Here is a 56,843-nt window from a genome sequence, read left to right as displayed (position 1 = left end):
CGACGACCCCGTCGAGCGACTCGAACGCCTCGCGCGTCTGCTGCTGGATGCGCTCGCCGTTCGGCCCGACGCCCTCGTCGCTGGTGATCGTGCCGAGGACGACGGCGGCGCCGACCCGGACGACGGCGACCGTCTCGGTGCCGCCGACGGGCTCGCCGTCGCGCTCCCAGCTGAGGTGGGCGCCGCCCGCCTGCTGGTAGCCGCCGAGGTCGAGGATGGCCTGGACCGACTGGGTCCTCCCGTCGGGCTCCTCGGACTCGATGCATTCCTCGTAGAGCCCGATGACCGCCTCGACGTAGGACCGCGCCTGCTCGGTGTCGGCGAAGGTGACGAGCTGGCGCTGCCGGTCCTCGCCGGGCACGGACCAGCCGGCACGGACGAGGTCGGTGTGCTCGGGCACGTCCACGGTCGCGCCGCACTCCTCGAGCACGATCGGCGGCAGGTCGCGGGTGGGGTCGGTGGTCGCCGCACCCGTCGGGACGCCGTCGAGGAGCGGGAACCCGCCCGGGACGACCGTCGTCCGCGAGCACGGGGTCGCGCTGAAGACGCACATGTCCGAGAGCGGGACGGCGGCGCGCTCCAGCTGCTTGCGCAGGTTGAAGTCGACCGCCTGCTCGCCGCCGGCGCTGCCGTAGGACTGGTCGAGCAGCAGTGCGTTCCCGCTGCGGCCGACCATCGTGGTCGTCGCGCTGTAGAGCAGGCCGTCGGCCTCGTCGCGGACCCGCTCGACGAAGACGAAGGAGTCCTCGGTGGGCAGGCCCTGGTCGAGCACGTCGTAGACCAGGGTGTTGTCGGGGGTGTCGTCGGCGTCGGTCTGCTCGGGGCAGTCGGCGACGGCGTCGCGGATGCCGGCCAGCGCCTCGGCGGCCGCGGTGTCGTCGGGGTAGACCATCAGCGTCCGGGCGTCGAAGGCCTCGCCGCCGTAGACCGCCGCGCCCTGGACGTCGGTGGTCCCCTCGGTCGTCCAGAACGGCGTCCCGCAGGCCGCGGGGATGCTGGTCGCGACCTCGTCGACGGCGGAGCCGAACGCGTAGCCGTCGTCGAGCGGGAACTCCTCGGGCGCCTGCTCGAGCCACTCGACGGTCGGCGGTGCCGGGCTGATGTCGCGGCCGGCGTCCGCGCCGGAGCGGGAGATGCCGAAGGGGACGGCCACCGCGACGAGGGCCGCGGCGACACCACCGGCGGTGGCGAGCGCGGTCGTGCGGCGCCGCATCCGGTCGCCGCGGCGCCGTACCTCGGAGGCGGGCAGGGGGTTCACGGTGGTCCCATCGGTTCGGAAGTGCTCGAGGTCCTCGATCGGGTCACGCACGGCTCGCTCCCTCCTGGTAGCCGGTGTCGTCGGAGAGCAGGGCCGCCAGGGCGGCGCGCCCCCGGCTGAGCCGGGCCTTGACCGTGCCCTCCGGGACGCCGGTCTCGCGGGCCACGGCCTGGACCGGGAGGTCGGCGATGTGGTGCAGCACGAGCGCCTGGCGCTGCGCCTCGGGCAGCTGCTTGAGCGCGGCCACCAGGGCCACGTGCGCCTCGCTCGGTGCGGCGGTCTCGGTGGGCGCGGCGAGCGCGCGGTCGGCGGGCCGCCGGCCACGCGACGTACGTCGCCAGCGGCTGACGGCCAGGCGGTAGGCCGTCGTGCGCACCCACGCCTCCGGGTGCTCGGCCCGCTCGAGCTTGCGGCGGTGCGCCCATGCCCGCACGAAGGCCTCCTGGACGCACTCCTGCGCCTCGTCCCGATTCCCGATCATGGCGTACACCTGGCCGGTGATCCTCTGGAACGACGCGGTGTAGAAGTCGTCGAACTCGCGTTCGTCCATCGACTCGTGTCCCGTCTGCTGTCCTGCTTCTGGCCGGCCTTCGTGGCCGGTCAGGGGGCATACGCCTCAGCGCAGGTCACGGTTGCACGCGAACCACCGGAAAGTCGCGGACCCTCGCTGACGGGGCCCAGGAGGGGCGGGCGAGGAGGGGCGGGTCAGGACGTCGGGTGCTCGTGCAGCCGCTCGAGCGCCCGCCGCGCCAGACCGGCGAAGGCACCGTCGCCCATGGTCCGGCCACCGGCCGGGACGAACCCCACCTGGCCGACGGTCCGGTCGGTGCGCAGCACCGCCATCAGGTAGCGGACGGTCGTCTCGTCGGACAGCTCAGTGGTGACCGCCCACACCGAGAGGTCCTCGCGGCGGGTGTCGGTGTGGGAGATCCGGCGCACCTCGGTGGTCAGGTCGTCCTCGGCGCAGCGGTCGATCCGGCGGCGCACGCCCTCGACGAAGGCGGTCGCGGCCTTCCGGCTCGGAAGGTTGCCGACGGTCTGGGTCAGGCCGAACTCCGTCGGGAGCCCGGCGTCGAGCACCACGAAGGTGCGGGTCACGTTGTCGGTGATCCCCTTGCCGGTGAAGGACGTGCGGTCGCACGGGGTCGCGGCGGCGTTCTGGTCGGCCCGCACGGTCGGGCTGCCCGTCCAGGGCTTCGCGACCCCCTGCACCGGGGGCAGGTCGATCTCGGAGAGCAGGCTCGGCACCTCGCCGACGGCGACCGGCCGGACCAGCTGTGGCTCCGGCTTGCCCACGCACGAGCCGCCGTCGGGCAGCCCGCACAGTCCGCGGACGGCCTCGGCGAGCAGGGCGACACCGGCGCGGACGTCGGGTGCCGCGTCGTTCCCGACCCGCAGCACGGTGGTCGTCGTGACCAGCCCGGTGCGGGCGACGCCGACGACCGTGGTCCGGACCGGCCGCTCCCAGGAGCGCAGGGTCAGCAGCATCGCCTGGTCGCCGACGGCACCCAGGGAGCGGGTCGAGAGCAGCTGCGCGCGCGGCTCGGTGCACCCGGCGTACCAGGACACCGCCCGGCGGTACGTGCGGCCGGCGGCGCGCTCGCTGCGGGAGACCTCGGCCATCTGCCAGGCGGTCCGCCGCGGGCCGTCGCCGTCCCGCTCCGCCTCGAAGGTGCGCACCAGGGCGGCGGTGCCGCGCGGATCGGCGTACCGGTCCTCCTGGCAGGGCAGCGCGGTGCCGTCGCCCTCGGTGTTGCCGTCGGTGCGGCCCTCGGACCAGCCGGTGCCCTTCGCGCGCTGCTGGACGTCGTCGGCGCCGAGCAGGGCGTCGGCGACGAGCGGCGGCTGGGCTGCCTCGCCGTCGCCGCCGCCGGACGCGGTGGACTGCCGCGTGGTGCCCTCCCGGTCCAGCGTGGCGCGCACCCCGCCGTCGGCCACGGCGACCCCGCTGACGACGAGCACCGCGACGGTGGCGAGCACGCCGGCAGCGGTGTGCGTGCGGCGCCGGCCGGAGCCGGAGCGCCGGATGATCGAGGGGCGCGGCCACCGGACCTCGGCCACCTCGGCGGCCAGGGGCCCGAGGAGCGCGGCGAGGCCGTCGGGGTCGTCGGTCACCCCGCGTGCCGCCGCGAACTCGGCGGTGGCGGTCCGCAGCTCGCGCTCGGCGTCGTCGCGGGGCAGCCCCACCTCGCGGGCCAGCTCGTCGAGGGGCGCGGGCGTGAGCAGGGAGAGCAGCAGGACCCGGCGCCGCGCGAGCGGGAGGGTGCCGAGCGCGTCCAGGGTCCCCTTGAGGTCGGGATCGAGGTCCTTGTCGCGGTGGCCGAGCCGCGCGGTGTGGCGGCGCTGGGCGTAGGCCCAGGCGTGGGGTCGCAGCCACGACTCGGGGTCGTCACGGCGGGAGACCTTCGGCCAGTGGTGCCATGCCACGACGTACGCGTGCCGCACGGCACTGCGCGCCGCGGCCAGGTCGCCGGTCAGCGCCCACGTCTGCAGCAGCAGGCGCTCGCGGGTCTGCTTGTAGAAGACGTCGAACGCCACGGACGCGTCGTCGCGTCGCGGTTCGGCGGGGGAGGAGGGCGGCATGGCGCCGTCCACCGTACCCGCGCGGCGTGCCTGCTCGCTGGTGCCTGCCGCCCGGGTGATGATCGGGGGGTCATGACCTCCTTGCTGCCCCCGTCGACGGCCCGCAGCGGACCCTCGGCCCTCCACGACCTGGCACACCGGCGACCGCTCGTCCTTGTCGCGACGCTCGGCGGCGCGGCGGCGGCCCTCGGCCCGCTGGTCGTGTGCCTGGCGCTGGGCGTGGTCGGCTGGTTCCTCACCGACGCCGGTGCGCACGGCACCTCCGGGGACGGGCTGCGGGTCGGCGCGCTGGGGTGGCTGCTCGGCCACGGCTCCGGCGTCCGCGTCGACGGCGTGCCGGTCACCGCGGTGCCCCTGGCGATCACGCTGGCCTGCGCCTGGACCGTGTGGCGTGTCGGGCTGCGGGTCGGGGACTCCGTCTCCGGCCACGGGCCGGACGCCGACCGGATCGCCGACGGCGAGCGGGACTGGACGGTCCCCATGGCGGCCGGGCTGCTCGCGGCCGGGTACGTCGTGGTCGCGGTGCTCACCTGCGTGCTGGCCGCCGACGCCGGCTCCGGCGTCGGCACGGGCCGGGTCGTGGCGTGGTCGCTGCTGCTGTGCCTGGCCCTGGGTGCGCCGGCCGTCGCGGTCGGCTCCGGCCGGGCCGCGATCTGGGCCGCGACCGTGCCGCCGGTCCTCCGGCTGGCGCTGCCGGCCTGCCGGCAGGTCCTCGTCGCCTGGCTCCTCGTCGCCGGCGTCGCCTTCCTGGCCGCCCTGGTGCTCGACCTCGGTACCGCCGCGAACGTGATGTCGCAGCTGCACACCGACGCCGGCGCGGCGACGCTGCTCGTGCTCGTCTCCCTGCTGGTCGTGCCCAACGCCCTGGCCTTCTCCGGCTCCTACCTGCTGGGCCCCGGCTTCAGCGTCGGGATCGGCACGGTCGTCTCGCCCTCGACGGTGGTGCTCGGCCCGCTGCCGATGTTCCCGCTGCTGGCCGCGCTGCCCGACAACGGACCGGCGCCGGCCTGGACGCCGTACCTCGCGGTCCTCCCGGCCCTCGTCGCCGCCGTCGCCGTCGCGCGGCACCACCGGCTGGTCCCCGCCGACGGCTGGGGCGAGGCGCTCGCCCGCGGCCTCGCCGCGGGCGTGCTCGCCGGCATCGCCTTCGGCTTCCTCGCCGGCCTGGCCGGTGGCGCGGTCGGGCCGGGCCGGATGCGCGAGGTCGGCCCCTTCGAGCTCGACGTCGCGCTGCACGCGATCACCGCGTTCGGCGTCGGCGGGCTGGTCGGCGCCCTCGCCACCACCTGGTGGCAGCGCCGGTCCGCGGCCACCGCCGACTGACCCGGCCCGGTCGGCGGACCGTCTAGGCTCCGGGCCGTGCCCAGCAGCCCCGCCCGCCTCGTCGTCCTCGTGTCCGGCTCCGGCACCAACCTCCAGGCGCTGCTCGACGCCAGCTCCGACCCGGCGTACGGCGCCCGGGTGGTCGCGGTCGGCGCCGACCGCGACGGCATCGAGGGCCTGGCCCGGGCCGAGCGGCACGGCGTCCCGACCTTCGTGACGAAGGTCGGGCAGTTCACCAGCCGCGACCACTGGGACCGGGCGCTGGCCGACCGTGTCGCGGCGTTCGAGCCGGACCTCGTGGTGCTGGCCGGGTTCATGAAGCTCGTCGGCGAGGACTTCCTGGGCCGCTTCGGCGGCCGGACGGTCAACACCCACCCGGCGCTGTCCCCGTCGTTCCCGGGGATGCAGGGACCGGCCGACGCGCTGGCGTACGGCGTGAAGGTGACCGGCGCGACCCTGTTCGTGGTCGACGCGGGCGTGGACACCGGCGCGATCGTCGCCCAGGTCGCGGTGCCCGTCGAGGACGACGACACCGTCGACTCCCTGCACGAGCGGATCAAGGCTGCCGAGCGCCGGATGCTCGTCGACACCGTCGGACGGATGGCCCGCGAGGGCTTCGTCGTCGACGGTCGCCGGGTGCGCCTGGGCGGCTGAGCCGCTCTATGCTGGGCGCACACGACTGGCGCAGGTGGGCAACCACCAGGGAGTGACGTCGGGAGCATCGACCGCCTGGGTGCTCCCTCACGCCGAGCCGAGCAGGAGCGACCTCGTGTCCGAGCAGACCCCCCACCTCCGTGTCCCGATCCAGCGCGCGCTGGTCTCCGTCTACGACAAGACCGGCCTCGAGGACCTCGTCCGCGGCCTCCACGAGGCGGGCGTCGCGCTCGTCTCCACCGGCGGCTCCGCGGCGCTGATCGAGGGCCTCGGCCTGCCGGTCACCCGGGTCGAGGACCTGACCGGCTTCCCCGAGTGCCTCGACGGCCGGGTCAAGACGCTGCACCCGCGCGTCCACGCCGGCATCCTCGCCGACCGCCGCCTCGAGACCCACGTGCAGCAGCTGGCCGACCTCGAGGTCGATCCGTTCGACCTCGTGGTGTGCAACCTCTACCCGTTCGCGGCCACCGTCGCCTCCGGGGCCAGCCCCGACGAGTGCGTCGAGCAGATCGACATCGGCGGGCCCTCGATGGTCCGCGCCGCGGCCAAGAACCACCCTTCGGTCGCCATCGTCACCCGCCCCGAGCGGTACGCCGACGTGCTGGCCGCGACCGCCGCCGGGGGCTTCAGCATCGAGCAGCGCCGGGCCCTCGCGGCCGAGGCGTTCGCCCACACCGCGTCGTACGACGTCGCGGTCGCCTCCTGGATGGGCAGCGTGCTCACCGACTCCTCCGCCGGCACCGGCTTCCCCGCCTGGGCCGGCGCGACGTGGGAGAAGAAGGCCGTGCTGCGGTACGGCGAGAATCCCCACCAGCCGGCCGCGCTGTACGCCGGCGGCCACGCCACCGGTGGGCTCGCCGCCGCCGAGCAGCTGCACGGCAAGGAGATGTCGTACAACAACTACGTCGACACCGACGCCGCCCGCCGCGCGGCCAGCGACTTCGACGAGCCGGCGGTCGCGATCATCAAGCACGCCAACCCCTGTGGCATCGCGGTCGGCGCCGACGTCGCCGAGGCGCACCGCCGGGCGCACGCCTGCGACCCGACCTCCGCCTTCGGCGGCGTGATCGCGGTGAACCGGCCGGTCTCGGTCGAGATGGCCCAGCAGGTCGCCGAGGTCTTCACCGAGGTGATCGTGGCCCCGGCCTACGAGGACGGCGCGGTCGAGGTGCTGCAGGGCAAGAAGAACATCCGCATCCTGGTCTGCCCCGTCGACGGCGGCGCCGCGGTGGAGACCCGGCCGATCAGCGGTGGCCTGCTGATGCAGCAGGTCGACCACGTCGACGCCGAGGGCGACGACCCCTCCACCTGGACGCTCGCCACGGGCGAGGCGGCCTCGCCGCAGGTGCTCGCCGACCTCGCCTTCGCGTGGAAGGCGTGCCGCTCGGCGAAGTCCAACGCGATCCTGCTGGCCAAGGACGGCGCCTCGGTCGGCGTCGGCATGGGCCAGGTCAACCGGGTCGACTCCTGCCGCCTCGCGGTCTCCCGCGCGGGCGAGCGGGCCGTCGGGTCGGTGGCCGCCTCCGACGCGTTCTTCCCCTTCGAGGACGGCCCGCAGATCCTCATCGACGCGGGCGTGGCCGCCATCGTCCAGCCGGGCGGGTCGGTGCGCGACGAGCTGACCATCGAGGCCGCCAAGGCGGCCGGCGTGACGATGTACTTCACCGGCACGCGGCACTTCGCGCACTGACGACCCCGGTCCTGAGAGGATCCCCGAGATGACTGCACAGAAGCTGGACGGCAGCGCCACCCTCAAGGCGATCAAGGCCGAGCTGACCGAGCGCGTGGCGGCGCTGCGCGCCCAGGGCGTCGTGCCCGGGCTCGGCACGGTGCTGGTCGGCGACGACCCCGGTTCGCACTGGTACGTCGGCGCCAAGCACAAGGACTGCGCGGAGATCGGCATCGAGTCGATCCGCGTCGACCTGCCGGCGTCCTCGACCCAGGCCGAGGTCGAGGCGGCGATCGACGAGCTGAACGCCGACCCGTCGTGCACCGGCTTCCTGGTGCAGCAGCCGACCGGCCTCGACGAGTTCGCGCTGCTCTCCCGCGTGGACCCCGACAAGGACGTCGACGGGCTGCACCCGGTCAACCTCGGCCGGCTCGTGCTGGGCGAGGACGGCTCGCTGCCGTGCACGCCGCTCGGCTGCATCGAGCTGCTGCGCCGCCACGGCATCGAGCTGCGCGGCGCGGAGGTCGTCGTGGTCGGCCGCGGCCTCACGGTCGGCCGCCCGATGGGGCTGCTGCTGACCCGCCGGTCGGAGAACGCCACCGCCACGCTGTGCCACACCGGCACCCGCGACCTCGCCGCGCACACCCGCGGCGCCGACGTGGTCGTGGCCGCGGCCGGTGTCCCGGGGATCATCACCGGCGACATGGTCAAGCCCGGCGCGGCCGTGCTCGACGTGGGCGTCTCGCGCGTCGACGGCAAGATCGCCGGCGACGTCGCGGACGACGTCTGGGAGACGGCCGGGTGGGTCTCCCCGAACCCGGGCGGTGTCGGGCCGATGACCCGCGCGATGCTGCTGATGAACGTCGTCACGATGGCCGAGCGGTCGCTCGCCGCCGGGAAGGTCCCGGCCTGAGCGTCGTGACCGACCCCGCCCCGCCGCTGCCCGAGGACCCCGACGCCCCCCTCGACCGCGACCCCGCGCCCGACGGCGTACCGGACCCGGTGCCCTCGGAGGACGAGGTCGCGGCGGGGCTGGCCGAGGAGATCGAGCAGGTCGAGGAGCGGCGCTACCCCTCCACCATCGGTGGGGCGTTCTACCTGCTCGTCCTCGCGGCGACGACGGTCGGCATCGGCATCGTCAGTGCGGGGGAGTGGCGCGTCGGGATCCGCGTCGTCGCCGGCGCGATCTTCAGCGCCGCCCTGCTGCGGCTGGTGCTGCGGCGGCGCGACGCCGGCATGCTCGCCGTGCGGCACCGCGTCGTCGACGTGCTGATCCTGCTGCTCGTCGGCTCGGCGCTCGTCTTCCTCTCGGCCACGATCCCCGACCAGCCGGTCTGAGGCAGCGGCCCGACGTGCGAAGGGCCACCGCGGTCGTCCGGTCGGACGACCGCGGTGGCCCCGGAGCCGTGCTCAGATCAGGCCGAGACCGGTGACGGCCTCGCGCTCCTCGGCGAGCTCGGCGGTGGAGGCGTCGATCCGGCCGCGGGAGAAGTCGTCGATCTCCAGGCCCTCGACGATCGACCAGTCCCCGTCCTTCGTGGTGACCGGGAAGGACGAGATGAGTCCCTCGGGCACGCCGTAGGAGCCGTCGGAGCGGACGGCCATCGAGACCCAGTCGCCCTCGGCGGACCCGAAGAGCCAGTCGCGGGCGGCGTCGATGGTGGCCGACGCGGCCGACGCGGCCGAGGAGGACCCGCGGGCGTCGATGATGGCGGCACCGCGCTTGGCCACCGTCGGGATGAAGGTGTCCTCGATCCAGCCCTGGTCGCCCACGACCTCGGCGGCGTTGCGGCCGCCGACCTCGGCGTGGAAGAGGTCGGGGTACTGCGTCGCGGAGTGGTTGCCCCAGATCGTCATCCTGGTGATGTCGGTGACCGGCGCCCCGGTCTTCGCGGCCAGCTGGGAGATCGCGCGGTTGTGGTCCAGGCGGGTGAGCGCGGAGAACCGCTCCTGCGGGATGTCGGGGGCGTTGGTCATCGCGATGAGCGCGTTGGTGTTCGCCGGGTTGCCGGTGACGCCGATGCGGACGTCGTCGGCGGCCACCTTCCCCAGTGCCTTGCCCTGGGTGGTGAAGATCGCGCCGTTGGCCTCGAGCAGGTCGCTGCGCTCCATGCCGGGGCCGCGTGGGCGGGCGCCGACGAGGAGGGCGAGGTTGACGCCGTCGAAGATCTTCTCGGCGTCGTCGCCGATCTCCACACCGGCGAGCCCCGGGAACGCGCAGTCGTCGAGCTCCATGACCACGCCCTCGAGCGCCTTGAGCGCCGGGGTGATCTCGAGGAGCCGCAGCTCGATCGGCCGGTCGGCCGCGAGCGCACCGCTCGCGAGGCGGAAGAGCAGGCTGTAGCCGATCTGGCCGGCGGCACCGGTCACGGCCACCTTGAGTGGGGATGAGCTCACGAGGACTCCTTGTCGAGGTCGGCGGACGCTGCCGACGCTAGCAGCGGGGGTGGTCGCGCGGGCCTACGCTGCGTGCATGCGTACGACAGGCGGCCTGGCGGCCGTGGTGCTGACCGCCGCCCTCCTCGCCGGGTGCGGGACCGCCTCGCCGGTCAGCCCGCCGACCGGCGTCGACGAGCTGGTCGTGCCGACGCCGTCGCCGGAGCCGGACGACTTCGTCGACGGCATCGACAACCCGTGGTTCTCCGAGGCGGGCGAGCCGGCCGGGACGGCGGAGGTCGCCGGCGTGACGGTGACGGTCCTCGGCGAGGACTACTACGCCCAGGACCGCCGCGGCAACGTGTGGTGGTTCGGCACCGAGGGGGAGTGGGCGGCCGGCGTCGACGGGGCGGAGGCCGGGCTCGCCATGCCCGCCGAGCCGCGGTACGGCGACTCCTGGCGCACGGCGTACGTCCCCGGGGAGGTCGAGGACGTCGCCGCCGTCACCGAGATGGACGACGACACCCTCGTGCTGGAGACGACGTCGGCGCTCGATCCGGGACGGACCGAGCGCCGGACGGTCGAGAAGAGCAACTAGCGGGCCTCAGCGGGGCCTCAGCGGGCCCTCAGCGCTGGGTGGGGCCGCCGGGCTGGTCGCCCTGGTCGGTGCCGGGCCACGGCTGCTGCTGGGTGGGGTCGGCCTGAGGGGTGGCCCAGCCCTGCTCGGCGGGCTTCCATTCCTGCGCGACCGGGTCCCACTGCCAGCCGTCCTGGATGATCGGCTGCTGCTGGCTCCAGTCCTGCGCGGCCGGCTGGTCGACGGCCGCGGCGGCCTTCGGGGAGCGGGCGGGGAGCCGGAGGCCGGAGCCGGGGACCGCCGCGCCGGAGCGGCCGAGCACGAGGGGGTAGGCGAGGCCGGCGAGCAGGCCGCCGAGCAGCGGGGCCAGGATGAAGACCCACAGCTGGAGGATCGCGTCGCCGCCGGCGAAGAGGGCCGGGCCGATCGAGCGGGCCGGGTTGAGCGAGGCGCCGGTGAACGGCACCGCCACGGCGGCGAGGGCGGCCAGGGCCAGGCCGGACCACAGCGGGGCGGGGCCACGGTCCTGGTGGCGCTCGTCGAGGACCGCGAGGACCACGAGCACGAGCAGCGCGGTCAGGACCAGCTCGAGCAGGAACGCGGCCCAGCCGGCGTACCCGTCGCGCAGGTCGTCGAACCCGTTCTGCCCCATGGAGTTCTCGGCGTCGAAGCCGTCGTAGCCGTGCAGGAGGGCGAAGAGCACCAGCGCGGCGAGCACGCCCGCGAGCACCTGGGTCCCGATGAGGATGCCGGCGTCGCGCCAGGGCGTGCGGCCGGCGACGGCCGAGCCGACGGTGGCGGCGGGGTTGAGGTGCGCCGAGACCCTGCCGAACGCGGCGATCGCCACGGCGTACGCCAGGCCGTAGGCCAGCGCGGCGGTGAGGGCGTCGTCGGTGCGGACGAGGGTCGCCGCGGCGACGAGGACGACGAGGAAGGTGCCGATGGCCTCGGCGGCGATGCGCTGCCCGGTCGAGGGCAGGGCAGTGGTCGGGGTGCTCATGCCCTGGGTGCTCCCCGCGGAGGGTCCGACCCAAACGTGGGCGGGGCATGGCACGGCGACCGCACGGGTGCGAGGGTGGGAGCCGGCGAGCCCGTCAGGTATCTTGACGTCAAGAAACCTGATCGTCCCGCGATCCGCCCCCAGCCATCCAGCTACAGGAGCAGCCGTTCCATGGCCAAGATCATCTACACGCACACGGACGAGGCGCCGCTGCTGGCGACGTACTCCTTCCTGCCGATCGTCCAGGCGTACGCCGCGAAGGCCGGCGTGGACGTCGAGACCCGCGACATCTCCCTGTCGGGTCGCATCCTGGCCCAGTTCGGGCTGGTCGACGACGCGCTCGCCGAGCTCGGCGAGCTGGCCACGAAGCCCGAGGCCAACATCATCAAGCTGCCCAACATCTCCGCCTCCATCCCGCAGCTGAAGGCCGCGATCAAGGAGCTGCAGGAGCAGGGCCACGACATCCCGGACTACCCGGAGAACCCGCAGAGCGACGCCGACAAGGACGCCCGGGCCAAGTACGACAAGGTCAAGGGCTCCGCGGTCAACCCGGTCCTGCGCGAGGGCAACTCCGACCGGCGCGCGCCGGCCTCGGTGAAGAACTACGCCAAGGCCCACCCGCACCGCATGGGCGCCTGGTCCAGCGACTCCAAGACCAACGTCGCGACCATGGGCCAGCACGACTTCCGCTCCAACGAGAAGTCGGTCGTCATCGAGTCCGACGACTCCCTGCGCATCGAGCTCGTCGCCGCCGACGGCTCCACCACCGTCCTCAAGGACGGCGTGAAGGTCCTGGCCGGCGAGGTCGTCGACGGCACCTACATGGACGTCGCCGCGCTGCGCCGCTTCCTCACCGAGCAGGTCGCCCGCGCCAAGGCCGAGGGCGTGCTGTTCTCCGCCCACCTCAAGGCCACGATGATGAAGGTCAGCGACCCGATCATCTTCGGCCACGTGGTGCAGGCGTTCTTCCCGACGCTGTTCGAGCAGTACGGCGAGCAGCTGCGCGCGGCGGGGATCTCCCCGAACGACGGCCTCGGCGCGCTGCTGAACGCCGTGGAGTCCCTCCCCGAGGGTGACGCGATCAAGGCGGCCGTGCAGCAGGGCCTGGCCGACGGTCCGGCGCTGGCGATGGTCGACTCCGACAAGGGCATCACCAACCTGCACGTGCCGAGCGACGTGATCATCGACGCCTCGATGCCGGCGATGATCCGCACCTCGGGCCACATGTGGGGCCCCGACGGCGAGGAGGCCGACACCCTCGCGGTGATCCCGGACTCCTCCTACGCCGGCGTCTACCAGACCGTCCTCGACGACTGCCGCGCCCACGGCGCCTTCGACCCCGCGACCATGGGCTCGGTGCCGAACGTCGGCCTGATGGCCAAGGCGGCCGAGGAGTACGGCTCCCACGACAAGACCTTCGAGGTCCCCGCCGCGGGCACCGTCCGCGTCGTCACCTCGGCCGGCGACGTCCTCATGGAGCACGAGGTCCAGCCGGGCGACATCTGGCGCGCCTGCCAGACCAAGGACGAGCCGATCCGCGACTGGGTCAAGCTCGCCGTGACCCGCGCCCGCGCGAGCAGCACGCCGGCGGTCTTCTGGCTCGACGAGACCCGCGCCCACGACGCGAACCTCATCGCCAAGGTCAAGGAGTACCTCGCCGAGCACGACACCGACGGCCTGACCATCGAGATCATGGCGCCGGCCGAGGCGACGGCGTACTCCCTGGAGCGGATCCGCCGCGGCGAGGAAACCATCTCGGTGACCGGCAACGTGCTGCGCGACTACAACACCGACCTCTTCCCGATCCTCGAGCTCGGCACCTCGGCGAAGATGCTGTCGGTCGTCCCGCTGATGAACGGCGGCGGCCTGTTCGAGACCGGCGCCGGCGGCTCGGCGCCCAAGCACGTGCAGCAGCTGGTCAAGGAGAACTACCTGCGCTGGGACAGCCTGGGCGAGTTCTTCGCGCTGGTGCCGTCCTTCGAGCTGTACGCCGAGCAGGCGGGCAAGCCGGGGGCCAAGGTGCTCGCCGACACCCTCGACCGGGCGACCGGGACCTTCCTCAACGAGGACAAGTCCCCGACCCGTCGCGTCGGCGGCATCGACAACCGCGGCTCGCACTTCTACCTGGCGCTCTACTGGGCCCAGGAGCTGGCGCAGCAGACCGAGGACGCCGACCTCGCCGCGGCCTTCGGGCCGCTGGCCGAGCGCCTCGCGGCCGAGGAGGAGACCATCGTCTCCGAGCTCAACGCCGTCCAGGGCTCGCCGGCCGACATCGGTGGCTACTACCGGCCCGACGACGCCAAGGCCTCGGCCGTGATGCGTCCGTCGCAGACGCTCAACGAGGCGCTCGCCTCGCTCTGAGCCGTCCCGCTCGTGCTGCGGCCCGCCACCTCCTCGAGGTGGCGGGCCGCGGTGCGTCCGTGCCCCTCCGAGAGCCCCCGGCCCGGCCGGAAAACCAGGTGAGGAGTGTCGGCGCCGCGCCGTAGCGTCGTCGGTGATGACCGTGAGCAGCCCACCCGCAGCCGACCGCGGCACGCCCAGCCCCGACGACCCGACCGACGACCCGACCGGTGCACCCGCCGGGGGGACCACCGGCGCAGTGCCGGTCGAGGACTCCCGCGTCGTGGACTGGCGCCGGCTGCGCTCCCGCGTCGCCGGCTGGTCGCTGGTCGCGCTGTTCGTGGCCGCGGTCGGGCAGGCGCTCGGCACCGTCGTGGCCGGCCGGCTCGCGGCCGACCCGAGCCGCGACCTGGTGCTGCTGCTGGCGCTGTGCGTCGTCGGTGCCGCGGTGCTCGACTCTGCCGCCCGCGTCGTGTGGTCCGGGGTCGTCGACCGGGCCGAGGGCAGGCTCCGCGCCGACCTGCTCGACGCCGCGCTCAGCCAGCCGCTCGCCCGCCTGGGCGACCAGGCCGTCGGGGAGGTGCTCGACCGCGTCGACGACGACACCTACGAGGTCGGCGTCCTGGTGCGCCGCCAGGTCTGGGACGCGATGCGCACGCTCTTCGCGACCGTCCCGATGTGGGTCATCGCCGGCATCACGTGGTGGCCGGCCTGGCTGCTGCTGCCGGTCGTCTCCGGGCTGACCGTGCTGGCGGTGCGGCGGCTGCTGCCGGAGATCGCCCGGCGCAAGGTCGTGGAGGAGATGGCCTGGACCGACCACGCCGCGGCGCTCGAGGAGGGCATCGCCGGCCGCGACGACCTGCGCACCAGCCTCGGCCAGGCCCACGTCGTACGCCGCCTGGCCGGCCTCTCGGCCCAGGTGCACCGCCGGCTGGGCGCCGTGCTGGAGGCCGAGACCCGACTGGCCCGGCGGGCCGGGCTGCTGCTCCACGCCCTGCTCGCGGCGGTCGTGGTCGCCGGCGTCGCGCTGGTGGCCGCCGACGGCATGTCGGTGGCCCGCCTGGTGACGCTGTTCCTGGTGACCTCCACCTTCGTGGGGCAGGTCAACACCCTCGCCCAGCACCTGCCGGACCTCCAGGCCGGCCTGGGCGCGCTGGTCCGGCTGCGCCAGCTGCTGGAGTCCCCGCCCGAGCCCGCAGGCGGCCTGGCCGTGCCGGACGGCCCCCTCGACCTGCACTTCCGCGACCTCCACTTCGCCTACGAGGAGGGCCGGTTCGCGCTCGAGGGGGTCGACCTGCGGGTGCCGGCCGGGGAGACGTGCGCGCTGGTGGGCCGCACCGGCTCGGGCAAGTCGACACTCGCCGCCCTGGTCTCGCGCGCGGTCGAGCCGGAGCCGGGCACGGTCCTGCTCGGCGGTGTCGACGTGCTCGACCTCGACCTCCAGCAGCTGCGCGCGACGGTCGGCGTCGTCACGCAGCGCACCGAGATCCTGGCCGGCACGCTCGCGGAGAACATCACGCTGTTCGCCGACGTCCCCGCCGGCCGGGTGGAGCAGGCCGTGGCCGAGCTGGGGCTCGAGGCCTGGGTCGCGGGGCTGCCCGCCGGGCTGGACACCGGGCTGGGGCCAGGCGGGACGACCCTGTCGGCGGGGGAGGAGCAGCTCGTCGCGTTCGCGCGGCTGCTCGTCCGCGACGTACAGGTGGTGGTGCTCGACGAGGCCACCGCGCGGATGGACCCGGTCACCGAGGAGCTGGTGGTCCGCGCGGCCGACCGGCTGCTCGCGCGCCGTACCGGACTCCTCGTCGCGCACCGCCTGGGCACCGTCGAGCGCGCCGGGCTGGTGGCGGTGCTCGAGCAGGGTCGCGTCGTCCAGCAGGGCGGGCACGCCGAGCTGGCCGCGGCCGAGGGCCGCTTCCGCGACCTGCTGCGCTCCGGTGACGCCGGACACGACGCCGCACACGACGTCGCGGAGCAGCCCGCGTCCGGGGCGTCCGGCCCGTCCGGCTCCCTCGCGGAGCCCGTGACGGCGGTCGGCGGACGGCGCCGCACCGGCCCGCCGCCGGAGCGGCCCGAGGTCGGCGACGGGCCGTCGCTGACCCGCGGCATCGCGCACGCGCTGGTCATCCACCCCGGGTGGGGCCTGGCCGGAGCGGCGCTGTTCCTGCTCGCCTCGCTCACCGGCTCGTTCGGGGCCCTGACCGGCTGGGCCTGGGGCCGCCTGGTCACCGACCTCGCCGAGGGGGAGGCACCGGTCGCCCTCACCGCGGTCGTCGTCGTCAGCCTCTTCGTCGCGCCGCTCGCCATCGCCGCAGCGTTCCTGCGCTACCCGCACTGGTGGTCCGCGGTGCTCCTGCGCACCCGGATGAGCGTCCTCGTCGGCCAGACCGACCAGCGGCGGCTCGCCCGGACGCCGCCGGGGGAGGTCGTCGCGCGGACGATGGACGCCGACCGCTACGCGCGGTACGCCGACCGCTGGGTCGACTTCGTCAACGGCCTGCTCATCGTGGCGGCCACCAGCGTGGCCGGCGGCAGCCTGCTCGCCGGCGGGGTGCTGCTGGCGGTGATGGTCGCCTCGGCGCTCGCGTCCTCGGTCGGCCGCCCGATCGCGGGCCGGTCGGCCGCGGCGGCGTCGCGGGCGCGGGCCGGCTTCGGCCGGTCGCTGGTCTCCGCGCTGGAGTGCGTGCGCACCGTCAAGCTCGCCGCCGCGACCCCCGCCGTGCGCCGCCACCTCGGCCGGGTCGACTCCGGCCGCGTCGACGCCGCGGTGCGCGAGCACCGGGTCCAGGCCGCTCTCGACGGGGTGCCGGTCGTGGTCGTCCAGTGCGGGGTCGTCGCCGCCTGGGCGGTGCTCGTGGCCGGCCGCTGGGACCTCGCGACGGCGCTCCTGGTGGCCTCGGCGGTCAACGGCTTCGACTGGTTCGGTCGGGTCGCCGGCTCGGTCATCACCGAGGCGCCCGGGACCAGGTCCTGGCAGCGCGCCACCAGCCGCCTCGCCGGCGGCGCGGACCTGGTGACGCTGCCCCCGGGCGTCGACCTGGTGCACGGCACCGCACCCGACCCGGCCCCCACCCCGCGGGTGCCGCTGCAGCGGCTGGAGCTGCGCGGCATGAGCGCGGTCCACGACGACGGCACCCTCGGCGTCACCGGGGTCGACCTCGACGTCGACGCCGGCGACCTGGTGCTGCTCCTCGGGCAGGTCGGCTCGGGCAAGTCCAGCCTGCTCGCGGCGCTGGCCGGACTCGTCGACCACCGGGGCTCGGTGCGCTGGAACGGTCTGGAGGTCGAGGACGCCGAGGTCTTCCTCCGGCCCGGCCAGGTGGCCCACGTGGCGCAGGTGCCGCGGGTGCTGTCGGGGACCTTCGCCGACAACGTCCTGCTCGACCACACCGTCGAGCGCGGCCTCGACGCCGCCGTCGCCGACGCCCGGTTGCGGCGCGACCTGGAGGAGGCCGGCGGGCCGCACGCCCTCGTCGGGCACCGCGGCGTACGGCTCTCGGGTGGGCAGGTGCAGCGGCTGGCGCTCGCCCGGGCGCTGGCCACCGACGCCGAGCTGCTGCTCGCCGACGACGTCTCGAGCGCGCTGGACGCCGCCACCGAGCTCGAGCTGTGGGAGGCGCTGCGCGGCCGCGGCACGACCGTGGTGGGCGCGACGTCCAAGCGGGCCGCCCTGGCACGGGCCGACCGGGTGGTCGTGCTCGTCGACGGCCGGGTCGCCGCGAGCGGTCCGTGGTCGGAGCTGGCCGCGCGCTGGGGCCACCTCGCCGGCTGACCCCACCGAGCCGGGGGCGAGCGGAACCCCGGGCGCCCGCCGCTCGTTCGGACCGGTGTGCGCACCCTGCTCGTGACCTCAGCCCTGGCCGCCACCCTGCTCACCGGGTGCTCCGAGGCCGAGGACATCGTCCGCGGAGCCGCCGAGGACGCCGGCTGCGCGGCGGCCCAGCAGGCGATGGGCGAGGCCGAGCGCCGCGCGCGGGACGCCGTCGCGGACATCAAGGCAGACCCGCAGGCCGCCGAGCGGGAGCTGACGGCCGTCCGCGAGGTGCTGGCCGCAGCCGAGCGCGGGCTCGGCGGCGAGACCCGGCAGCAGGTGGACCGGGCCGGCAAGGCGGTCGACCGGCTGCTCGCGGAGGCACGGGGCGCCGCCGAGGGCACCCGCGTGGACGACGTGGCGGTCGACGAGGCCGAGCGGCAGCTGGACGGCGCCGTCGGCCAGATCACCACCGTCTGCTGACCCGGCGCGGAATAGGCCGGCGGCCGGAGCCGGTTGGAGGATGAGGCACGTCCCCGACCGGAAGGCCCCATGACCTCCACCGCGCCCGCGTCCGCCCCGGCCCGTGCCGCCGACCCCGCAGGGGGCCGCAGGTTCGTGCTCGCGGTGCTCGCCCTCGCGGTGGGCGGCTTCGCGATCGGGACGACGGAGTTCGTGACGATGGGGCTGCTGCCCCAGATCGCGGACGGCATCGGGGTCTCCGAGCCGACCGCGGGCCACGTGATCTCGGCGTACGCGCTGGGCGTCGTGGTGGGCGTGCCGATCCTGTCGTTCTTCGCGGCCCGGCTGCCACGCCGTGGCCTGCTCGTCGGCCTGATGGGGGCGTACGCCGCCTTCAACCTGCTCAGCGCGGCCGCGACCGGCTACGGCCTGCTCACCCTCGCCCGCTTCCTCGACGGCCTGCCGCACGGGGCGTACTTCGGCGTGGCCAGCCTGGTCGCCGCCAACCTCACCGTGCCCGAGAAGCGCGGCCGCGCGGTCGCCAGCGTGATGCTCGGCCTCAGCGTCGCCAACGTCGTCGGCGTCCCTGCCGCGACGTGGGTCGGCCAGCACCTGGGCTGGCGCGCGGCGTACGTCATCACCGCGGCGATCGCGGGGCTCACGATGCTGCTGATCCTGGCCTTCGTCCCCTCGGTGCCCGGCGACAAGGAGGCGACGGGTCGCAAGGAGGCGCGCGACTTCTTCGGCAACCGGCAGGTGTGGCTGACCATGGCGGCCGGCGCGGTCGGCTTCGGCGGCATGTTCGCCGTCTACTCCTACATCGCGACCACGGTCACCGACGTCGGCGGGCTGGGCAGCGGCACGGTGCCGTTCTTCCTGCTGGCCTTCGGCCTCGGCATGGTCGCCGGCACCTGGCTGGGCGGTGAGCTGGCCGCGTGGTCGGTGTTCCGCTCGCTGATCTGGTCCGGCATCGGCTCGACCGTCGTGATGGTGCTCTTCTGGGCGGTCGCGCCGTACGGCTGGTGGCTGCTCCCGGTCGTCTTCGCGATCACCGCGATCGGGTCCGTGCTCGTCACGAACCTGCAGGTCCGGCTGATGGACGTCGCCGGGAACGCCGTCACCCTGGGCGCCGCGATGAACCACGCCGCCCTCAACCTCGCCAACGCGCTCGGCGCCTGGCTCGGCGGCCTCGTCATCGCCGCCGGCCTGGGCTACCGCGCGCCCGCCCTCGTCGGCGCCGGCCTCTCCGTGCTCGGCGTCGCGATCCTGCTCTGGTCCGCGGTCAGCCACCGCAACGGTCAGTCCGCGGCTGCGCCCGCCCAGGGTGCGGCCAGGTCGTAGAGCGCCAGCGGCTCGCGGCCCGCGCGGGTCCACGCGCCGAGCGGGTCGACGCCGTACTGGGTGAACCCGCACGCCTCGATGACCCGCCGCGACGCAGCGTTGCCCGCGGCCGCACAGGCCCGGACGCGGCGTACGTCGAGGGTCGCGAAGGCGTGCGCCGCGACCGCCCGCAGGGCGCGGGTGGCGACCCGGCGGCCGCGCGCGTCCGGGTGCACCCAGTAGCCGATCTCGCAGTCGACGCCCTCGACCAGGCCGAACCAGCCGACCGACCCGAGCACCGGGGAGCCGTCCGGGTCAGCGGGGTCGGCAGGGTCCACGACCGCCCAGTTCACCGCGGTGCCGGCCGCCAGCCGCTCCTCGACCTGGTGCAGCCAGGCGCGCGCCGACTCCTCGGTGTACGGCGACGGCATCTGGCCCAGCCACGCCTGCGTGTCCCGGTCCGCGCAGCCCTCGACGATCCGCGGGACGTCAGTGGCCCGCCAGGGACGCAGGAGCAGGCCCTCGGCCGCCAGCTCGGGGACGACCGGCCAGGGCCGCCGGGGCGCCGGCGGCTCGCCCCGCAGCAGCGTGCCCGTCCACGCGTCCGCGCCGTCGGGGAGCCAGCCGCGCAGGACGCCGTCGCCGGCGAACCCCAGCTCGTGGAGCAGCCGCCGGACCGGCCACGCGTCGACGGCGACGTACGCCACCACGCACCGCAGGTCCGGTGCGCCGAAGGCGGCGACGAGCAGCCCGCGGACGTCGTCGGGGGTCGGCAGCGGGCCCGGCGGGAGGACCAGCTCGGCCCGGCCCTCGCCGCGGTCCACCAGGACGGGGGTCACGGACATGGCGGCACGGTAGTCGGGGAGAATGGGCCCATGTCCACCACCACCCAGCCCGAGACCGCCGCGCCCACCGCGGCGTCCGGCGGCGCCCGTCCCCGGGTGCTGTCGGGGATCCAGCCGACGGCCGACTCGTTCCACTTCGGCAACTACCTCGGCGCGCTGCGGCAGTGGGTGGACCTCCAGCGCGACCACCAGCCGTTCTTCTTCATCGCCGACCAGCACGCCATCACCGTCGAGCAGGACCCCAAGGTGCTGCGCGAGCGGTGCCTGCGCGCCGCCGCCCAGCTGCTCGCCGCCGGCGTCGACCCCGAGCGGTCGGCGATCTTCATGCAGTCCCACGTCCCGGCGCACGCCCAGCTCGGCTGGGTGCTGCAGTGCATGACCGGCTTCGGCGAGGCCCGCCGGATGACGCAGTTCAAGGACAAGTCCGCCAAGCAGGGGGAGGGGGCCGCCAGCGTCGGCCTCTTCACCTACCCCGTCCTGATGGCCGCCGACATCCTGCTCTACCGCCCGCACTACGTCCCGGTCGGCGAGGACCAGCGCCAGCACCTGGAGCTGACCCGCGACCTCGCGCAGCGCTTCAACAGCCGCTACAAGAAGACGTTCCGGCTGCCCGAGCCCTACATCCTGAAGGCGACCGCCAAGATCGCGGACCTGCAGGACCCGGCGAAGAAGATGTCGAAGTCCGCCTCGTCCCCGGCCGGCATCGTGGAGATGCTCGACGAGCCCAAGCAGAGCGCGAAGAAGATCCGCTCCGCCGTCACCGACTCGGGCTCGGAGATCCGCTTCGACCTCGAGGAGAAGCCGGGGGTCAGCAACCTGCTGACGATCTACTCCGCGCTGACCGGGACCGCGGTCACCGACCTCGTCGACACCTACGCGGGCAAGGGCTACGGCGACCTCAAGAAGGACCTCGCCGACGTCGTGGTCGAGTTCGTGACGCCGTTCCGCGAGCGCACCCTCGAGCTCCTCGACGACCAGGCGTACCTCACGTCGGTGCTGCAGCGCGGCGCCGCGACCGCCGGGGCGGTGGCCGAGGCGACGATCAAGGACGTCTACCAGCGTGTCGGGTTCGTCGCGGTGGGCCAGTAGGGTCGGGGGATGCCGACGATCGGGGTTGCCGTAGCGATCCCTGAGCCCTGGGCGAGCGAGCTCCAGGACTACCGGACCGCCCTCGGGGACGAGACCGCGACGATGATCCCGACGCACATCACGCTCGTGCCGCCGACCGAGATCGGCGAGGACGACGTGGTTGCCGTCGAGGAGCACCTCGCGGCGGTGGCGACCGCCCAGCAGACGTTCCTCGTGCACCTGCGGGGGACCGGCACCTTCCGGCCGGTCTCCCCGGTGGTGTTCGTGTCGCTGGTGGAGGGGATCTCCCAGTGCGAGCAGCTCGCCTCCGCCGTACGACGCGGACCGCTGGCGGTGGACCTGGAGTACCCCTACCACCCGCACGTCACGATCGCGCACCACCTCGGCGACGAGCAGCTGGACCGGGCCTTCGACGACCTCGCCGACTTCGAGTGCGAGTTCCTCGTCGAGGAGTTCCACCTCTACGTGCACGACGCGGTCCTGGGCTGGCAGCCCAGCCGCGACTTCACGCTGAGCGGCTGAGCGGCCTCCGCGGCCCGCGTGGACCGGTGGGTACCTGCTGCGCATGCCATCGATCCAGGAGCGGGTGACCGGAGGCGTGCGGGACGTGCGCCGGAGCCGGCCCTTCGTGGACCACCTCGTGCGGATGCAGGAGCACTACGGTGCGGCGCAGGCCTCCCAGCAGGCCGGCGCGGTGACGTACTTCGCGTTCCTGTCGTTCTTCCCGATCCTGGCGCTGTCGCTGTTCACCGTCGGCCTGGTCTCCACGGTGTACCCCGACGCCAACCGCAACCTGCGCGAGGCGATCGACTCCGTCCTGCCCGGCATCGTCGGGCAGGGGGAGGGCAAGGTCTCGCTCGAGCAGATCCGCACGTTCCGCGGGTGGGCGGCGGTCCTCGGTGTCGCCGGTGTCCTGTACTCCGGCCTCGGGTGGCTCTCGGCGATGCGCGCCGCCCTCCAGGCGGTCTTCGTGACCCCGCAGCGCGACCAGCCCAACTTCGTCGTCGGCAAGCTCCGCGACGCCCTCACCCTGGTCGTGATCGGCACCGTGCTGCTGGTCGCCGTGGCCGTGGCCGGCTTCGTCGGGGGCTTCTCCGAGGACATCCTCGACTGGATGGGGCTGGACCAGGAGCTGGGCTGGCTGGTCAAGCTGCTGACGATCGCGTTGGGCCTCTGCGCGAACGCCGTGCTCTTCTTCGCCCTCTACACCCTGCTCGCCCAGCCGCACGTGCCGCGCCGCTCGCTCCTCCAGGGCGCGCTGCTCGGCGCCGTCGGGTTCGAGGTGCTCAAGCAGCTCTCCGGCTACCTGCTGGCCTCCACCAAGGAGCAGCCGGCCTTCCAGGCCTTCGGCATCGCGCTGATCCTCGTGGTCTGGATCAACTACTTCTCGCGGGTCGTGCTGTACTCGGCTGCGTTCGCGTACACCTCGCCGGCGGCCATCGCCCAGCGCGTGCTGGAGCCGGCCGACCCGGTGCAGGGACCGCGGACGCCGTCGCCCCGGGAGCTGCGCGCGCAGCACGGCGGGGTGCGGGCCGCGCTCACCCCGTTCGCGGCCGGAGGAGCGGCCACCCTCGGGCTGGTCGCACTGCTGAGGAGGAAGAGGACCTGATGAAGCTGGAACGACGCCACGGGTGGCTGCTGGTCGGTGTCGCGGTGTGGAACTTCCTCACCTACGCGATGTTCACCCGCAACCTGTGGAACGCCCACGCCGAGGGCGAGGACCGCCCCACCGGCTACTGGGTCGCCCACACCGTGCTGATCGTCGTCAACGTCGCCATCGGCGTCGTCCTGGCCCGGTTGGGGCTGCGCGCGCTGCGGTCGCGGCGCTAGGACGTCGGAATCCCCGGGGCCCCGGGGATTCCGGCACTTCTCAGGTGTTGCATCCCCTGAGAAGTGCCGGTTCTCCCTGAGAGGTCGAGGCCTCGGCGTGGGCCCGATCCACCTGTCCACAGGTCCAGGACAGTCGGGTGTCGCGGCGCTCCCGGCCGGGGACGAATGCAGTCATGATGCTGCCGCCCGGTCACCCGTTGTTGACTCCGGTCCGGCTCCGCAAGGAGCTGGTCGCCGAGGGCTACGACGACCGGGCGATCCGCCGGCTCACGCGCGATGGGGCCCTGCACCGCGTGCGCCACGGCGCGTACGTCGCGGGGGAGCGGTGGCGTGGGCTCGACCCGGCCGGGCGGTACGCGGTGCTGTGCCGGGCGGTCCAGCGACAGGCGAAGAGCCGCCTGGTCCTCTCCCACGTCTCCGCGCTTCCTGCCTTCGACGCGCCGCTGTGGGGGCTGGACACCTCCGTGGTGCACGGAACCCGCCTCGACGAACGCGCCGGACGGAAGGAGGCGGGCGTGCAGCAGCACTCGGGGCTGCTCCTGCCCGGCGACACGGACGAGGTCGACGGGCTCGCCATCACCAGCGCCGTCAGGACCTGCCTCGACGTGACGATGACGGCGCGGGCCGATGCCGCTGTGTGCGTCGTCAACCACTTCCTACGGGCCGGGCTCGTCACCGCCGACGAGCTGAGGGCGCGGTACGAGTCCGACGCGACGGTGCCGCGCGGTGTCGATGCTCATGCATCCCGGAGAAGTGTCGGCATGGCGCACTGGCCGGGGAGCCTCCGTACCGACCTGGTCCTGCGCATCGCGGACGGCCGGTGCGAGTCGGTGGGCGAGAGCAGGACGCTCCACCTGCTGGCGGTGCACGGCCTGCCGCGGCCTGAGCTGCAGCACGAGGTGAGGGACGGATCCGGGCGCCTGGTGGCCCGGGTGGACTTCGCCTGGCCCGACCTCGGCGTGTTCCTCGAGTTCGACGGGAGGATCAAGTACGGCGCACTGGCTCCCGCAGGCGAGTCCGCGGTCGACGTCGTTCTCCGCGAGAAGCGTCGAGAGGACCGGGTGCGCGAGGCCACCGGGTGGCTGTGCATCCGGGTGACGTGGGCCGACCTTGCCGATCCTGGCCGGCTTGCCGACCGGATCCGCGCAGCCTTCTCCGCTGCCCGCGCCGCCCGTGCGGGACGTCCTGCCTGACGGGCCCATCGCGTCGTACATGTCAGGGAATACCGGTACACCTCAGGGGACGCATTCCCTGAGAAGCGCCGGAATCCCCGGGGGACCGGGGAATCCTGCCCCCCCGCGACGCACGAACGGCCCCCACCAGAAAGGCGGAGGCCGTCGTACGACGCGCGGAGGAGCGGGACGCTCAGCGACCCTGCTTGAGCGCGGTGCGCAGGTCCTTGTTGAGCTGGGAGATCACGTCGAGCGGGATCTCCTTGGGGCAGGCGGCGGTGCACTCGCCGATGTTGGTGCAGCCACCGAAGCCCTCGGCGTCGTGCTGGCCGACCATGTTGACGACCCGGTCGTAGCGCTCCGGCTGGCCCTGGGGGAGCTCGCCGAGGTGGGTGATCTTGGCACCCATGAACAGCGAGGCCGAGCCGTTGGGGCAGGCCGCGACGCAGGCGCCGCAGCCGATGCAGGTGGCGACGTCGAAGGAGCGGTCGGCCCTCTTCTTCTCCACCGGCGCCGCGTGGGCGTCGGGGGCGGAGCCGGTGTTGGCCGAGATGTAGCCGCCGGCCTGGATGATCCGGTCGAACGCGCCGCGGTCGACGACCAGGTCGCGCAGGACCGGGAAGACGTCCGAGCGCCACGGCTCGATCGTGATGTCGTCGCCGTCCTTGAACGAGCGCATGTGCAGCTGGCAGGTCGTGGTGACCTCCGGGCCGTGGGCCTGGCCGTTGATCATCAGGCCACAGGTGCCGCAGATGCCCTCGCGACAGTCGGAGTCGAAGGCGACCGGCTCGTCGCCCTGCTCGTTGAGCTGCTCGTTGAGCACGTCGAGCATCTCGAGGAAGCTCATGTCCTCGGAGACGCCGTCGAGCTCGTACTTCTGCATCGACCCGGCCGACGCCGCGTCGCGCTGACGCCAGATGTTGAGGGTGAGTCTCACTTGTAGCTCCGCTGCTTCATCTCGATGGCCGTGTAGATCAGGTCTTCCTTGTGCAGGACGGGGAGGCCGTCCTCACCGCTCCACTCCCAGGCCGCGACGTAGGCGAACTCGTCGTCGTGGCGCAGGGCCTCGCCGTCCTCGGTCTGGGACTCGGCGCGGAAGTGGCCGCCGCAGGACTCGCGGCGGTTGAGGGCGTCGATGCACATCAGCTCGCCGAGCTCGATGAAGTCGGCGACGCGGCCGGCCCGCTCGAGGCTCTGGTTGATGCTCTCGTTGGTGCCCAGGACCTTCAGGTTGGTCCAGAACTCCGCCTTGAGCTCGCGGATCAGGTCGATGGCCTTGCGCAGGCCCTCCTCGGACCGCTCCATGCCGCAGTACTCCCACATGATGTTGCCGAGCTGCTTGTGGAAGGAGTCGGCGCTGCGGGAGCCGTTGATGGAGAGGAACTTCTGGATCCGCTGCTCCACGTCGGTGCGGGCCTCCACGACCGCCGGGTGGGCCTCGTCGATCTTCTCGAACGGGCCGTCGGCGAGGTACTCGCGGATGGTGTTCGGGAGCACGAAGTAGCCGTCGGCCAGACCCTGCATCAGCGCCGAGGCGCCCAGGCGGTTGGCGCCGTGGTCGGAGAAGTTGGCCTCGCCGGTGACGAAGAGGCCGGGGATCGTCGACTGCAGGTGGTAGTCGACCCAGAGGCCGCCCATCACGTAGTGGACCGCCGGGTAGATGCGCATCGGCGTCTCGTAGGGGTCCTCGCCCGTGATCCGGGCGTACATGTCGAACAGGTTGCCGTACTTGGTCTCGACGGCCTTGCGACCCATCCGGCCGATCGCGTCGGCGAAGTCGAGGTAGACACCGCGACGGACCTGGGTCTCCTGGCCGTCCGCGCCGACCTCGGTGACGGCGGGGCCGACGCCGCGGCCCTCGTCGCACATGTTCTTCGCCTGGCGCGAGGCGATGTCGCGGGGGACCAGGTTGCCGAAGGAGGGGTAGATCCGCTCCAGGTAGTAGTCGCGGTCCTCCTCGGGGATGTCGCGGGGGTCCTTGTCGCAGTCCTCGGCGCGCTTGGGCACCCAGATCCGGCCGTCGTTGCGCAGCGACTCCGACATCAGCGTCAGCTTCGACTGGTGCGCGCCCGAGACCGGGATGCAGGTCGGGTGGATCTGCGTGTAGCAGGGGTTGGCCATGTAGGCGCCCTTGCGGTGCGCGCGCCACGCGGCGGTGACGTTGGAGCCCATCGCGTTGGTGGAGAGGAAGAAGACGTTGCCGTAGCCGCCGTTGGCCAGCACGACGACGTCCGCGAGGTGGGTCTCGATCTCGCCGGTCACCAGGTCGCGGGCGATGATCCCGCGGGCCTTGCCGTCGGCGACGATGACCTCGAGCATCTCGTGGCGGGTGTACTGGGTGACCGTGCCGGCCGCCACCTGGCGCTCCATGGCCTGGTAGGCGCCGAGCAGCAGCTGCTGGCCCGTCTGGCCGCGGGCGTAGAAGGTGCGGGAGACCTGCACGCCGCCGAAGGAGCGGTTGTCGAGCAGGCCGCCGTACTCACGGGCGAACGGGACGCCCTGCGCGACGCACTGGTCGATGATGTTCGCGCTGACCTCGGCCAGGCGGTAGACGTTCGACTCGCGCGAGCGGTAGTCGCCGCCCTTGACGGTGTCGTAGAAGAGACGGAACGTCGAGTCGCCGTCCTCCTTGTAGTTCTTGGCCGCGTTGATGCCGCCCTGGGCCGCGATCGAGTGGGCGCGGCGCGGGGAGTCCTGGTAGCAGAAGGACTTCACGTTGTAGCCGGCCTCGCCGAGCGTGGCGGCAGCGGCGCCGCCGGCCAGGCCGGTGCCGACGATGATGATGTCGAGCTTGCGGCGGTTGGCCGGGTTGACCAGGCGGTTGTCGAAGATGCGCTGGCTCCAGCGCTGGCCGATCGGACCGGTCGGGGCGGCGGGGTCGACCAGCGGGTCGCCGGGCGTGTAGTAGCCGCGCGCGTCGTCGGAGACCTGCTGGGAGGGCTGGTTGAGGGGCGAGGTGCCCTGGGCGGAGGCCATGGTGCGCCTTCCTTACTTCTCGATGATGCCGGCGAGGACGGACAGGGGGACGAGCGAGAAGCCGCCGGCGATCACGACCGCGAGCACCCAGCCGGCCTGCTTGGCGCGGGCACGGGAGGAGGCGGTGTTGGTGAAGCCGAGGGTCTGGATCGCGCTGAACGTCCCGTGGTGCAGGTGGAAGCCGAGCGCCAGCATCGCCAGCAGGTAGATGACCGTCATCCACCACACGTCGAAGGAGTCCACCATCAGGTTGTACGGGTCGTCGGTCGGCCCGCCGTCGGGGTTGACCTTCGGGACGGTGAAGTTCAGCAGGTGCCAGACGATGAACAGCAGCAGCGCCAGGCCGCCCCAGCGCATGGTGCGCGAGGAGAGCGAGGAGTGCTGGTTCTTCTTGACCTGGTACTTCACGGTCCGGGCCTTCGCCGCGCGGCGCCACAGCGCGTACGCCGAGGCGACGTGCGCGATCAGCGCGACGATCAGCAGCAGGCGCATCACCCAGAGGAAGCCCTCGTGGGGGAGCAGCGGCTCACCGAACTCCCGCAGGTGATGGGCGTACTCGTTGAACGCGTCGTGGCCGGCGAACGCCTTGAGGTTGCCGTACATGTGCGCGAGCACGTAGCCGATGAAGACGAGGCCGCTGACGGCCATGACGAGCTTGAGCGCCACGGTGGAGCGCGTCGCGCGCGCCCCCTTGACGAGGGTCGGGGTTGCCACGAGGTGTCACGCTACCTCTCGGTCCCGGCGCGAGGTGGCGCCGGGCGTGTGACATATGCCTTGTTACCCGCGGGTCAGGAACTCCCGGGCGCGCTCGAGCGTCGTCCCGGGGTTGGTCACCGCACGGCAGGAGCGGTCGTACGCCGCGTGGCGAGCGGCACCAGGTGCTGCTCGAGCAGCTCGTCGACGGCCTGCGTCCACGACCGCTCGAGCGCGAGCTCGCGGCCCCGCGCGCCGAGCAGCGCGCGCCGGGGGTCGCCCGCCACGACGGCCACCGCGCGGGCCAGCCCGTGCGGGTCGCCCGCCGCGTGCAGGAGACCGGTCTCCAGCGGCCGGACGACCTCGCGCGCACCGCCGGAGCGCGGTGCCACGACCGGGACGCCGCTGGCCCCCGCCTCGCGCAGCGCGTGGCAGCACGTCTCCTCCTCTCCCGGGTGGACCAGGAGGTCGAGGCTGGCCATCGCGACCGCGAGGTCGCCGGGGCCCAGGGCGCCGGTGAGCTTCGCGCCGGGGAGCCGCGCGGCCAGCCAGTCGCGCTGCGAGCCGTCGCCGACGAGCACCGGCCGGATGCCGGGCACCCGGGCGAGGCCGGCCAGGCGGCGCACGCCGTGCCGCTGGTGCAGCCCGCCGACGTACCCGACCACCACGAGCGGCCCCGACGCCGACCGGGCCCGCGCCCAGCGGTCGTGCAGCCAGGGGTCGCGCAGGGCCGGGGTGAAGGCGGCCGTGTCCACGCCGGGCAGCCACAGCCCGGCGTCGATCGACGCCTCGGCGAGCCGCTCGACGGACCACGCCGCGGTCACGAGCACCCGGTCGGCGCGCTCGGCCACCCGGGTCCGCCAGCGGTCGAGGACGGGGACGGGGAGGGCGTCCTGCTGCACGACGAGGCTGGGTACGCCGAGGCGCCGGGCGTGCTTGAGCGCCTTGCGCCCGAGGGTCCCGGGCGAGTCCACGTGGACCACGTCCGGCCGGAACGCCTCGAGCGAGGCGCGGACCTGGGCGCCGGGACGCTCGAGCGCGCCCACCCGGTCGACCCGGCACCCGCGGTAGTCACCGAGCCCGGGGGCCGGCGCCACCAGCCGCACCTCGTGCCCGAGGTCCACGAGCCGGTCGACCGTCGCCTTGACCGTCGTGGTCGTGGCGTCGACGGCGGGGTAGTAGGTCTCGGTCACCACCGTGATCCGCATGCACCCACCGTGGCGGCAGCGGGTGACGACCGCCCGGCGCCGACGTGCACGGCGGGTGAACGGTGTCGTCGCGGCGGGAGCGGGAGCGTCCATCCGGCCAGCGGGACCCGTCGAAAACGTCACACTCGGTGGTCACCGTCACGCCACGTCCTTATCGTTCGCACCATGACGCAACCCCAAGGCGCGGTGGAGGGCGGCCTCGACGAGCCGGCCGAGCTGGAGCCGGAGCAGGGCACGCTCGACCTGGCCGGTGACGAGGACCGCTGGACGGTCCAGGACTGGGAGCAGGCCGCCGCCGCGGTGCTGCGCAAGTCCCGCCGGCTCAAGGACGAGGACCCCGACGACGCGGTGTGGGCCAAGCTCACCCGCACCACCCTGGACGGCATCGAGGTCACGCCCCTCGGCACGCCGGCGCTGCTGGAGGGGCTGCGGACCGCGGGCCGCCCGACCCGCGTCGGGCCCTGGGACGTGCGGGCGCACCTCGGCGGGACCGGGGTGCCGGCGAAGCAGGCCAACGAGGAGGCGCTCGTCGACCTCGACGGCGGGGTGGCGTCGCTGTGGGTGACCGCCGACGCCGGCACCGACCTGCCCGCGCTGCTCGCGGGCGTCCTGCTCGACCTGGCCCCGGTGGTCCTCGACGCGCCCACCGCGCCGGTCGCCGTGGCGGAGGCGTTCCTCGCCCACCTCGGTGGCACCACCCCGGCCGACGGCACGAACCTCGGCGCGGACGGCCGGGCCGACGAGGACGTCCTCGTCGCGGTCGCCCGGCTCGCCCTGGACCGTGGCGTCCTCGGCGTGGTCGTCGACGCGACCGTCGCCCACGACCTCGGCGCCTCGGACGCCCAGGAGCTCGGCTACTCGATGTGGGTCGCCGCCCGCGTCCTGCGCGTGCTCACCGGCGCCGGCATCGGGCTCGACGAGGCCGCCGGCCTGCTGGAGTTCCGGTACGCCGCGACCGACGAGCAGTTCCCGACCATCGCCAAGCTCCGCGCCGCGCGCCGGCTGTGGGCCCGCGTGCTCGAGCTGAGCGAGGCCGCCCCGGCCGAGCAGCGCCAGCACGTGGTCACCAGCCGCCCGATGATGAGCAAGTACGACCCCTACGTGAACATGCTGCGCACCACCGTGGCCGCGTTCTCCGCGGGCGTCGGCGGGGCGGACGCCGTCACCGTGCTGCCGTTCGACAGCCCCCTGGGCCGCCCCGACACCTTCGGGCGCCGGATCGCGCGCAACACCTCCCACCTCCTGGTCGACGAGGCGCACGTCGCCAAGGTCGCCGACCCCGCCGGTGGCGCCTACGCGGTCGAGAAGCTGACCGACGACCTGGCCGTCGCGGGCTGGGACGTGCTGGGCCGGCTCGAGTCGGGGGAGTCCCTCGACGACGCCGTGGCCGAGACCGTCGCCCGCCGCGAGCGCGAGGTCGCGACGCGCAAGCGCCCGATCACCGGGCTCACGGAGTTCCCGAACCTCGCCGAGCAGCTGCCCGCGCGCACGCCGGACCCGGCCGCCGACGCGGTGCGCCGCTACGGCGCGGCCTTCGAGGAGCTCCGCGACGCCCCCGCCGCCCGCCCGGTCTTCCTGGCGACGATGGGCACGGTCGCGGCGCACACCGCGCGCGCGACGTTCGCGACGAACCTGCTGGCCGCCGGCGGCATCGCCGTCGAGGTCGCCGGCCCCACGGCCGGCGTCGAGGAGGTGGTCGCGGCGTACATCCGCGGTGACCGCAGCCCGGTCGTCTGCCTGGCCGGCTCCGACGCGGCGTACGACGAGTGGGCCGACGCGCTCGTACCCGCCCTGCGCGAGGCCGGCGCGGGCCACGTCGTCGTCGCCGGCAAGCCGCGCGACGGCGTCGACGACTCCTGCGCGATGGGCGTCGACGCCCTCGCGTTCCTGACCCGCACGAGGGAGCACCTGTCATGACGGTCCCGAAGAGCTTCGCCGGCCTGCCGCTGGACGGGGGCGCGGGCGCGCCGTCGTCCCCGGCCGCGGCCGAGGCGTGGACCTCGCCCGAGGGCATCGACATCCTGCCGATGTACACCCGCGAGGACGTCGCCGGCCTGGACGCGCTGGACACGCTGCCGGGCCTGAGCCCGTTCCTGCGCGGGCCCTACCCGACGATGTACACCACCCAGCCGTGGACCATCCGGCAGTACGCCGGCTTCTCCACCGCCGAGGAGTCCAACGCCTTCTACCGCCGCAACCTCGCGGCCGGCCAGAAGGGCCTCTCGGTCGCCTTCGACCTCGCGACCCACCGCGGCTACGACTCCGACCACCCGCGGGTGCGCGGCGACGTCGGCATGGCCGGCGTGGCGATCGACTCGATCTACGACACCCGGACCCTCTTCGACGGCATCCCGCTCGACGAGATGTCGGTGTCGATGACCATGAACGGCGCCGTCCTGCCGGTGCTCGCCCTCTACATCGCGGCGGCCGAGGAGCAGGGGGTGCAGCCGGAGCAGCTCGCGGGGACGATCCAGAACGACATCCTCAAGGAGTTCATGGTCCGCAACACCTACATCTACCCGCCGGCGCCGTCGATGCGGATCATCTCCGACATCTTCGCCTTCACCAGCCAGCGGATGCCGCGGTTCAACTCGATCTCGATCTCCGGCTACCACATGCAGGAGGCCGGGGCGACCGCCGACCTCGAGCTCGCCTACACCCTGGCCGACGGCGTGGAGTACATCCGCGCCGGCCTGGAGAGCGGGCTGACCATCGACACGTTCGCGCCCCGCCTGAGCTTCTTCTGGGCGATCGGCATGAACTTCTACATGGAGGTCGCCAAGATGCGCGCCGCCCGCGCGCTCTGGGCGCGCCTGGTGCGCCAGTTCGACCCGCAGAACCCCAAGTCGCTGAGCCTGCGCACGCACTCCCAGACCTCCGGCTGGTCGCTGACCGCCCAGGACGTCTTCAACAACGTCCAGCGCACCGCGATCGAGGCGATGGCCGCGACCCAGGGCCACACCCAGTCGCTGCACACCAACGCGCTGGACGAGGCGATCGCGCTGCCGACCGACTTCTCGGCCCGCATCGCGCGCAACACCCAGCTGCTCCTGCAGCAGGAGAGCGGCACCACCGGCACCATCGACCCCTGGGCCGGCTCCTACTACGTCGAGCGGCTGACCCACGACATCGCCGAGCGCGCGTGGGCCCACATCCAGGAGGCCGAGCGGGCCGGTGGCATGGCCAAGGCCATCGAGCAGGGCATCCCGAAGATGCGCATCGAGGAGGCCGCCGCCCGCACCCAGGCGCGGATCGACTCCGGCGCGCAGAAGGTCATCGGCGTCAACACCTACCGGCTCGCCGCCGAGGACAAGCTCGACGTGCTCAAGGTCGACAACGACGACGTCTACCGCCAGCAGGTCGCCAAGCTCGAGCGGCTGCGGGCCGAGCGGAACGACGACGACGTGCGACGCGCGCTCGAGGCGCTCACCGGCAGCGCCGAGCGCGGCGCCGGCCGGGGCCTCGACGGCAACCTGCTCGCCCTGGCCGTGGACGCGGCTCGCGCCAAGGCGACCGTCGGTGAGATCTCCGACGCCCTGGAGAAGGTCTACGGCCGGCACCAGGCCGTGATCCGTACGATCTCCGGCGTGTACCGCGACACCGCAGGTGAGGGCGACGGGACCCTGGTTCAGCAGGTCCTCGACGCGACGGCGGAGTTCGAGGAGGCCGAGGGGCGCCGCCCGCGCATCCTGGTGGCCAAGATGGGCCAGGACGGCCACGACCGCGGCCAGAAGGTCATCGTCTCGGCCTTCGCCGACATGGGCTTCGACGTCGACGTGGGGCCGCTGTTCTCCACGCCCGAGGAGGTCGCGCAGCAGGCGGTCGACGCCGACGTCCACATCGTCGGGGTCAGCTCGCTCGCCGCGGGCCACCTCACGCTCCTGCCGGCGCTGCGCGACGCGCTCGCCGAGCAGGGGAGGCCGGACATCATGGTGGTGATCGGCGGCGTGATCCCGCCCGACGACGTGCCGACGCTGACCGAGATGGGGGCGGCCGCGGTGTTCCTGCCCGGCACCGTCATCGCCGAGTCCGCGCTCGACCTGCTGGCCCGGTTGCGCGAGCAGCTCGGTCACTGATGCCGCCGGACGTTCCCACGCTCGTCGAGGGGATCCGGTCCGGCAGGCGGGCCGCGGTCTCCCAGGCGATCACGCTGGTGGAGTCCTCGCGTCCCCAGCACCGGGCGCTGGCCCGCGAGCTGCTGACCGAGCTGGCCGAGGACTCCGGGGGCCGCGACGTCGTCCGGGTCGGGATCTCCGGGGTGCCCGGCGTCGGGAAGTCGACGTTCATCGAGTCGCTGGGGACCCGGCTGACCGCGGCCGGGCACCGGGTCGGCGTGCTGGCGGTCGACCCGTCCTCGGTGCGCACCGGAGGGTCGGTGCTCGGCGACAAGACCCGGATGGGCCGGCTCGCCTCCGACGCGCACGCGTTCATCCGGCCCTCGCCCAGCGCGGGCACCCTCGGCGGCGTCGCCCGCGCCACGGTCCAGGCGATGGCGGTCCTCGAGGCGGCGTCGTACGACGTGGTGCTGGTGGAGACGGTCGGCGTGGGCCAGTCCGAGGTCACGGTCGCGGGGATGGTCGACACGTTCCTCTTCCTGACCCTGGCCCGCACCGGCGACCAGCTGCAGGGGATCAAGAAGGGCATCCTGGAGATCGCGGACGTCATCGCGGTCAACAAGGCCGACGGCGACCGCGAGGGCGAGGCCCGCGTGGCCGCCCGCGACCTCGCCGGCGCGCTGCGGATGGTCCGTGGCATGGAGGAGTGGGCGCCGCCGGTCGTCACCTGCTCGGGACTGACCGACGTCGGCGTCGACGACCTGTGGGACCGCGTGCTGGCGCACCGCGACCACCTCGGCGCCGAGGGCCTGGCCCGCAAGCGCGCCGAGCAGCAGCTCGACTTCACCTGGGCGATGGTCCGCGACGAGCTCGACCAGCGGCTGCGCCACTCGCCGGCCGTGCGGGCCGTGCGCGACGAGATCCGCGCCGCGGTGCTCACCGGGGAGCTGCCCGCCACCGTGGCGGCCGACCGGATCCTCGCGGCGTACGACGAGGGGCGCACCACCCGGGAATGACCCGGACGGGTCCCCCGAAGATGGGACATCTGACTCATGCGCCCGGGACACGGGGCTGCCCAGGATCGTGGCTCCAGTCACCGTCCTTGGAGGATCCCCATGTTGCGTCCCACCTCCGCCGTGGTCTCGACCGCGGCGCTCGCGCTGGTCGTCCCGGCGCTCGGCGCCACCGCCGCCGGCGCCCCTGCCGCCGCCCCCGCCGGGGGCGGCCAGGTCGTGGCCAGCAAGCTGGTCAGCCCGCTCAGCCTGGCCGTGAAGCCCAACGGCACCGCCTACGTCGCCCAGAACTTCGCCGGCGTCCTGACGAAGGTCAGGAAGGGCGAGAAGCCCGTCGTCGTCGCCAAGGCGCGGAAGGGCCGTGAGATCGGCGCCGTCGACGTCACCCGCGGCGTCGTCACCTATGCCGTCTCCTGGGGCGAGAACGAGGGCGGCATCGTCCGCCAGGTCCGCAACGGCAGGGCGCGGACCATCGGCAACATCGCCGCCGCGGAGCGCGCGACCAATCCCGACGGCGGCACGACCTACGGCTTCACCGACCTGCCGGAGGGCTGCGAGGTGCCGCCGTTCCTCCAGGCCTACGACGGCGTCGTCGAGACCCACCCCTACGCCACCGCCGTCGACGGGGGCACGGTGTACGTCGCCGACGCCGGCGCGAACGCGGTGTTCCGGATCGCCGGTGGCCGGGTGACCCCCGTGGCCGCCCTGCCTCCGGTCGAGGTGACCGTCCCGGCCGAGGCCGCCGCCGCGCTGGAGCTGCCCGACTGCGTGGTGGGGGAGACGGTCGCGCTCGAGGGTGTGCCGACCGACGTCGAGGTCGGCCCCGACGGGGACCTCTACGTCACCAGCCTCCCGGGCGGGCCCGAGGACGGCAGCCTCGGCGCCAACGGCTCGGTGCTCCGCATCGACCCGGCGACCGGCGAGGTCACGACGGTCGCGACCGGCTTCCTCAGCACGACCGGCGTGGCCGTGGCGGGGAACGGCGACGTCTACGTCGGGGAGCTGTTCACCGGACGGATCTCCAGGGTCCCGGCCGGCACCAGCACCCCGCAGCCGCTGCGCACCCAGAAGATGCCTGCGGCGCTCGAGCTGCAGGGCCGCTGGCTGTGGGCGACGACCAACGTGCTGGGCGCCGAGGGTGCGCCGCCCAACGGCAAGGTGATGCGCTTCCCGCGCTGACCCGCGGCGCTGCCCCAGCGCTGCCCACCCGCGCGGGTCCCGGCCGGTGGCCGGGGCCCGCGCGGTCATCACGAGGGGACTAACCTGGGAGGTCTGATGACCAGGGACCCCCGCGTGCACGAGCTGATCCGCGAGGTCGTCGAGAAGCACGAGGCGGACCTCGTCGACCTGCGTCGTGACCTGCACGCCCACCCCGAGCTCTCCTGGCAGGAGAAGCGCACCGGCGACCTGGTCGCCGCGGCGGTCGAGAGGGCCGGCTGGCGGGTCACCCGGATGCCGCGGTCCGGTCTGGTCGCCGACCTGGGGGAGCGGGGCCCGGTCGCGGCGATCCGCGCGGACATGGACGCCCTCCCGGTCCACGACGTCACCGACGACCCGTGGCGCAGCACCGTCCCGGACGTGGCCCACGCCTGCGGCCACGACGTGCACACCGCCGCCGCGGTCGGCGCCGCGCTCGGCCTGGGCCGGCTCCACGACGAGGGGCTGCTCGACGGCCGCGTGCGGCTGGTGTTCCAGCCCGCCGAGGAGGTCATGCCCGGCGGGGCCGTGCACCTGATGAGCCTCGGCGTCCTCGACGACGTCGAGCGGATCTTCGCCCTGCACTGCGACCCCGGCGTCGACGTCGGCCAGGTCGGCCTCCGGCTCGGCCCGCTGACCAGCGCCGCCGACCGGGTGGAGGTGCGCCTCGAGGGCCGCGGCGGCCACACCAGCCGCCCGCACCTGACCGGCGACCTGACCTTCGCCCTGGCGAAGGTGACCACCGAGCTGCCGGCGGTGCTCAGCCGCCGGATGGACCCGCGGGCCGGCGTCTCGGTCGTGTGGGGCATGGTCCGCGCCGGCGCCGCACCCAACGTCATCCCCGACGTCGGCGTGGTCGCGGGCACGGTCCGCATCCTCGACGCGGTCGCCTGGGCCGACTGCGAGCGGATCGTGCGTGAGGTCGTGCACGAGCTCGTGGCGCCGTACGGCGTGACGGCGGTGGTCGACTACCAGCGCGGCGTGCCGCCGGTCGTCAACGAGCCGGTCTCGAACCGGCTGCTCGCGCGCTCGGTGCACGCCGTCCTCGGCGACGGCGGCCAGGTGGCCGCCCCGCAGAGCCTCGGTGGCGAGGACTTCGGCTGGTACCTCGACCAGGTGCCGGGCGCGATGATGCGCCTGGGGACGCGGACGCCGGGTGGGCCGACGTACGACCTGCACCAGGGCGACCTGCGGGTCGACGAGCGCGCCATCGCCATCGGCGCCCGGGTGCTCGCCGGAGCAGCAGCCGCGGCCGCCCGCGACGCCTGAGGCGCCGGGACGCCCGCGGCCGGGGTGCTGCGGGGGAGGGCGGTCAGCCCTTGCGGTACGGCACGCCGGAGGCGGCCGGTGCCCGGGACTGCCCGACCAGGCCGGCGACGGCGAAGACCGTCACGACGTAGGGCAGCATCAGCATGAACTCGCTCGGCACCGGGGAGCCGATGACCGAGAGCACGCCCTGCAGGTTGGAGGCGAACCCGAAGAGCAGCGCCGCGAGTGTGGCGCGGATGGGGTCCCACTTGCCGAAGATGACCGCAGCGAGCGCGATGTAGCCCGCGCCGCCGGTCATCTCGCGGTTGAACTGCGAGACCGACACCAGCGTGTAGAACGCACCGCCCGCGCCGGCGATCGCGCCCGCGACGAGGACCGTGCGGTAGCGGGTCCGGATGACGTTGATGCCGACGGTGTCCGCGGCCTTGGGGTGCTCGCCGACCGCGCGCACGCGCAGGCCCCACTTGGTGCGGTAGAGCGCCCAGGTGACCAGGGCGACCGCGACGTAGAGCAGGTAGACCAGCGCCGACTGGCGGAACAGGATCGGCCCGATCACCGGGATGTCGCCGAGCACCGGCACGGTCACCGGGCCGAGCCGCGGCGGCGCGTTGAGGTCGGCGGCGTTGGGCGCCAGGACCTGGGAGAACATGAAGCTGGTCAGGCCGACGATCAGCACGTTGAGCACGACGCCGACGATGACCTGGTCGACGAAGTAGCTGATCGCGAAGACGCCCAGGATGAGCGCCACCAGCGCACCGGCGGCCATCGCGCCGAGCACGCCGACCCACGCGGAGCCGGCGACCGAGCCGATCAGCGCGGCCGCGAACGCCCCGGCGAGCAGCTGGCCGTCGATCGCGATGTTGACCACGCCGACCCGCTCGCCGAGCACGCCGCCGAGGGCGCCGAAGACGAGGGGGACGGCGAGGGCGAGCCCGCCCGCGAGCAGGCCGACGACCGGCAGGGTCGCACCGGCGGCGGCCCAGGCCAGGAACCCCACCATGGCGATGACGCCGAAGACGGCCACCAGCCACAGCGGGGTGCGGGCGCGGGCCAGGTAGCGGCGCACCGACTCCGCGGTGCACAGCGCCAGGAGCGCGACGGCGACCCAGGCGGTCGCCACCGCCGGGACGGTGAGGTCGGGGATCTCGGCGAAGTCGTTGCGGGTGGCGATCCGGAAGGTCGTGTCACCGCTCTGGGAGCCCAGCGCGACGGCGGCCGCGAGGGCGACGGTGACGACGGCCAGGATGACCGGGGTCTTCTTGCTGACGACCGCGATGACCGGCGGCTCGTCGGAGACCGGCGCCGGGTTGGTCGTGGTCGGGGCGGACGTGCTCACGCGGCCTCCTTGGCGGGCAGGCGGAACATCGCGCGCACGAGCGGCGGGGCAGCGATGAACAGCACGATGAGGGACTGGATGACCAGGACGATGTCGACGGGGATGCCCTCGGAGGCCTGCATCGAGAAGCCGCCGGCCTTGAAGGCGCCGAAGAGCAGGCCGGCACCGAGGATGCCGAGCGGGTGGGACCGGCCGAGCAGCGCGACGGTGATGGCGTCGAAGCCGATGCCGGCGTCGAGGTCGGTGGTCACGCCGCTGGTGGTCGTGCCGAGGGTCTGGTTGGCCCCGGCGAGGCCGACGAGGGCGCCGGCGATGAGCATCGCGACGACGTAGGTGCGGCCGACGTCGATGCCCGCGGTCCGGGCGGCGCTGGGGTTGACCCCGACGGCGCGGAAGCGGAAGCCGAGCGCGGAGCGGCTCAGCAGCCACCACACGACCGCGACCGCGACCAGCGCGAGCACGAAGCCCAGGTGCAGGTTGAACCGGTCGCCCAGCAGCGCGGGCATCGTGGCGCTCTCCGGCGTGGGCAGCGACTTGGGGTTGATCGACCCCGGCGCCTGCAGCAGGCTCTGGCGCGAGAGCGCGTAGAAGACCAGGTAGAACGCGACGTAGTTGAGCATGATCGTCACGATCACCTCGTGCGCGCCGGTGCGGGCCTTGAGCAGGCCGGCCAGGCCGGCCCACAGCGCGCCGGCGGCCATGCCGACGAGGATCGCGAGCGGCAGGTGCAGGATGCCGGGGAGGTCGGCGTTGATCGCCACCCAGCCGGCCGCCGCGCCCGCGAGCAGCATCTGCCCGCGGCCACCGATGTTGAACAGGCCGGCACGGAACGCCAGGCCGACGCCGAGGCCGGCCGCGATCAGCGGGCCGGCGAACTTCAGGGTCTCGGTCAGCGGGCGGATCTGCGTGGCGAGGTCCGCGCCGCGGGAGTTGTAGACCGAGCCGCGGAACAGCGCGCCGTACGCCCCGGAGATCGCGTCCCACGAGGCCTGGAAGAAGTCGCTGGGCCGCGAGCCGATGTAGCCCGCGGTCTCCCGGACGGCCTCGTCGGTGACGAGGATCAGGATCGACCCCACGACGACGGCGAGGAAGATCGACAGGACCGCCACCAGGGCGTTGCCGGTCGTGATCGCGCGGGCGGTGTCGTACCAGCGGCTGTTGCCGCTCGGTCCGTCCCCGTCGGCCGACGCGGGTGAGGTCTCCACGCCGGTGGTCGCGGCGGGGGAGGGGGCGGGGATCCCCTGGGTGTGCGCGCCGGTGGACGGCTCCTCGGGGTGGGTCATGCGACGGCTCCTGCGGGTCGTTCTCCGGTCATCATCAGGCCCAGCACCGCACGGGGGGTGTCGGCCGGCACGATCCCGACGACCTGGCCCCGGTAGAGGACCATGATCCGGTCGGCCAGCGCGACGACCTCGTCGAGCTCCGTGGAGACGACGAGCACGGGGACCCCGGAGTCGCGGGTGGCGATGATCTGCTGGTGGATGAACTCGATCGAGCCGACGTCCACGCCGCGGGTGGGCTGCGCGGCCACGAGAAGGCGCAGGTCGCGGGAGAGCTCGCGCGCGACGACCACCTTCTGCTGGTTGCCGCCCGAGAGGTTGCCGGCGGCGGTGTGGATGCCCGGCGCGCGGACGTCGTACTCCTGCAGCTTCTCGCGGGCGAACTCCTCCAGCTTGCCCAGCTGGAGGGAGCCGCCGCGGACGAAGGGTGCACCGAAGCTGCGGTCGAGCATGAGGTTCTCGGCGATGCTGAAGGTGCCGACCAGGCCGTCGACCTGGCGGTCCTCGGGCACGAACCCGACGCCGGCGTCGAGCACCTGGCGCACCGTGCGCCCGCGCAGCTCGCGGCCGTCGAGGGTGATCGACCCGGTCACGTGGTCCTGCAGCCCGAGCAGCGCCTCGGTGAGCTCGGTCTGGCCGTTGCCCTGGACGCCGGCGACGCCGAGCACCTCTCCGGCGCGGACCTCGAAGCTGATGCCGGCCACGTGCACCAGGCCGGTGGCGTCGGCGACGGTGAGGTCGCGGACGACGAGTGCCTCGCCGCCGAGGGTGGGCTCGTCCTTGCGGACGGTCAGCTCCACCGGGCGGCCGACCATCATCGCGGCGAGCTCGGGGTTCGTGGCGGTGGGCTCGGCCTCGCCGACGACGCGGCCGCGCCGGATGACGGTGATCCGGTCGGCGACCTCGCGGACCTCGCGGAGCTTGTGGGTGATGAAGACGACCGCCGTGCCGCTGGCGCGGAGCTGGCGCATGATCTCCATCAGCTCGTCGGTCTCCTGCGGGGTGAGCACCGCGGTGGGCTCGTCGAACACGAGGACCTTGGCGTCGCGGGAGAGGACCTTGATGATCTCGACGCGCTGCTGCACGCCGACGGGCAGGTCACCCACCACGGCGTCGGGGTCGACGTGGAAGCCGAACCGGTCGGAGATCTCGCGCACGCGGGCGCGGGCGGCGTCGAGGTCGAGGGAGCCGCCGAAGCCGGTCTCCTCGTTGCCGAGCATGACGTTCTCGGCCACCGTGAAGACCGGGACCAGCATGAAGTGCTGGTGCACCATGCCGATGCCGGCGGCGATCGCGTCACCGGGGCCGCCGAAGTGCTGGACCTCGCCGTCGAGGACGATCTCGCCCTCCTCGGCCTGGTAGAGGCCGTAGAGCACGTTCATCAGCGTCGACTTGCCGGCGCCGTTCTCGCCGAGCAGGCAGTGGATCTCACCGCCGGCGACGGTCAGGGATATCCGGTCGTTGGCGACCAGGGAGCCGAAGCGCTTCGTCACGTCGCGCAGCTCGAGTTGCATGGGTCAGTCCTCGCGGCACAGGGGTGGGTGGCGGCAGGGCCGGACGACGCGGTCGGCGTCGCGGCACCTGCACGGTACGGCAGAGGGAGGCCGACCGGCGTGGTCGACCTCCCTCTGCGCGGGTGTCACTGGTTGAGGTAGCTCTTGACCTCGATGGAGCCGTCGATGATGCCGGCCTTCACCTGCTCCAGCTCGTCGGTCAGGGTGTCGGACACCTTGTCCTCGAAGTTGTGGAACGGGGCGAGGCTGACGCCGTCGTTCTCCAGGGTGCCGACGTAGTTCTCGGCGTCGAAGTTGTCCTCGGAGGCGGCCATGATCGTCTCGTAGGCCGAGATGTCCATGCCCTTCTGGATCGAGGTCAGGATGACGTCCTGGGTGGCGGGGTCGGTCTCGAACTGGTCGGCGTCCACGCCGACCATCGCGACGTCGCGGCCGGAGTCGGCGATCGCGGTGAGCGCGCCCTGGTAGATTGGGCCGCCGACCGGGAGGATCACGTCGACGTCCTGGTCGAGGAGCTGCTTGGCGGTGTTGGTCGCCTTCTCGTTGGCCTCGAAGCCGCCGGTGAAGGAGCCGTTCTTGCCGTCCCAGCCGACGACCTTGACGTCCTTGCCCTTCTCCTGGTTGTAGTACTCCACGCCCTGGCGGAAGCCGTCCATGAAGATGGTGACGGTCGGGAACGGCTGGCCGCCGAAGGTCCCGACGACGCCGGTCTTGCTGTAGTCCGCGGCCGCGTAGCCGGCGAGGAACGCCGCCTGGGCGGTGTCGTACAGCAGGGGCTTGATGTTCTCGGCGTCCTTGGTGCCGTCGAAGTCGTTGTCCGCCGCGTCGTCGATGAGCGCGTAGTGCAGCTCGGGGTTCGCGGTGGCCGACTCGACGGTGGCCGCGGAGAGCGCGAAGCCGACGGAGACGATGATGTCGCAGCCCTCGGCGACCAGGCTCTCCATGTTCGGGCCGTAGTCGTTCTCGCTGTTGGACTCGACGGCCTTCGGCTCGACGCCGATCTCCTCAGCCGCCTTGACGACGCCCTCGTAGCTGAGCTGGTTGAAGGACTTGTCGTCGAAGCCACCCGCGTCGGAGACGATGCAGGGGAGGAAGTCGCTCGCCTCGCTGCCGCCGCCGTTGCTGCTCTCCTCCGGCGCGTCGCCGCAGGCCACCAGCATCGTGGATGCCGCGAGCACGGCGATGCCGCCCATCACGGACTTCCTCATCTTGTTCAACGTCTTTCCTCCAGGTCCCAGCCCCCGCTCGTCCGGGGGCGCCACGCGGCACCGTAACCGCTGGTGCCCGGCGGGGAGGGTGCTTCGCAAGGCGAGGGTTCGAACAGTTACCGAGTTGGAACCTGGCGGCCGCTCCCGGCGGCCGGCGGGGGTGCGTGGTCCACTGGGCCCTCGGAGACGGAGGACCCACGGAGGACACATGGCAGACCAGCACCAGCTCGCGGGCCAGCTCGAGGGCCAGCTCGCCGAGGGCGAGGACGTCGCCCTCTGGGCAGGGCTCCGCAGCGCCGCCGTGGAGGCGATGCGCCGGGCGTACGCGCCGTACTCGCACTACCCGGTGGGGGCGGCGGCGCTCGTCGACGACGGGCGCGTGGTGACCGGCTGCAACGTGGAGAACGCCGGGTACGGCGTGACCCTGTGCGCGGAGTGCGGCCTGGTCTCCCAGCTGGTCGTCACCGGCGGTGGCCGGCTGACCCACTTCGTGTGCGTGAACGGCGAGGAGTCGGTGATCATGCCGTGCGGCCGCTGCCGCCAGCTGCTCTTCGAGCACGGCGGGCGCCGGCTGCGCCTGTGGACGGTCTCGGGGCTGAAGGGGATGGACGAGGTGCTGCCCGACGCGTTCGGGCCCGAGGACCTCGACGAGGTCACGCACTGACCCGTCGCCGGCCGGGTGGGTCACGGGGTGGGTCGCCGGGTGGGTCACCGCGCGGGTTACCGAGCGGTGCCGGGGCGGTCGTAGGGTCGCGGCATGCCTGAGCACGACGCCGTCGAGGTCATCTCCGCCAAGCGCGACCGCCACGAGCTGTCCGACAGCCAGATCGACTGGGTCGTCGACGCCTACACCCGCGGCGCGGTCGCGGACGAGCAGATGTCGTCGCTGGCGATGGCGATCCTCCTCAACGGCATGAGCCAGCGGGAGATCGCGCGGTGGACCGGCGCGATGATCGCCTCGGGGGAGCGGATGGACTTCTCCTCGCTCTCGCGCCCGACCGCCGACAAGCACTCCACCGGCGGCGTCGGCGACAAGATCACCCTCCCGCTCGCCCCGCTGGTCGCCGCGTGCGGCGTCGCGGTCCCGCAGCTCTCCGGCCGCGGCCTGGGCCACACCGGCGGCACGCTGGACAAGCTCGAGGCGATCCCCGGGTGGCGCGCGGCGCTGTCGAACGAGGAGATGATGGCGCAGCTCGAGTCCATCGGCGCGGTCATCTGCGCCGCCGGCGCGGGCCTGGCCCCGGCGGACAAGAAGCTCTACGCGCTGCGCGACGTCACCGGCACCGTCGAGGCGATCCCGCTGATCGCCTCCTCGATCATGAGCAAGAAGATCGCCGAGGGCACCGGGGCGCTCGTGCTCGACGTCAAGGTGGGCTCCGGGGCGTTCATGAAGGACGTCGACCGCGCCCGCGAGCTCGCGCGGACGATGGTCGCGCTCGGCACGGACGCCGGTGTCCGCACCGTCGCGCTGCTGACCGACATGGCGACCCCGCTGGGCTTCACCGCCGGCAACGCGATCGAGGTCGCGGAGTCCGTCGAGGTGCTCGCCGGCGGCGGCCCCGCCGACGTGGTCGAGCTGACCCTGGCGCTGGCCCGCGAGATGCTCGCCGGCGCCGGCGTGACCGACGTCGACCCCGCCGACAAGCTGGCCGACGGCTCGGCGATGGACGCCTGGAAGGCGATGGTCCGCGCCCAGGACGGCGACCCCGACGCCGCGCTGCCCGTCGCCCGTGAGAAGCACGTCGTCGCCGCGCCCTCGACCGGCGTGCTCACCCGGCTCGACGCCATGTCGGTCGGCCTCGCCGCCTGGCGCCTGGGCGCGGGCCGCGCCCGCAAGGAGGACCCGGTGCAGGCCGGTGCCGGCGTCGTCTGGCATGCCCGCCCCGGGGACGCCGTGACGGAGGGCGAGCCGCTGTTCACGCTGCTCAGCGACGACGAGCACCGCTTCGAGCGGGCCCTCGCCTCGCTCGAGGGCGGGTACGACGTGGCCCCCGCCGACACCGGCTTCACCCCCCAGCCGCTGATCATCGACCGCATCGGCTGAGCGCTCGTGCCGCGGGCGGGGCAGGTGGCGGGGCGCGTGGCGGGAGGTGGCGCCGGCTCCGGTGCGGTGCCCGGCCCGCGGGAGGCGGCCGCGCTGGTCTTCGGCTCCTCCGCGGCGGTCCTCGTCGTCGAGCTGGTCGCGCTGCGGCTGCTCGCGCCGTACCTCGGGCTGACGCTCGAGACCAACACGCTGGTCATCGGGCTGGCCCTGGCGGCGATCGCCCTGGGCTCGTGGGCCGGTGGCCGGGCGGCCGACGTCGTCGACCCGCGCCGCGCGCTGGCACCGCTGCTCGGCCTGTCCGGCGTGGTGGCGGCCGCGACGCCGTTCCTCGTCCGCGGCGCCGCGGAGACCGCGGGCGGCCCGCTGCTGCTGCTCGCGGTCGCCGTGACGATCGGCGTCCCGGGCGCGCTGCTGTCGGCCGTCACGCCGATGGTCACCAAGCTGGCGCTGACGTCGCTGGCCGAGACCGGCACCGTCGTCGGTCGCCTGTCCGGCATCGGCACCGCGGGCTCGATCGTCGGCACCGTGCTGACGGGCTTCGTGCTGGTCTCGGCCGTGCCCGTCAGCGGCATCCTCGTCGGGCTCGGCGTGCTGCTGGTGCTGGCCGCGGTCGTGGTGGGCGTCCGGGTCAGCGGCTGGCGCGCGGCCGGGCCGTCCCTGGCGCTCGTGCTCGCCGGCACGGGGCTCGGCGCGCTCGGTGCGGTCGCGGCACCGGGCGGCTGCGACGTCGAGACGCAGTACCACTGCGCCCGTGTCGAGGCCGACCCCGCGCGGGAGAGCGGCCGGGTGCTGGTGCTCGACGGGCTGCGCCACTCCTACGTCGACCTCGCCGACGCCACCCACCTGGAGTTCGAGTACGTCCAGGCGGCCGCGTCCGTCGTGGACGCGACGTTCCCCGCGGGCGAGCCGCTCGCGGCGTACCACCTCGGTGGCGGGGGGCTCACCCTGCCGCGCTACCTCGCCGAGGTCCGGCCGGGCACGACCAGCGTGGTCTCGGAGATCGACCCCGGCGTCGTGGCGGTCGACCGCGACCGGCTCGGCCTGGAGACCGGGCCGGGGCTCGAGGTGCGCGTCGAGGACGGGCGCCGCGGGCTGGACCGGCTCCCCGACGACAGCCGCGACCTCGTGGTCGGCGACGCCTTCGGCGGGGTGAGCGTGCCCTGGCACCTGACCACCCGGGAGGCGGTGGCGCAGGTGCGGCGCGTGCTCCGGCCCGACGGGGCGTACGTCGCCAACCTGATCGACCACGGGCCGCTGGACTTCGCCCGCGCCGAGGTGGCGACCCTGCGCGAGGTGTTCGACCACGTGGCGCTGCTCGCCCGGCCCGGTGCCTTCGACGGGACCCAGGGCGGGAACCTCGTCGCGGTCGCCTCCGACCGGGCCGTCGACCTCGACGCGGTGACCCGCGTGGTCGAGCGGCGCGGGCTCGGCTGGGAGGCCCGCGGCGACGCCGACCTCGACGACTGGGTCGGCGGCGCCGACGCGCTCACCGACGACCACGCCCCCGTCGACCAGCTGCTCACGCCGTACGCGGAGGGGTGACGGTCCCCCGGACCGGTCGGGTCAGCGGGCCGCCCGGCGGTACTGCACCGGCCACAGGTCGGTGCCCTCGACGCCGAGCTCGGCGGCGGCGCGCAGCGGCCAGTGCGGGTCGCGCAGCAGCTCGCGGGCCAGCAGCACGACGTCGGCGGAGCCGTCGGCCAGGACGTCCTCGGCCTGCTTGGGCTCGGTGATCAGGCCGACCGCGCCCGAGGGGATGTCGGCCTCGGTGCGCACCCGGCGGGCGAACGGCACCTGGTAGCCCGGCCCGACGGGGATGTCGGCGGGCGCGTTGCCGCCGGTCGAGGTGTCGACGAGGTCGACGCCCTCCTCGCGGAGCAGCCCGGCGAGGCGCACCGTCTCGTCGGCGGTCCAGCCACCCTCCACCCAGTCGGTGGCGGAGAGCCGCACCACCACCGGCACGCCGGGGGCGACCCGGGCCCGGATCTCGCGGACGACCTCCAGGGTCAGCCGGACGCGGCCTTCGAACCCGCCGCCGTACGTGTCGGTGCGGTGGTTGGACAGCGGCGAGAGGAACTCGTGGAGCAGGTAGCCGTGGGCGGCGTGCACCTCGAGCACGTCGAACCCGGCCGCGACGGCGCGCTCCGCGGCGTCGCCGAAGGCGGTGACCACGCGGACGATCCCGGCGGCGTCGAGCGGCTCGGGGTCCTCGCGCAGGCCCGGGTAGGGCGTCTCCGACGGGCCGACCGGGCGCCAGCCGCCGTCGGCGTCCGCGACGCCGCCGCGGTCCGCGGTGAACCCGGAGTACGTCGAGGCCTTCCGCCCGGCGTGCGCGAGCTGGATCCCGGCCGCGGCGCCCTGGCCGTGGACGAAGTCCACGATCCGCGCCCAGGCGGCCTGCTGCTCGTCGTTCCAGAGCCCGGTGTCCTCCGGCGAGATCCGGCCCTCCGGGACGACGGCGGTGGCCTCGGTGATGACCAGGCCGGCACCGCCGCGGGCGAACGATCCGAGGTGCACCAGGTGCCAGTCGTCCGGCATGCCGTCGACGGCGGAGTACTGGCACATCGGCGCCACCCACACCCGGTTGCGGACGGTGACGTCGCGGAGGGTGATCGGGGTGAAGAGCTGGCTCACGGGGTGGTGCCTCCTGGGTCCGGGTGCAGGTGCGGGTGGGAGCGCGTGCTCCCGGGGGCCCAACCGGTCGTCCGGGTCAGGGATTCCCGGCGGACCCCCGGGGCGGGCTCAGCCGAGGGTGGCCGCGTCGATGACGAACCGGTAGCGGACGTCGGAGGCGAGGACGCGCTCGTAGGCCTCGTTGACCTGCTCGGCGGGGATCACCTCGACCTCGGCGCCGATGCCGTGCTCGGCGCAGAAGTCGAGCATCTCCTGGGTGAGCGCGATGCCGCCGATCATCGACCCGGCGAAGGACCGGCGGGCGCCGATGAGCGACATGACGTTGACGCTCAACGGCGCGGCGGGTGCGCCGACGTTGACCAGGGTGCCGTCCACGGCCAGCAGGCCGAGGTACGCGTCGAGGTCGATGCCGGCGCTGACGGTGTTGAGCACCAGGTCGAAGTGGCCGGCGAGCTGCTCGAAGGTCGCCGGGTCGGACGTCGCGTGGTAGTGGTCGGCGCCCAGGCGCAGGCCGTCCTCCTGCTTCTTCAGCGACTGCGACAGCACGGTCACCTCGGCGCCGAGGGCGTGGGCGATCTTCACCGCCATGTGGCCCAGGCCCCCGAGGCCGACGACGGCCACCTTCCGGCCGGGACCGGCGTCCCACCGGCGCAGGGGTGCGTACGTCGTGATGCCGGCGCACAGCAGCGGCGCGGCCGCTGCCGGGTCGAGGCCGTCGGGGACGGCCAGCACGTAGTCGGCGTCGACCACGACGTGGGTCGAGTAGCCGCCCTGGGTCGTCGTGCCGTCGCGGTCGGTGCCGGCGTACGTCGGCACCATCCCCTCACGGCAGTACTGCTCGTCGCCGTTGCGGCAGCTCGCGCACTCGCCGCACGAGCCGACCATGCAGCCGACGCCGACGAGGTCGCCGACCCCGTGCCGCGTGACGCTGCTCCCGACCTCGGTGACCGTGCCGACGATCTCGTGGCCCGGGACGACGGGGAAGGGCTGCGGGCCCCAGTCGCCGTTCACGGTGTGGATGTCGGAGTGGCAGATCCCGGCGTACCGGATCTCGATGAGCACGTCGTTCGGGCCGACCTCGCGGCGCTCGATCGTGGTGGGGGCCAGGGGCTGGCCGGCGGCGGGTGCTGCGTAGGCGCGGACGCGCATGGGTTCTCCCGGTGTGGGGTGGGTGGGTGGGTGTGTGGGGTGGGGTGGGTGCTCCGGGCAGGCCGGAGCCGCGGACCGGGTGGTCCGCCGTGGGTCGTCGGGTGGGTGGGTCGGTGGGGCTAGGGCTTGCCGACGGCCTTGAGCCGGTCGGCCAGGGCCCGGGCCTGGCCCGAGAGGAGCTCGGTGCGGGCGTCGTCGTCCGCCTCGACCGCCTCCCAGTAGGCGATCTTCAGGTCGACGTACTCCTGGCGCAGGGCGACCTGCGTGGCCTCGACCCGGAGCCGGTCGCGCTGCTGGGCGAGCAGCTCCACCTGCTCGGCGGCGGCCGCCGGGCCGAGCCGGCCGTTGGCGACGTACCGCCGCATGTCGGCCACCGACAGGCCGGTGGCCGCCAGGCAGGCGACCCACATGAGCTGGTCGAGGTCGTCCTCGTCGTAGACGCGGTGCTTGCTGCTCGCGCCGCGGCTGATGGGCGGGACGACGCCGATGGACTCGTAGTAGCGCAGCGTGCTGGCCGGGAGCCCGGTCAGCGCTGCGGCCTCCTTGATCGTGTAGCCGCGCTGCGCGGTCGGTCCACTCATGTCCTCGACGCTAGGAACTTCGAGTACTCGAAGTCAAAGGTCGTCCGCGCCACACCGAGCGCACACGTGCGTGGCGGGGTACCGGCGGTCGGGGCTGCGGCCCGGACCGACCGACGAAGGAGCACGACATGGACAAGCGCACGCTCGGCAACGACCGGCTGGAGGTCTCCGCGATCGGCCTGGGGTGCATGGGCATCAGCCAGTCCTTCGGGCCCTCGCCGGAGCGCCCGGAGATGGTGGACTTCCTGCGGCAGGCGGTCGACCGTGGCGTCACGTTCTTCGACACCGCCGAGGTGTACGGCCCGTTCCACAACGAGGAGGTCGTCGGCGAGGCGCTTGAGCCGCTGCGGGACCAGGTGGTGATCGCGACGAAGTTCGGGTTCTCCCTCGACGACAGCGACCGGCGGGTCGACAGCCGGCCCGAGCACGTCCGCGAGGCGCTCGAGGGCTCGCTGCGGCGCCTGCGCACCGACCACGTCGACCTGCTCTACCAGCACCGGGTCGACCCGGAGGTGCCGATCGAGGAGGTCGCCGGGACGGTCGGTGAGCTCATCGCGGAGGGCAAGGTCCGGCACTTCGGGCTGTCGGAGGCGGGCGTCGACACCATCCGCCGGGCGCACGCCGTCCAGCCCGTCACCGCGCTGCAGAGCGAGTACTCGCTGTTCTGGCGCGAGCCCGAGGACGCGATCCTCGGGGCGCTGGACGAGCTCGGCATCGGCTTCGTCCCGTTCAGCCCCCTGGGCCGGGGCTTCCTCACCGGCACGGTCGACGCGACCACCGAGTTCTCCGAGGGCGACATCCGTGCGGGCCTGCCCCGGTTCACCCAGGAGGCGCGCCAGGCGAACCTCGCGCTGGTCGACGGCGTGCGCGCGGTGGCGGACCGGAAGGAGGCGACCGTGGGCCAGGTCGCGCTCGCCTGGCTCCTGGCGCAGTCGCCGAGCATCGTGCCCATCCCCGGGACCCGCCGGACCAGCCGGCTCGAGGAGAACCTCGGCGCCGCCGGGCTCGTCCTCGACGCGCAGGACCTCGCCGAGCTGGACGAGGTCTCGACCCGGGTCAAGGTGGTGGGGGAGCGCTACCCCGAGGCGATGGCGCGGATGATCGACCGCTGAGCCACGGGCCCGTCCCCGGCGGCCCGACGGGCGGCTAGGGTCCGTGGCGTGCGGCAGCGTCTGGTCGAGACGGCGGGCCGGTGCGCGACACCGGTCGGCCTCCCCGGGGCTACCCCGGGGACCACCGGCACGTCCGGGCACAGCACCGCGCGCGACTCGCTGCGCTCCGCTGCAGGTCCTCGCGCGCACGACGGGACTGGTCGAGCAGCGCTGCCGCACCCCGTCACCAGCCGGCTCTCGTCGTCCCCGCGATGAGGGACGACCTCGCGCGGGCGCTCGCCGCCGCGTTCCTCGCGGGCGGGTGGACGCACCCGGCGCTGGTGGAGGCCGGCGCGGTCGTCCTGGGTCGCCGGCCGAGGTGGCTGGCGGTCCTGGCTCGGCAGACGCTGGAGCTCTACCCGCGCCCGCCGCACGACCGGCCCCGCGAGCTGGCCGCCACGATCAGCACCCGGCCCGCGGCGGCGAAGGCCGCTCGCGCCCGGCCGCTCGTGCAGCCGGTGAACCCCACCCGGATGCTCGAGAACCGCTGGCGCCTGCCGGTGCTCCACGGCCTCGACGACGTGGCCGACCTCCTGGGGGTCACCCCCGACGAGCTCGACTGGTTCGCCGACCCCCGCCGCCTGGCGCGGTCGGCCGCGGACGTCCCGCTCCAGCACTACCGGGTGAGCCACCGCGTCGCGGTCAGCGGCGCGATCCGGGTGCTCGAGGCGCCCAAGCAGCGGCTCAAGGGCATCCAGCGGCTGCTCCTCGACGAGGTGGCGTCGCGCATCCCGCCCCACGCCGCCGCCCGCGGGTTCCGGCCCGGCGGCTCGGTGGGCTCGTACGCCGCACCGCACGCCGGCCGGCCGGTCGTCGTGCGCCTGGACCTGGAGGCGTTCTTCGCCAGCGTCACGGTCTCCCGCGTGTACGGCCTGTGGCGGACGGCCGGCTACCCCGAGCCGGTCGCCCACTGCCTGGCCGGGCTGGTGACCACCGTCCTGCCCCGGTCGGCGTGGCGGGCCCTCCCGCGACCGGCCGACGACGGGCTGCTCGACGCGCACTGGCGGCTGGGCCGCCGGCTGGCGGCGCCGCACCTGCCCCAGGGTGCGCCGACCTCCCCGGCGATGGCCAACCTGGCGGCGTACCGGCTCGACGTGCGGCTGACCGCCCTGGCGCAGTCGTGGGGCGGTCGCTACACGCGCTACGCCGACGACCTCGCGCTCTCCGGAGCAGCGGGGTGGGGGAGCGGCACCTCGAGGCTGCTCGACGCCGTCGAGGAGGTCGTGCGCGACGAGGGGTTCCGGCTGAACCCGCGCAAGACCGGCGTGATGCCGCGCGCCGGGCGGCAGACGCTCGGCGGGCTCGTCGTCAACGACCGGCCACGCGTCGCCCGGGCCGAGGTCGACCTGCTCCGCGCGATCCTCCACAACTGCCGCCGGTACGGCGCGGACAGCCAGAACCGCGACGGCGTGCCGGCCTGGGAGCAGCACCTGCGCGGCAGGATCGCCTGGGTCGCCCAGCACGACCCGGTCCGCGGGGCGCGGCTGCAGGCGCTGCACGACGCCGTCGACTGGGGCTGATCCCGGGCGCCCGGCACCTCCGGGAGACGGGCACGGCGTCCCCGGGAGGGCTGGTGCGGGGGTCGCTCAGGCGGAGCCGTTCTGCGGCGAGGTGTTGTCGGTGCCGCCGAGCTGGGCGAGGAACTGGTGGCAGCGGTGGGCCCGGTCGGAGTCCTGCTGCATGACCTCGCGGAAGAAGTCGGCGATCTCCTGCTGTCCGGCGTTCTCCGCGTCGCGGACGTACTGGCCGTAGTCGTGCCCGGCCTTGAGCGAGTGGTACTGCACCGAGATGAGGTCGAAGGTGACGTCGTCGAAGCCGGTCTCTCCGGTGGCCATGGGGTCCTCCTGCGGGGTCGGTGCGCCGCGGTCGTGCCGCGGCACGGGTGGGCTCTCGAGGTGCCCCACGCACCGGGACGCATACGACGCCCGGCCGTCGCCCGGCCGTCGCCCGGCCGTCGCCCGGCGGTACGGACCCCGGGTCGGCCCGTCAGCCCTCGTGGGCTGACGTCGGTGCCTGCTCCGAGGCCGCCCAGGAGGCGAGCAGGCGGAGCCGGTCGGCGGACGGCGAGCCGGGCTCGGCGGTGTAGACGATGAGCACCAGGCCGGGTTCGGCGGTGATCGCCAGCTCCTCGTAGGCCAGCGTGAGCTCGCCGACGACGGGGTGGTGGAACCGCTTGGTCCCGGCTCCGTGCCGGCGGACGTCGTGGTCGGCCCAGAGGCGGCGGAACACCTCGCTGCGGGTGGACAGCTCGCCGACCAGGTCCTGCAGCCCGCGGTCGTGGGGGTCCCGGCCGGCCTCGGCGCGCATGATGCCCACGCACATCTCGGCGAAGAGCTCCCAGTCGGGGTAGAAGTCGCGGGAGGCGGGGTCGAGGAACTGGAACCGCGCGAGGTTGGGCGTCCGGCCGCCGTCGCCGATGACCGGCGAGTAGAACGCCCGGCCGAGCGCGTTGGTCGCCAGCAGGTCCTGCCGCGGGTCGCGGACGAACGCCACCCCGTCGGTGATCGCGTCGAGCGCCCACCGCAGGCTGGTCCGCGAGGCGGCCCGGGTCGGCGCCCGGCGGCGGGCACGCCCCGAGGTGGGGATGCCGTCCGCCGCCCGGGCGAGGTCGAGGAGGTGCTCGCGCTCGGTCTCGTCGAGCCGCAGGGCCCGTGCCAGGGCCTCGAGCACGCCGGAGGAGGCGCCGGCGACCTGGCCACGTTCGAGGCGGGCGTAGTACTCCACGCTCAGCCCGGCGAGCGTGGCCACCTCGCTGCGCCGCAGGCCGGGCACCCGGCGTGCGCCGGTGCTCGGGAGGCCGACCTGGTCGGGGGTGATCCGGGCGCGGCGCGTGGTCAGGAACTCGCGCACCTCGCGCCGCAGGCCCTCACGGTCGTCCACGGTCCCGAGCCTAGGCCGCACCCGGGCCGGACCGGGCGGTCGGCGGCCCGCGAGGGGTGCCCTGCCGGTGCACCCCACGACAGGGACTCCCACCACGGCGCTCCGGCCGCTTCACTCGACCGGGACGGGCGACGGAGGGTGGACGCGATGCGTCGGCTCGTGGGGCGCGCGTCGGCGGTGGCCCCGGCCGTCGTCCTGGGGGCGCTGCTGGCGGCCGGGTGCGGAGCCGGTGCGCCCGCGGGCGACCGGCCCGCCACCGGGCGCGAGCCGACCGCCCCGCCGGACCCGGAGCGACCGCCGGGCGACGTACCCCCGAGCACGACGTCCACGAACGAGGAGGACCCGATGCGGATCCGCATCACGATCGGCGGGCTGACCGCCGGCGCCACCCTGCAGGACTCCGCCGCGACCCGCGACTTGGCCGCGCAGCTCCCGCTGACGCTCGAGATGCGCGAGCACGGCGGCGTCGAGAAGACCGGCCGGCTGCCCGCGCCGCTCTCCCTGGGGGGCCAGCCCGACGGTGCGGACCCCGAGGTCGGCGACGTCGGCTACTACGCCCCGGGCGACGACCTCGTGCTCTACCACGGCGACCAGTCCTTCTTCCCCGGCATCGTGCTCCTGGGCCGGCTGGACGGCGGCGCCGCCGAGCGGATCGCGCGCCGGGACGGCTCCGTCGTGGCGACCGTCGAGGCATGGTGAGTGGGATGGAGCTGCAGGAGTTCCTCGCGCACGTCGACAGCGGTGCCGTCATCGAGGGCGGCTCGGAGCCGCACCGGTTCATGCACGACGCCGCCCAGGCGGCGTTCGCGGTCACGGCCGAGCTCAACAGCGGCTACCGCACCCCCGACGAGGTCCGCGCCCTGCTGGAGCGGCTCACCGGCCGCCCGGTGGAGGAGTCGGTCACGGTGTTCCCGCCGTTCCACAGCGAGTTCGGCAAGAACCTGCACCTGGGGAGGGACGTCTTCATCAACCTCGGGTGCCGGTTCCAGGACACCGGCGGCATCACCATCGGCGACGGCACGCTGATCGGCCACGGCAGCACGCTGACCACGCTCGACCACGCCGTGGACCCGCACCGGCGCGCGGACATGGTGCCCGCCCCGGTCCGCATCGGCCGCAAGGTGTGGCTGGGCGCCGGTGTCACCGTCGTCCCCGGCGTGACCATCGGCGACGGCGCGATCGTGGGCGCTGGGGCCGTGGTGACCAAGGACGTCGCGCCCGACTCGATCGTGGCCGGCGTCCCGGCGCGGCTCGTCCGGATGACCGGGTACGACGCCGGGCGGGCCGAGCCGCAGTAGGCCGGAGCGGCCCGGAGCGGGTGGACGCCTGGTCAGTCGCGCTCCTCGGTCTGCCGGGAGTCGGTGAGCGTGAGTGCCCCCCACCCGGCGACCAGGCCGACGAGGACCGCGAGGACGGCGTACGTCACCCGCTCGCCGTGGAAGAACGACGCCACCAGCTCCCCGCTCCAGCGCCCGGCGGGCAGGGTGGTGGTGACCAGGGCGGCGACCAGCGTGCCGACGACGGCGGTCCCGAGGCTGGCGCCGACCTCCTGCGCGGTGTCGTTGAGGGCGGCCCCCATCGAGGTCCGGTTGCGCGACATCGCCCGGACCAGCGCGACGGCGCAGATGGTCATCACGGTCCGCAGGCCGACGGTCAGCACGACCATGCACACCGCGATCGGCAGGTAGCCGTGGTCGACGCTCCACGCCAGCCCCGCGAGCGACCCGGCGAGGAGGGCGGCTCCCACGAGGCAGGCCAGGCGGTGGCCCAGCCGCTTGCCGAGCGCCTCCGAGGCCGGGGTCGCCAGGATCATCGTGAGGATGAGCGGGAGGTTCGCCAGCCCGGCCCGGACCGGGCTCCACCCGTAGGCGTACTGGAAGTGCAGGACCATCCCGAACATCACGCCGGCCATCGCGACCGAGGTGCCGACCTGGGCGATCGTGGCGCCGCGGACCGTGCCGTCCGCGAACACGGCCAGGTCCAGCATCGGGTCGGGCGTGCGCCGCTCGTGGGCGAGGAACGCGACGAGCGCGACGACCGCGCCGAGCACCGACCCGACGGTGGTCACCGACAGCCACCCGTGCTCGACGCCGCTGGTGAGGCTGTAGCAGGCGAGGCCGATGGCGGCGACGCTGAGGACGGCGCCGAGGAGGTCGAGGCGGTCGCCGGTCAGGTCCTCGGTGCGGTCAGCGGGCACGCCGAGGCGCACGCCGATCCAGGCGACCAGGGCGATCGGGGCGTTGACGAGCAGCAGCCAGGTCCAGCTGACGTGGGCCAGCGCGGTGCCGCCGAGGAGCGGACCCAGGATGAAGCCGCTCATGCCGACGACGATCATCACCGTCATCGCGCGGGTCTGCAGGGCCTCGTCGTCGAAGAGGCGGAAGATGAGCGAGTTCGTGATCGGGGCGGTGCCGGCGGCCGCGACGCCGAGCGCCGCACGGAGGGCGATCAGGTCGCCGCCGGAGTCGACGGCCAGGACCGCCAGGCTGGTCACCCCGAACGCCGCGAGCCCCACCAGCAGGACGCGTCGACGACCGAGCCGGTCGGCCAGCGAGCCGGAGGTGAGCAGGAGCCCGGCGAAGGTCAGGGAGTAGGCGCCGGTGACCCACTGCAGCGTCGTCGTGCCGCTGCCGAGGTCGCGTCCGATCGTCGGGAGCGCGACGGTCAGCAGCGTGCTGTCGACCATCTCGACGAAGAACGCCAGGCACAGGGCGGCGAGCGGGATCCAGGCCGCCCGGAGCGAGCCGTAGGTGCGGGTGGGTGCGGGAGCGGTGGTGGGGCTCATCGTGGCCTCCTTGGTCGTCGAACGTCGTTCGAGTATCGAACGGCGTTCCATAAACTAGAACGGCGTTCGACCGAAAGCAAGGTGTGATGGGATGAGGACCATGGCTGCCCCACGACGCACGGCGAGGACGGGTGATCCGGCAGTCGGGGCCGGTGGCCGGCGCCGCGCGAGCCACTCGATGGAGGCGGTCGTCTCCGAGGCCGTCGCCCTGCTCGACGAGGCGGGGGAGGGGGCGCTGACGTTCCGTGCGCTGGCCGCGCGGCTCGGGGGCGGCGTGGCCAGCATCTACTGGTACGTCGCGAACAAGGACGAGCTGCTCGACCGGGCGACCGACCACGTGGTCGCGGAGGTGCTCGCGGCCACCGCCGGGTGCACCGGGAGCGAGGACCCGGTCGACGACGTCCGCGCGATCGCCGTCGCGCTGTTCGACGCGATCGTGGTGCGGCCGTGGCTGGCGGCGTACTTCATGCGCGACACCGGCCTCCAGCCCAACGCGCTGCTGCTCTACGAACGCCTGGGCGAGCAGGTGCTGCGGCTGGGCCTCGGCCCGCGGGACAGCTTCCACGCGGTGTCGGCGGTGGTCGGCTTCGTCGTCGGCATCGCCGCCGACCTCGGCCAGCAGCCGCCGCAGGAGGTGCTCGAGGGCACCACCAGCCGGGAGGACCACCTCGCGCGGCACGCAGACGCCTGGCGCGAGCTCGACCCGGAGACCTACCCGTTCCTCCACCACGTCGTCGACGAGTTCGCGACCCACGACGACACCGAGCAGTTCCGGGCTGGGCTCGACCTGCTCCTCGCGGGCCTCCGCCTGCAGGCGGGTCGCTGACCGACGCCCGGCGCGGCCGTCGCCCGGCGGGGGGTCAGAGGCGCAGTGCCGTGCGGACGAGGTCGGCCACGGCGCGGGAGCGGCTGTGCGGGGGCCAGGCGACGACGGTCGTGATGGCCGGCGCGCTCGGGACGGGGACGGCGACGACCCCGTCGCGCAGCTGGGCCCGGCAGGAGTCCGGCGCGAGGAAGTGGGTCCGGCCCAGCGAGATGAGCTGCAGCAGCTGGGTGTGGTCGTGCACCTCGGGACCGGGGCCGTCCGGGTAGCGCCCGTCCGGGCCCGGCCAGCGGGGCGCCGGGAGGTCCGGCACGTCGACCAGGTCGTCGACGTGCAGCTCGGCGCGTCCGGTGAGCGGGTGGCCGGCGGGCAGCACGGCGACCTGGCCCTCGGTCACCAGCTCCTCGGAGTCGAGCCCCACCAGGTCGTCGTACGGCGCGTGCAGGATGGCCACGTCGGCCCGGCCGGTCCGCAGCAGCCGCTGCTGCTGGCCGGGGCCGCACAGCGCCACCTCGACGCGTACGGCGCCGGGCTCCGCGGCGTACGCGTCGAGCAGCTTGGCGAGCAGCTCGCTCGAGGCGCCGGCCTTGCAGGCGAGCACGATGCCGGGCTGGTCCGCGGACGCGAGGGCGGCGCGGCGGGTCCGCTGCTCGGCGGCCTCCACCGCGTCGAGCGCGGCCCGTGCCTCGGCCAGGAGCACGGCGCCCGCCTCGGTCAGGGCTACCGACCGGCTGGTGCGGAGCAGCAGCGGGGCGCCGAGGCGCCGCTCGAGCCGGCTGATCGCGCGGGACAGCGGCGGCT

The 56,843-nt window shown here is 74.1% G+C and carries 49 protein-coding genes (2 of these 49 running past the window's edge); 28 read left to right on the top strand and 21 right to left on the bottom strand.

Annotated features, from left to right (window positions below; translation table 11 throughout):
• The 3 genes from OSR43_RS17155 to OSR43_RS17145 all read right to left on the bottom strand — a co-directional run.
• Positions 1–1,309: the 5' portion of a hypothetical protein gene (locus OSR43_RS17155; protein ID WP_302267937.1), read on the bottom strand. It extends 29 nt beyond the left edge of the window; the window shows 1,309 of its 1,338 coding nt (coding positions 1–1,309); the start codon lies at positions 1,307–1,309; the stop codon falls past the left edge of the window.
• Positions 1,302–1,808: an RNA polymerase sigma factor gene (locus OSR43_RS17150; RefSeq protein ID WP_302267936.1), complete on the bottom strand. Its 507-nt coding sequence runs from the start codon at positions 1,806–1,808 to the stop codon at positions 1,302–1,304. Before OSR43_RS17150 ends, OSR43_RS17155 begins: the two co-directional genes overlap by 8 nt.
• A gap of 155 nt (positions 1,809–1,963) precedes the next feature.
• Positions 1,964–3,796 (bottom strand): hypothetical protein, encoded by a 1,833-nt coding sequence (locus OSR43_RS17145; protein WP_302267935.1) that lies wholly within the window; start codon positions 3,794–3,796, stop codon positions 1,964–1,966.
• Between the two features lie 117 nt (positions 3,797–3,913).
• Here OSR43_RS17145 and OSR43_RS17140 point away from each other — a divergent pair, with 117 nt between their 5' ends.
• The 5 genes from OSR43_RS17140 (at position 3,914) to OSR43_RS17120 (ending at position 8,825) form a co-directional block, all read left to right on the top strand.
• Positions 3,914–5,164: a DUF6350 family protein gene (locus OSR43_RS17140; RefSeq protein ID WP_302267934.1), complete on the top strand. Its 1,251-nt coding sequence runs from the start codon at positions 3,914–3,916 to the stop codon at positions 5,162–5,164.
• Between the two features lie 36 nt (positions 5,165–5,200).
• A complete protein-coding gene (gene purN, locus OSR43_RS17135) occupies positions 5,201–5,818 on the top strand; it encodes a phosphoribosylglycinamide formyltransferase (protein WP_302267932.1) in 618 nt (205 codons plus the stop codon).
• A 115-nt stretch (positions 5,819–5,933) separates the two neighbouring features.
• A complete protein-coding gene (gene purH / locus OSR43_RS17130) occupies positions 5,934–7,508 on the top strand; it encodes a bifunctional phosphoribosylaminoimidazolecarboxamide formyltransferase/IMP cyclohydrolase (protein WP_302267931.1) in 1,575 nt (524 codons plus the stop codon).
• Between the two features lie 28 nt (positions 7,509–7,536).
• A complete protein-coding gene (locus OSR43_RS17125; protein WP_302267930.1) occupies positions 7,537–8,400 on the top strand; it encodes a bifunctional methylenetetrahydrofolate dehydrogenase/methenyltetrahydrofolate cyclohydrolase in 864 nt (287 codons plus the stop codon).
• 5 nt (positions 8,401–8,405) lie between these two features.
• A complete protein-coding gene (locus tag OSR43_RS17120) occupies positions 8,406–8,825 on the top strand; it encodes a DUF3017 domain-containing protein (RefSeq protein ID WP_302267929.1) in 420 nt (139 codons plus the stop codon).
• A 72-nt stretch (positions 8,826–8,897) separates the two neighbouring features.
• On the opposite strand, the gene OSR43_RS17115 is transcribed toward OSR43_RS17120, so the two are convergent.
• Complete coding sequence (locus OSR43_RS17115; RefSeq protein WP_302267928.1) at positions 8,898–9,884, bottom strand: malate dehydrogenase; 987 nt, start codon at positions 9,882–9,884, stop codon at positions 8,898–8,900.
• A gap of 76 nt (positions 9,885–9,960) precedes the next feature.
• Between OSR43_RS17115 and OSR43_RS17110 the strand changes: the two genes are divergently transcribed.
• Positions 9,961–10,461 carry a hypothetical protein gene (locus OSR43_RS17110; RefSeq protein ID WP_302267927.1) on the top strand — a complete coding sequence of 167 codons (501 nt, stop codon included), beginning with the start codon at positions 9,961–9,963 and terminating at the stop codon, positions 10,459–10,461.
• A gap of 28 nt (positions 10,462–10,489) precedes the next feature.
• Here OSR43_RS17110 and OSR43_RS17105 read toward each other — a convergent pair whose 3' ends face one another.
• Entirely contained in the window at positions 10,490–11,440 is a 951-nt protein-coding gene (locus OSR43_RS17105; protein WP_302267926.1) for an aquaporin, read from the bottom strand.
• Positions 11,441–11,611: 171 nt separating this feature from the next.
• Between OSR43_RS17105 and OSR43_RS17100 the strand changes: the two genes are divergently transcribed.
• The 4 genes from OSR43_RS17100 to OSR43_RS17085 all read left to right on the top strand — a co-directional run bounded on the left by OSR43_RS17100 (position 11,612) and on the right by OSR43_RS17085 (position 19,331).
• The gene (locus tag OSR43_RS17100) at positions 11,612–13,801 is read left to right on the top strand and encodes an NADP-dependent isocitrate dehydrogenase (protein ID WP_302267925.1); all 2,190 of its coding nucleotides are present in this window, start codon (positions 11,612–11,614) and stop codon (positions 13,799–13,801) included.
• 136 nt (positions 13,802–13,937) lie between these two features.
• Positions 13,938–17,549 carry an ABC transporter ATP-binding protein gene (locus tag OSR43_RS17095; protein ID WP_302267924.1) on the top strand — a complete coding sequence of 1,204 codons (3,612 nt, stop codon included), beginning with the start codon at positions 13,938–13,940 and terminating at the stop codon, positions 17,547–17,549.
• Between the two features lie 72 nt (positions 17,550–17,621).
• Complete coding sequence (locus OSR43_RS17090) at positions 17,622–18,011, top strand: hypothetical protein (protein WP_302267923.1); 390 nt, start codon at positions 17,622–17,624, stop codon at positions 18,009–18,011.
• A gap of 69 nt (positions 18,012–18,080) precedes the next feature.
• A complete protein-coding gene (locus tag OSR43_RS17085; RefSeq protein WP_302267922.1) occupies positions 18,081–19,331 on the top strand; it encodes an MFS transporter in 1,251 nt (416 codons plus the stop codon).
• Here the strand turns inward: OSR43_RS17085 and OSR43_RS17080 are convergent.
• Positions 19,289–20,155, bottom strand: coding sequence for a GNAT family N-acetyltransferase (locus OSR43_RS17080; protein ID WP_302267921.1), 867 nt, complete (start codon positions 20,153–20,155; stop codon positions 19,289–19,291). The two genes, OSR43_RS17085 and OSR43_RS17080, sit on opposite strands and share 43 nt — an antisense overlap.
• 30 nt (positions 20,156–20,185) lie before the next feature.
• Here OSR43_RS17080 and trpS point away from each other — a divergent pair, with 30 nt between their 5' ends.
• From trpS to OSR43_RS17055, 5 genes are all read left to right on the top strand, one after another.
• Positions 20,186–21,244: a tryptophan--tRNA ligase gene (gene trpS / locus OSR43_RS17075; RefSeq protein ID WP_302267920.1), complete on the top strand. Its 1,059-nt coding sequence runs from the start codon at positions 20,186–20,188 to the stop codon at positions 21,242–21,244.
• Positions 21,245–21,253: 9 nt separating this feature from the next.
• Positions 21,254–21,766 (top strand): 2'-5' RNA ligase family protein, encoded by a 513-nt coding sequence (locus OSR43_RS17070; RefSeq protein ID WP_302267919.1) that lies wholly within the window; start codon positions 21,254–21,256, stop codon positions 21,764–21,766.
• 43 nt (positions 21,767–21,809) lie between these two features.
• The gene (locus OSR43_RS17065; RefSeq protein WP_302267918.1) at positions 21,810–22,853 is read left to right on the top strand and encodes a YihY/virulence factor BrkB family protein; all 1,044 of its coding nucleotides are present in this window, start codon (positions 21,810–21,812) and stop codon (positions 22,851–22,853) included.
• Positions 22,853–23,074, top strand: coding sequence for an SCO4848 family membrane protein (locus OSR43_RS17060; protein WP_302267917.1), 222 nt, complete (start codon positions 22,853–22,855; stop codon positions 23,072–23,074). Before OSR43_RS17065 ends, OSR43_RS17060 begins: the two co-directional genes overlap by 1 nt.
• A gap of 173 nt (positions 23,075–23,247) precedes the next feature.
• Complete coding sequence (locus tag OSR43_RS17055) at positions 23,248–24,267, top strand: type IV toxin-antitoxin system AbiEi family antitoxin domain-containing protein (protein WP_302267916.1); 1,020 nt, start codon at positions 23,248–23,250, stop codon at positions 24,265–24,267.
• Between the two features lie 172 nt (positions 24,268–24,439).
• Here OSR43_RS17055 and OSR43_RS17050 read toward each other — a convergent pair whose 3' ends face one another.
• From OSR43_RS17050 to OSR43_RS17035, 4 genes are all read right to left on the bottom strand, one after another.
• Positions 24,440–25,183: a succinate dehydrogenase/fumarate reductase iron-sulfur subunit gene (locus OSR43_RS17050; protein WP_302267915.1), complete on the bottom strand. Its 744-nt coding sequence runs from the start codon at positions 25,181–25,183 to the stop codon at positions 24,440–24,442.
• Entirely contained in the window at positions 25,180–27,222 is a 2,043-nt protein-coding gene (locus OSR43_RS17045) for a fumarate reductase/succinate dehydrogenase flavoprotein subunit (protein WP_302267914.1), read from the bottom strand. The genes OSR43_RS17050 and OSR43_RS17045 overlap by 4 nt, the downstream gene beginning before the upstream one ends.
• Before the next feature lie 12 nt (positions 27,223–27,234).
• Positions 27,235–27,936 (bottom strand): succinate dehydrogenase cytochrome b subunit, encoded by a 702-nt coding sequence (locus tag OSR43_RS17040; RefSeq protein WP_302267913.1) that lies wholly within the window; start codon positions 27,934–27,936, stop codon positions 27,235–27,237.
• A gap of 116 nt (positions 27,937–28,052) precedes the next feature.
• Complete coding sequence (locus OSR43_RS17035; protein ID WP_302267912.1) at positions 28,053–29,123, bottom strand: glycosyltransferase; 1,071 nt, start codon at positions 29,121–29,123, stop codon at positions 28,053–28,055.
• A 165-nt stretch (positions 29,124–29,288) separates the two neighbouring features.
• Between OSR43_RS17035 and OSR43_RS17030 the strand changes: the two genes are divergently transcribed.
• The 5 genes from OSR43_RS17030 to OSR43_RS17010 all read left to right on the top strand — a co-directional run bounded on the left by OSR43_RS17030 (position 29,289) and on the right by OSR43_RS17010 (position 36,657).
• On the top strand, positions 29,289–31,040 hold the full coding sequence (locus OSR43_RS17030) for a methylmalonyl-CoA mutase family protein (RefSeq protein ID WP_302267911.1): 1,752 nt from the start codon (positions 29,289–29,291) through the stop codon (positions 31,038–31,040).
• Positions 31,037–33,199, top strand: a complete 2,163-nt coding sequence (gene scpA, locus OSR43_RS17025) for a methylmalonyl-CoA mutase (RefSeq protein ID WP_302267909.1) — start codon at positions 31,037–31,039, stop codon at positions 33,197–33,199. Before OSR43_RS17030 ends, scpA begins: the two co-directional genes overlap by 4 nt.
• The gene (gene meaB, locus OSR43_RS17020) at positions 33,199–34,194 is read left to right on the top strand and encodes a methylmalonyl Co-A mutase-associated GTPase MeaB (RefSeq protein ID WP_302267908.1); all 996 of its coding nucleotides are present in this window, start codon (positions 33,199–33,201) and stop codon (positions 34,192–34,194) included. The genes scpA and meaB overlap by 1 nt, the downstream gene beginning before the upstream one ends.
• 99 nt (positions 34,195–34,293) lie before the next feature.
• A complete protein-coding gene (locus tag OSR43_RS17015) occupies positions 34,294–35,370 on the top strand; it encodes a ScyD/ScyE family protein (protein WP_302267907.1) in 1,077 nt (358 codons plus the stop codon).
• 96 nt (positions 35,371–35,466) lie between these two features.
• Positions 35,467–36,657, top strand: coding sequence for an amidohydrolase (locus OSR43_RS17010; RefSeq protein ID WP_302267905.1), 1,191 nt, complete (start codon positions 35,467–35,469; stop codon positions 36,655–36,657).
• A 43-nt stretch (positions 36,658–36,700) separates the two neighbouring features.
• Here the strand turns inward: OSR43_RS17010 and OSR43_RS17005 are convergent, their stop codons facing one another.
• The 4 genes from OSR43_RS17005 to OSR43_RS16990 form a co-directional block, all read right to left on the bottom strand.
• On the bottom strand, positions 36,701–37,993 hold the full coding sequence (locus OSR43_RS17005; RefSeq protein ID WP_302267904.1) for an ABC transporter permease: 1,293 nt from the start codon (positions 37,991–37,993) through the stop codon (positions 36,701–36,703).
• Entirely contained in the window at positions 37,990–39,276 is a 1,287-nt protein-coding gene (locus tag OSR43_RS17000) for an ABC transporter permease (RefSeq protein ID WP_302267903.1), read from the bottom strand. Before OSR43_RS17000 ends, OSR43_RS17005 begins: the two co-directional genes overlap by 4 nt.
• The gene (locus tag OSR43_RS16995) at positions 39,273–40,787 is read right to left on the bottom strand and encodes an ABC transporter ATP-binding protein (RefSeq protein ID WP_302267902.1); all 1,515 of its coding nucleotides are present in this window, start codon (positions 40,785–40,787) and stop codon (positions 39,273–39,275) included. The genes OSR43_RS17000 and OSR43_RS16995 overlap by 4 nt, the downstream gene beginning before the upstream one ends.
• A gap of 125 nt (positions 40,788–40,912) precedes the next feature.
• Positions 40,913–41,995, bottom strand: a complete 1,083-nt coding sequence (locus OSR43_RS16990) for a BMP family protein (RefSeq protein ID WP_302267901.1) — start codon at positions 41,993–41,995, stop codon at positions 40,913–40,915.
• A 208-nt stretch (positions 41,996–42,203) separates the two neighbouring features.
• On the opposite strand from OSR43_RS16990, the gene OSR43_RS16985 reads away from it, so the two are divergent.
• The 3 genes from OSR43_RS16985 to OSR43_RS16975 all read left to right on the top strand — a co-directional run bounded on the left by OSR43_RS16985 (position 42,204) and on the right by OSR43_RS16975 (position 45,581).
• Positions 42,204–42,659 carry a cytidine deaminase gene (locus OSR43_RS16985; RefSeq protein ID WP_302267900.1) on the top strand — a complete coding sequence of 152 codons (456 nt, stop codon included), beginning with the start codon at positions 42,204–42,206 and terminating at the stop codon, positions 42,657–42,659.
• Between the two features lie 93 nt (positions 42,660–42,752).
• On the top strand, positions 42,753–44,039 hold the full coding sequence (locus tag OSR43_RS16980) for a thymidine phosphorylase (RefSeq protein WP_302267899.1): 1,287 nt from the start codon (positions 42,753–42,755) through the stop codon (positions 44,037–44,039).
• Positions 44,040–44,075: 36 nt separating this feature from the next.
• Positions 44,076–45,581, top strand: coding sequence for a fused MFS/spermidine synthase (locus OSR43_RS16975; protein ID WP_302267898.1), 1,506 nt, complete (start codon positions 44,076–44,078; stop codon positions 45,579–45,581).
• 21 nt (positions 45,582–45,602) lie between these two features.
• Here OSR43_RS16975 and OSR43_RS16970 read toward each other — a convergent pair whose 3' ends face one another.
• The 3 genes from OSR43_RS16970 to OSR43_RS16960 form a co-directional block, all read right to left on the bottom strand.
• A complete protein-coding gene (locus OSR43_RS16970; RefSeq protein WP_302267897.1) occupies positions 45,603–46,673 on the bottom strand; it encodes an NADH:flavin oxidoreductase/NADH oxidase in 1,071 nt (356 codons plus the stop codon).
• A 108-nt stretch (positions 46,674–46,781) separates the two neighbouring features.
• Positions 46,782–47,822 carry an NAD(P)-dependent alcohol dehydrogenase gene (locus OSR43_RS16965; protein ID WP_302267896.1) on the bottom strand — a complete coding sequence of 347 codons (1,041 nt, stop codon included), beginning with the start codon at positions 47,820–47,822 and terminating at the stop codon, positions 46,782–46,784.
• 119 nt (positions 47,823–47,941) lie between these two features.
• Entirely contained in the window at positions 47,942–48,403 is a 462-nt protein-coding gene (locus OSR43_RS16960) for a MerR family transcriptional regulator (protein WP_302267895.1), read from the bottom strand.
• 128 nt (positions 48,404–48,531) lie between these two features.
• Between OSR43_RS16960 and OSR43_RS16955 the strand changes: the two genes are divergently transcribed.
• Complete coding sequence (locus OSR43_RS16955) at positions 48,532–49,515, top strand: aldo/keto reductase (protein WP_302267894.1); 984 nt, start codon at positions 48,532–48,534, stop codon at positions 49,513–49,515.
• A gap of 251 nt (positions 49,516–49,766) precedes the next feature.
• A complete protein-coding gene (locus OSR43_RS16950) occupies positions 49,767–51,074 on the top strand; it encodes a reverse transcriptase family protein (protein ID WP_302267892.1) in 1,308 nt (435 codons plus the stop codon).
• Between the two features lie 66 nt (positions 51,075–51,140).
• Here OSR43_RS16950 and OSR43_RS16945 read toward each other — a convergent pair whose 3' ends face one another.
• Positions 51,141–51,389 (bottom strand): hypothetical protein, encoded by a 249-nt coding sequence (locus OSR43_RS16945; RefSeq protein WP_302267891.1) that lies wholly within the window; start codon positions 51,387–51,389, stop codon positions 51,141–51,143.
• A 151-nt stretch (positions 51,390–51,540) separates the two neighbouring features.
• Complete coding sequence (locus OSR43_RS16940; RefSeq protein WP_302267890.1) at positions 51,541–52,434, bottom strand: helix-turn-helix transcriptional regulator; 894 nt, start codon at positions 52,432–52,434, stop codon at positions 51,541–51,543.
• A 147-nt stretch (positions 52,435–52,581) separates the two neighbouring features.
• Here OSR43_RS16940 and OSR43_RS16935 point away from each other — a divergent pair, with 147 nt between their 5' ends.
• Together OSR43_RS16935 and OSR43_RS16930 are read left to right on the top strand one after the other, a co-directional pair.
• Positions 52,582–53,133 carry a cyclophilin-like fold protein gene (locus tag OSR43_RS16935; RefSeq protein WP_302267889.1) on the top strand — a complete coding sequence of 184 codons (552 nt, stop codon included), beginning with the start codon at positions 52,582–52,584 and terminating at the stop codon, positions 53,131–53,133.
• Between the two features lie 5 nt (positions 53,134–53,138).
• Complete coding sequence (locus tag OSR43_RS16930; RefSeq protein ID WP_302267888.1) at positions 53,139–53,732, top strand: DapH/DapD/GlmU-related protein; 594 nt, start codon at positions 53,139–53,141, stop codon at positions 53,730–53,732.
• Between the two features lie 32 nt (positions 53,733–53,764).
• On the opposite strand, the gene OSR43_RS16925 is transcribed toward OSR43_RS16930, so the two are convergent.
• Entirely contained in the window at positions 53,765–55,219 is a 1,455-nt protein-coding gene (locus tag OSR43_RS16925; RefSeq protein WP_302267887.1) for an MFS transporter, read from the bottom strand.
• 100 nt (positions 55,220–55,319) lie between these two features.
• Here OSR43_RS16925 and OSR43_RS16920 point away from each other — a divergent pair, with 100 nt between their 5' ends.
• A complete protein-coding gene (locus OSR43_RS16920) occupies positions 55,320–56,045 on the top strand; it encodes a TetR/AcrR family transcriptional regulator (RefSeq protein ID WP_302267885.1) in 726 nt (241 codons plus the stop codon).
• A 34-nt stretch (positions 56,046–56,079) separates the two neighbouring features.
• Here OSR43_RS16920 and OSR43_RS16915 read toward each other — a convergent pair whose 3' ends face one another.
• Positions 56,080–56,843 carry the 3' portion of a LysR family transcriptional regulator gene (locus tag OSR43_RS16915; protein ID WP_302267884.1) on the bottom strand. The gene runs 85 nt beyond the window's last position, so only the last 764 of its 849 coding nucleotides appear in the window; its start codon lies beyond the right edge, outside the window; the stop codon is at positions 56,080–56,082.

The sequence above is a fragment of the Nocardioides sp. Arc9.136 genome (genome assembly GCF_030506255.1).
Classification (GTDB): domain Bacteria; phylum Actinomycetota; class Actinomycetes; order Propionibacteriales; family Nocardioidaceae; genus Nocardioides.
Note: the sequence above shows the minus strand (reverse complement) of the source record. Positions and strands in the feature narration are given on the sequence as shown.

Coding starts and splice junctions, on each gene's coding strand:
- OSR43_RS17150 (WP_302267936.1), bottom strand. CDS start 1,808: ATGGACGAACGCGAGTTCGACGACTTCTACACCGCGTCGTTCCAGAGG.
- OSR43_RS17140 (WP_302267934.1), top strand. CDS start 3,914: ATGACCTCCTTGCTGCCCCCGTCGACGGCCCGCAGCGGACCCTCGGCC.
- OSR43_RS17125 (WP_302267930.1), top strand. CDS start 7,537: ATGACTGCACAGAAGCTGGACGGCAGCGCCACCCTCAAGGCGATCAAG.
- OSR43_RS17110 (WP_302267927.1), top strand. CDS start 9,961: ATGCGTACGACAGGCGGCCTGGCGGCCGTGGTGCTGACCGCCGCCCTC.
- OSR43_RS17105 (WP_302267926.1), bottom strand. CDS start 11,440: ATGAGCACCCCGACCACTGCCCTGCCCTCGACCGGGCAGCGCATCGCC.
- OSR43_RS17100 (WP_302267925.1), top strand. CDS start 11,612: ATGGCCAAGATCATCTACACGCACACGGACGAGGCGCCGCTGCTGGCG.
- OSR43_RS17095 (WP_302267924.1), top strand. CDS start 13,938: ATGACCGTGAGCAGCCCACCCGCAGCCGACCGCGGCACGCCCAGCCCC.
- OSR43_RS17085 (WP_302267922.1), top strand. CDS start 18,081: ATGACCTCCACCGCGCCCGCGTCCGCCCCGGCCCGTGCCGCCGACCCC.
- OSR43_RS17080 (WP_302267921.1), bottom strand. CDS start 20,155: ATGTCCGTGACCCCCGTCCTGGTGGACCGCGGCGAGGGCCGGGCCGAG.
- trpS (WP_302267920.1), top strand. CDS start 20,186: ATGTCCACCACCACCCAGCCCGAGACCGCCGCGCCCACCGCGGCGTCC.
- OSR43_RS17070 (WP_302267919.1), top strand. CDS start 21,254: ATGCCGACGATCGGGGTTGCCGTAGCGATCCCTGAGCCCTGGGCGAGC.
- OSR43_RS17065 (WP_302267918.1), top strand. CDS start 21,810: ATGCCATCGATCCAGGAGCGGGTGACCGGAGGCGTGCGGGACGTGCGC.
- OSR43_RS17060 (WP_302267917.1), top strand. CDS start 22,853: ATGAAGCTGGAACGACGCCACGGGTGGCTGCTGGTCGGTGTCGCGGTG.
- OSR43_RS17055 (WP_302267916.1), top strand. CDS start 23,248: ATGATGCTGCCGCCCGGTCACCCGTTGTTGACTCCGGTCCGGCTCCGC.
- OSR43_RS17045 (WP_302267914.1), bottom strand. CDS start 27,222: ATGGCCTCCGCCCAGGGCACCTCGCCCCTCAACCAGCCCTCCCAGCAG.
- OSR43_RS17035 (WP_302267912.1), bottom strand. CDS start 29,123: ATGCGGATCACGGTGGTGACCGAGACCTACTACCCCGCCGTCGACGCC.
- OSR43_RS17030 (WP_302267911.1), top strand. CDS start 29,289: ATGACGCAACCCCAAGGCGCGGTGGAGGGCGGCCTCGACGAGCCGGCC.
- scpA (WP_302267909.1), top strand. CDS start 31,037: ATGACGGTCCCGAAGAGCTTCGCCGGCCTGCCGCTGGACGGGGGCGCG.
- meaB (WP_302267908.1), top strand. CDS start 33,199: ATGCCGCCGGACGTTCCCACGCTCGTCGAGGGGATCCGGTCCGGCAGG.
- OSR43_RS17015 (WP_302267907.1), top strand. CDS start 34,294: ATGTTGCGTCCCACCTCCGCCGTGGTCTCGACCGCGGCGCTCGCGCTG.
- OSR43_RS17010 (WP_302267905.1), top strand. CDS start 35,467: ATGACCAGGGACCCCCGCGTGCACGAGCTGATCCGCGAGGTCGTCGAG.
- OSR43_RS17000 (WP_302267903.1), bottom strand. CDS start 39,276: ATGACCCACCCCGAGGAGCCGTCCACCGGCGCGCACACCCAGGGGATC.
- OSR43_RS16995 (WP_302267902.1), bottom strand. CDS start 40,787: ATGCAACTCGAGCTGCGCGACGTGACGAAGCGCTTCGGCTCCCTGGTC.
- OSR43_RS16990 (WP_302267901.1), bottom strand. CDS start 41,995: ATGAGGAAGTCCGTGATGGGCGGCATCGCCGTGCTCGCGGCATCCACG.
- OSR43_RS16985 (WP_302267900.1), top strand. CDS start 42,204: ATGGCAGACCAGCACCAGCTCGCGGGCCAGCTCGAGGGCCAGCTCGCC.
- OSR43_RS16980 (WP_302267899.1), top strand. CDS start 42,753: ATGCCTGAGCACGACGCCGTCGAGGTCATCTCCGCCAAGCGCGACCGC.
- OSR43_RS16965 (WP_302267896.1), bottom strand. CDS start 47,822: ATGCGCGTCCGCGCCTACGCAGCACCCGCCGCCGGCCAGCCCCTGGCC.
- OSR43_RS16960 (WP_302267895.1), bottom strand. CDS start 48,403: ATGAGTGGACCGACCGCGCAGCGCGGCTACACGATCAAGGAGGCCGCA.
- OSR43_RS16955 (WP_302267894.1), top strand. CDS start 48,532: ATGGACAAGCGCACGCTCGGCAACGACCGGCTGGAGGTCTCCGCGATC.
- OSR43_RS16950 (WP_302267892.1), top strand. CDS start 49,767: ATGAGGGACGACCTCGCGCGGGCGCTCGCCGCCGCGTTCCTCGCGGGC.
- OSR43_RS16945 (WP_302267891.1), bottom strand. CDS start 51,389: ATGGCCACCGGAGAGACCGGCTTCGACGACGTCACCTTCGACCTCATC.
- OSR43_RS16935 (WP_302267889.1), top strand. CDS start 52,582: ATGCGTCGGCTCGTGGGGCGCGCGTCGGCGGTGGCCCCGGCCGTCGTC.
- OSR43_RS16930 (WP_302267888.1), top strand. CDS start 53,139: ATGGAGCTGCAGGAGTTCCTCGCGCACGTCGACAGCGGTGCCGTCATC.
- OSR43_RS16925 (WP_302267887.1), bottom strand. CDS start 55,219: ATGAGCCCCACCACCGCTCCCGCACCCACCCGCACCTACGGCTCGCTC.
- OSR43_RS16920 (WP_302267885.1), top strand. CDS start 55,320: ATGGCTGCCCCACGACGCACGGCGAGGACGGGTGATCCGGCAGTCGGG.